General features: G+C 73.5%; 41 protein-coding genes. 30 read left to right on the top strand and 11 right to left on the bottom strand.

Features of this window, described 5'->3' with window-relative positions; translation table 11 throughout:
- Positions 1-212 precede the first annotated feature (212 nt).
- The 7 genes from pyrR to pyrF are packed head-to-tail and all read left to right on the top strand — an operon-like array spanning position 213 to position 9266.
- Positions 213-839, top strand: a complete 627-nt coding sequence (gene pyrR / locus ACWGKI_RS13295; protein ID WP_380244906.1) for a bifunctional pyr operon transcriptional regulator/uracil phosphoribosyltransferase PyrR — start codon at positions 213-215, stop codon at positions 837-839.
- Positions 836-1843: an aspartate carbamoyltransferase catalytic subunit gene (locus ACWGKI_RS13290; protein WP_380244904.1), complete on the top strand. Its 1008-nt coding sequence runs from the start codon at positions 836-838 to the stop codon at positions 1841-1843. Before pyrR ends, ACWGKI_RS13290 begins: the two co-directional genes overlap by 4 nt.
- Positions 1840-3183, top strand: a complete 1344-nt coding sequence (locus ACWGKI_RS13285; RefSeq protein WP_452187580.1) for a dihydroorotase — start codon at positions 1840-1842, stop codon at positions 3181-3183. The genes ACWGKI_RS13290 and ACWGKI_RS13285 overlap by 4 nt, the downstream gene beginning before the upstream one ends.
- Positions 3180-3722, top strand: coding sequence for a PH-like domain-containing protein (locus tag ACWGKI_RS13280; RefSeq protein ID WP_380244902.1), 543 nt, complete (start codon positions 3180-3182; stop codon positions 3720-3722). The genes ACWGKI_RS13285 and ACWGKI_RS13280 overlap by 4 nt, the downstream gene beginning before the upstream one ends.
- Complete coding sequence (gene carA / locus ACWGKI_RS13275) at positions 3719-5023, top strand: glutamine-hydrolyzing carbamoyl-phosphate synthase small subunit (protein ID WP_452187578.1); 1305 nt, start codon at positions 3719-3721, stop codon at positions 5021-5023. Before ACWGKI_RS13280 ends, carA begins: the two co-directional genes overlap by 4 nt.
- A complete protein-coding gene (gene carB / locus ACWGKI_RS13270; RefSeq protein WP_452187576.1) occupies positions 5023-8400 on the top strand; it encodes a carbamoyl-phosphate synthase large subunit in 3378 nt (1125 codons plus the stop codon). Before carA ends, carB begins: the two co-directional genes overlap by 1 nt.
- Positions 8397-9266 (top strand): orotidine-5'-phosphate decarboxylase, encoded by an 870-nt coding sequence (gene pyrF / locus ACWGKI_RS13265; RefSeq protein ID WP_452187574.1) that lies wholly within the window; start codon positions 8397-8399, stop codon positions 9264-9266. Before carB ends, pyrF begins: the two co-directional genes overlap by 4 nt.
- A 73-nt stretch (positions 9267-9339) precedes the next feature.
- Here pyrF and ACWGKI_RS13260 read toward each other — a convergent pair whose 3' ends face one another.
- A complete protein-coding gene (locus ACWGKI_RS13260) occupies positions 9340-10146 on the bottom strand; it encodes a class I SAM-dependent DNA methyltransferase (RefSeq protein WP_380245399.1) in 807 nt (268 codons plus the stop codon).
- A gap of 207 nt (positions 10147-10353) precedes the next feature.
- Between ACWGKI_RS13260 and mihF the strand changes: the two genes are divergently transcribed.
- From mihF to ACWGKI_RS13225, 7 genes are all read left to right on the top strand, one after another.
- Positions 10354-10665 (top strand): integration host factor, actinobacterial type, encoded by a 312-nt coding sequence (gene mihF, locus ACWGKI_RS13255; RefSeq protein WP_380245398.1) that lies wholly within the window; start codon positions 10354-10356, stop codon positions 10663-10665.
- A gap of 103 nt (positions 10666-10768) precedes the next feature.
- Positions 10769-11335: a guanylate kinase gene (gene gmk / locus ACWGKI_RS13250; RefSeq protein WP_452187583.1), complete on the top strand. Its 567-nt coding sequence runs from the start codon at positions 10769-10771 to the stop codon at positions 11333-11335.
- Between the two features lie 59 nt (positions 11336-11394).
- Entirely contained in the window at positions 11395-11712 is a 318-nt protein-coding gene (rpoZ, locus tag ACWGKI_RS13245; RefSeq protein WP_380245396.1) for a DNA-directed RNA polymerase subunit omega, read from the top strand.
- A 43-nt stretch (positions 11713-11755) separates the two neighbouring features.
- Positions 11756-13000, top strand: coding sequence for a bifunctional phosphopantothenoylcysteine decarboxylase/phosphopantothenate--cysteine ligase CoaBC (coaBC, locus tag ACWGKI_RS13240; RefSeq protein WP_452187572.1), 1245 nt, complete (start codon positions 11756-11758; stop codon positions 12998-13000).
- A gap of 75 nt (positions 13001-13075) precedes the next feature.
- Positions 13076-14293, top strand: a complete 1218-nt coding sequence (gene metK / locus ACWGKI_RS13235) for a methionine adenosyltransferase (protein WP_380245394.1) — start codon at positions 13076-13078, stop codon at positions 14291-14293.
- 66 nt (positions 14294-14359) lie between these two features.
- A complete protein-coding gene (locus ACWGKI_RS13230; protein WP_452187569.1) occupies positions 14360-16699 on the top strand; it encodes a primosomal protein N' in 2340 nt (779 codons plus the stop codon).
- A gap of 1 nt (position 16700) precedes the next feature.
- Entirely contained in the window at positions 16701-17351 is a 651-nt protein-coding gene (locus tag ACWGKI_RS13225; protein ID WP_452187567.1) for an HAD family hydrolase, read from the top strand.
- On the opposite strand, the gene ACWGKI_RS13220 is transcribed toward ACWGKI_RS13225, so the two are convergent.
- Complete coding sequence (locus ACWGKI_RS13220; RefSeq protein WP_452187565.1) at positions 17348-17995, bottom strand: GNAT family N-acetyltransferase; 648 nt, start codon at positions 17993-17995, stop codon at positions 17348-17350. The two genes, ACWGKI_RS13225 and ACWGKI_RS13220, sit on opposite strands and share 4 nt — an antisense overlap.
- A gap of 66 nt (positions 17996-18061) precedes the next feature.
- Here ACWGKI_RS13220 and fmt point away from each other — a divergent pair, with 66 nt between their 5' ends.
- Together fmt and ACWGKI_RS13210 are read left to right on the top strand one after the other, a co-directional pair.
- Positions 18062-19036, top strand: coding sequence for a methionyl-tRNA formyltransferase (gene fmt / locus ACWGKI_RS13215; RefSeq protein ID WP_380244862.1), 975 nt, complete (start codon positions 18062-18064; stop codon positions 19034-19036).
- Positions 19033-20607 carry an RsmB/NOP family class I SAM-dependent RNA methyltransferase gene (locus ACWGKI_RS13210; RefSeq protein ID WP_452187563.1) on the top strand — a complete coding sequence of 525 codons (1575 nt, stop codon included), beginning with the start codon at positions 19033-19035 and terminating at the stop codon, positions 20605-20607. Before fmt ends, ACWGKI_RS13210 begins: the two co-directional genes overlap by 4 nt.
- A 20-nt stretch (positions 20608-20627) precedes the next feature.
- On the opposite strand, the gene ACWGKI_RS13205 is transcribed toward ACWGKI_RS13210, so the two are convergent.
- Positions 20628-21197, bottom strand: coding sequence for a GNAT family N-acetyltransferase (locus tag ACWGKI_RS13205; RefSeq protein ID WP_380244860.1), 570 nt, complete (start codon positions 21195-21197; stop codon positions 20628-20630).
- A gap of 38 nt (positions 21198-21235) precedes the next feature.
- Between ACWGKI_RS13205 and rpe the strand changes: the two genes are divergently transcribed.
- The 4 genes from rpe (at position 21236) to ACWGKI_RS13185 (ending at position 23806) form a co-directional block, all read left to right on the top strand.
- Positions 21236-21898, top strand: coding sequence for a ribulose-phosphate 3-epimerase (gene rpe / locus ACWGKI_RS13200; RefSeq protein WP_452187560.1), 663 nt, complete (start codon positions 21236-21238; stop codon positions 21896-21898).
- 138 nt (positions 21899-22036) lie between these two features.
- Positions 22037-22300, top strand: a complete 264-nt coding sequence (locus ACWGKI_RS13195) for a phosphoribosyl-ATP diphosphatase (protein ID WP_380244858.1) — start codon at positions 22037-22039, stop codon at positions 22298-22300.
- 99 nt (positions 22301-22399) lie between these two features.
- Positions 22400-23248 carry an ATP phosphoribosyltransferase gene (hisG, locus tag ACWGKI_RS13190; RefSeq protein ID WP_452187558.1) on the top strand — a complete coding sequence of 283 codons (849 nt, stop codon included), beginning with the start codon at positions 22400-22402 and terminating at the stop codon, positions 23246-23248.
- A 69-nt stretch (positions 23249-23317) separates the two neighbouring features.
- Positions 23318-23806: a PH domain-containing protein gene (locus ACWGKI_RS13185; protein ID WP_452187556.1), complete on the top strand. Its 489-nt coding sequence runs from the start codon at positions 23318-23320 to the stop codon at positions 23804-23806.
- Between the two features lie 72 nt (positions 23807-23878).
- On the opposite strand, the gene ACWGKI_RS13180 is transcribed toward ACWGKI_RS13185, so the two are convergent.
- Positions 23879-25759, bottom strand: a complete 1881-nt coding sequence (locus ACWGKI_RS13180) for a DEAD/DEAH box helicase (protein ID WP_452187554.1) — start codon at positions 25757-25759, stop codon at positions 23879-23881.
- Between the two features lie 233 nt (positions 25760-25992).
- Here ACWGKI_RS13180 and ACWGKI_RS13175 point away from each other — a divergent pair, with 233 nt between their 5' ends.
- The 8 genes from ACWGKI_RS13175 (at position 25993) to ACWGKI_RS13140 (ending at position 32105) form a co-directional block, all read left to right on the top strand.
- Positions 25993-26619, top strand: coding sequence for a CDP-alcohol phosphatidyltransferase family protein (locus ACWGKI_RS13175; protein WP_380243808.1), 627 nt, complete (start codon positions 25993-25995; stop codon positions 26617-26619).
- A complete protein-coding gene (locus tag ACWGKI_RS13170) occupies positions 26616-27548 on the top strand; it encodes a DUF881 domain-containing protein (RefSeq protein ID WP_452187551.1) in 933 nt (310 codons plus the stop codon). Before ACWGKI_RS13175 ends, ACWGKI_RS13170 begins: the two co-directional genes overlap by 4 nt.
- Positions 27545-27877, top strand: a complete 333-nt coding sequence (locus ACWGKI_RS13165; RefSeq protein WP_380243806.1) for a small basic family protein — start codon at positions 27545-27547, stop codon at positions 27875-27877. The genes ACWGKI_RS13170 and ACWGKI_RS13165 overlap by 4 nt, the downstream gene beginning before the upstream one ends.
- A 7-nt stretch (positions 27878-27884) precedes the next feature.
- Positions 27885-29243, top strand: coding sequence for a DUF881 domain-containing protein (locus ACWGKI_RS13160; protein WP_452187549.1), 1359 nt, complete (start codon positions 27885-27887; stop codon positions 29241-29243).
- A 180-nt stretch (positions 29244-29423) separates the two neighbouring features.
- Positions 29424-29900, top strand: coding sequence for an FHA domain-containing protein (locus ACWGKI_RS13155; protein ID WP_380243804.1), 477 nt, complete (start codon positions 29424-29426; stop codon positions 29898-29900).
- Positions 29897-30646, top strand: coding sequence for a transcriptional regulator FtsR (gene ftsR, locus ACWGKI_RS13150; protein ID WP_452187547.1), 750 nt, complete (start codon positions 29897-29899; stop codon positions 30644-30646). Before ACWGKI_RS13155 ends, ftsR begins: the two co-directional genes overlap by 4 nt.
- 87 nt (positions 30647-30733) lie before the next feature.
- On the top strand, positions 30734-31270 hold the full coding sequence (locus ACWGKI_RS13145) for a bifunctional nuclease family protein (protein WP_380243810.1): 537 nt from the start codon (positions 30734-30736) through the stop codon (positions 31268-31270).
- A 247-nt stretch (positions 31271-31517) separates the two neighbouring features.
- Entirely contained in the window at positions 31518-32105 is a 588-nt protein-coding gene (locus ACWGKI_RS13140; RefSeq protein ID WP_380243802.1) for a MerR family transcriptional regulator, read from the top strand.
- 25 nt (positions 32106-32130) lie between these two features.
- Here the strand turns inward: ACWGKI_RS13140 and ACWGKI_RS13135 are convergent, their stop codons facing one another.
- The 3 genes from ACWGKI_RS13135 to ACWGKI_RS13125 all read right to left on the bottom strand — a co-directional run bounded on the left by ACWGKI_RS13135 (position 32131) and on the right by ACWGKI_RS13125 (position 35365).
- Positions 32131-33408 (bottom strand): phospholipase D-like domain-containing protein, encoded by a 1278-nt coding sequence (locus ACWGKI_RS13135; RefSeq protein ID WP_380243801.1) that lies wholly within the window; start codon positions 33406-33408, stop codon positions 32131-32133.
- A gap of 5 nt (positions 33409-33413) precedes the next feature.
- Positions 33414-34583 (bottom strand): tyrosine-type recombinase/integrase, encoded by a 1170-nt coding sequence (locus ACWGKI_RS13130; protein ID WP_452187544.1) that lies wholly within the window; start codon positions 34581-34583, stop codon positions 33414-33416.
- 224 nt (positions 34584-34807) lie between these two features.
- On the bottom strand, positions 34808-35365 hold the full coding sequence (locus ACWGKI_RS13125; RefSeq protein ID WP_452187542.1) for a methylated-DNA--[protein]-cysteine S-methyltransferase: 558 nt from the start codon (positions 35363-35365) through the stop codon (positions 34808-34810).
- 1100 nt (positions 35366-36465) lie between these two features.
- On the opposite strand from ACWGKI_RS13125, the gene ACWGKI_RS13120 reads away from it, so the two are divergent.
- Positions 36466-36801 (top strand): hypothetical protein, encoded by a 336-nt coding sequence (locus tag ACWGKI_RS13120; RefSeq protein WP_452187540.1) that lies wholly within the window; start codon positions 36466-36468, stop codon positions 36799-36801.
- Positions 36802-36873: 72 nt separating this feature from the next.
- On the opposite strand, the gene ACWGKI_RS13115 is transcribed toward ACWGKI_RS13120, so the two are convergent.
- The 4 genes from ACWGKI_RS13115 to ACWGKI_RS13100 all read right to left on the bottom strand — a co-directional run bounded on the left by ACWGKI_RS13115 (position 36874) and on the right by ACWGKI_RS13100 (position 39828).
- A complete protein-coding gene (locus tag ACWGKI_RS13115) occupies positions 36874-37368 on the bottom strand; it encodes a DUF2199 domain-containing protein (protein WP_452187538.1) in 495 nt (164 codons plus the stop codon).
- Positions 37369-37449: 81 nt separating this feature from the next.
- Positions 37450-37617, bottom strand: coding sequence for a hypothetical protein (locus tag ACWGKI_RS13110; protein ID WP_452187536.1), 168 nt, complete (start codon positions 37615-37617; stop codon positions 37450-37452).
- Positions 37618-38192: 575 nt separating this feature from the next.
- On the bottom strand, positions 38193-39581 hold the full coding sequence (locus ACWGKI_RS13105; protein ID WP_452187535.1) for a type II toxin-antitoxin system HipA family toxin: 1389 nt from the start codon (positions 39579-39581) through the stop codon (positions 38193-38195).
- Complete coding sequence (locus ACWGKI_RS13100; RefSeq protein ID WP_380243795.1) at positions 39574-39828, bottom strand: helix-turn-helix domain-containing protein; 255 nt, start codon at positions 39826-39828, stop codon at positions 39574-39576. The genes ACWGKI_RS13105 and ACWGKI_RS13100 overlap by 8 nt, the downstream gene beginning before the upstream one ends.
- A 304-nt stretch (positions 39829-40132) precedes the next feature.
- Between ACWGKI_RS13100 and ACWGKI_RS13095 the strand changes: the two genes are divergently transcribed.
- Positions 40133-41989, top strand: coding sequence for a glycoside hydrolase family 3 N-terminal domain-containing protein (locus ACWGKI_RS13095; protein ID WP_452187532.1), 1857 nt, complete (start codon positions 40133-40135; stop codon positions 41987-41989).
- Positions 41990-42110 lie beyond the last annotated feature (121 nt).

Genomic DNA, 42110 nt, shown 5'->3' with positions numbered 1-42110 from the left:
CACGTATTCGGGCCCGAATACGTGCGCAACCGCCTGTTCGGCGTTCCGGGCCTGTCGGCCTGGCGGCGTGTGACGCACGCCGCGCCCGCATCGTGGGCACGTCCCCGGGCCGCGCGGGGTGGACGGGATATGGTGGACGGCGTCAGAACGACACCCTTTAACACCGTCCCGTGAGGCGGAGAAGGAGGTCGCCAGTGGCTACTGGCACCGGCATGCCCGGAACACCCGACCAGCCCGACGTCCCCGAGGGGACCGTGGTGCTCGGCGCGAGCGACGTCGCCCGCGCCCTGACCCGGATCGCGCACGAGATCGTCGAACGCGCCAAGGGCGCCCAGGACGTGGTCCTGCTCGGCATCCCGACCCGTGGCGTCACCCTCGCCGCCCGCCTCGCGCAGCGGCTCGCGAGCATCGACCCGGCGTTCGACCCGGAGAACGACCTCGGCGAGCTCGACGTCACGATGTACCGCGACGACCTGCGCCGCCAGCCCACCCGCGCCGTCGGGGTCACCCGGCTGCCCGGCGCGGGAATCGAGGGCAAGACGGTGGTGCTGGTCGACGACGTCCTGTTCTCCGGACGCACGATCCGTGCGGCGCTCGACGCCATCGGCGACCTGGGCCGCCCGCAGGCCGTGCGGCTCGCCTGCCTCGTCGACCGGGGGCACCGCGAGCTGCCCATCCGGCCCGACTTCGTGGGCAAGAACCTCCCCACGGCCCAGACCGAGCGCGTGCGCGTGCTCCTGGCCGAGGTGGACGGCACGGACGCCGTGGTGATCAGCGGGCGCGAGCCCGGCGCCGACGTCGTCTCACCGGACGGGCCGGCCGAGGGGAGCGTCCGATGAGGCACCTGCTCTCGACCGCGGACCTCGCCAAGGACGAGGCGATCGAGCTCCTGGACACCGCGGCGCAGATGGCCGCGACCCAGTCGCGCGAGATCAAGAAGCTCCCGACGCTGCGTGGTCGCACCGTCGTGAACCTGTTCTTCGAGGACTCCACCCGCACCCGGATCTCGTTCGAGACGGCGGCCAAGCGGCTGTCCGCGGACGTTATCAACTTCTCCGCCAAGGGGTCCAGCGTCTCCAAGGGGGAGTCCCTCAAGGACACGGCGCTCACCCTGCACGCGATGGGGGCCGACGCCGTCGTGGTGCGGCACTGGGCCTCCGGCGCTCCGTACCAGCTGGCCCACGCCGGCTGGCTCGACGCCGCCGTGCTCAACGCCGGCGACGGCACGCACATGCACCCCACGCAGGCGCTGCTGGACGCCTACACGATCCGCCGCCACCTCGCGGGGCGCGGCGGTGGGCTGCGGCGTGGCGGCGACGACGGCGTCGGCGCGGACCTGGCGGGCCTCAAGGTCGCGATCGTGGGCGACGTCCTCCACTCGCGCGTCGCGCGCGCCAACGTGCGGCTGCTGCGGACCCTGGGTGCCGAGGTGACCCTGGTCGCGCCGCCCACGCTGCTGCCCGTCGGGGTCGAGACGTGGCCGTGCCGCACCTCGTACGACCTGGACACCACGCTCGCCGACTGGCAGCCCGACGCCGTGATGATGCTGCGGGTGCAGCGCGAGCGGATGTCGGGCGGCGCGGGCGCGTTCTTCCCGAGCCCGCTGGAGTACACGCGCTACTTCGGGCTCGACGCCCGCCGCACGGCGCTGCTGCCGGCGCACTCGATCGTCATGCACCCCGGTCCGATGAACCGCGGCCTGGAGATCTCCGCCGAGGCGGCGGACTCCGAGCGCGCCGTGATCGTCGAGCAGGTCGCCAACGGGGTCGCCGTGCGCATGGCCGCCCTGTACCTCCTGCTGTCCGGCTCCACCTCGTCCGCCACCGAAGGGACCGCCCTGTGACCACCACCTACGTGCTGCGCGGAGCGCGACCCCTCGGCGGCGACGCCGCGGACGTCGTCCTGTCCGACGGCGTGATCACCCAGGTCGCGGCTCCCGGGACGGCCGTCGTGCCCGAGGGCGCCGACGTCGTGGAGATCGCCGCCGACGGCCACGTGCTGCTCCCCGGCCTGGTCGACCTGCACACGCACCTGCGCGAGCCGGGACGCGAGGACGCCGAGACGGTGGCGTCGGGCACCCGCGCCGCTGCGGCGGGCGGCTTCACCGCCGTGCACGCGATGGCGAACACGTCGCCGGTCGCCGACACCGCGGGCGTCGTCGAGCAGGTCTGGCGGCTGGGCCAGGAGGCCGGCTGGGTCGACGTGCACCCCGTCGGCGCGGTGACCGTCGGTCTCGGCGGCGAGCGCCTCGCGGAGCTGGGCGCGATGGCCGACTCGGCCGCGCGCGTCCGCGTCTTCTCGGACGACGGCAAGTGCGTGCACGACCCGATCCTCATGCGCCGCGCGCTGGAGTACGTCAAGTCGTTCGGCGGCGTCGTCGCGCAGCACGCCCAGGAGCCCCGCCTCACCGAGGGCGCCCAGATGAACGAGGGCGTCGTGTCCGCCGAGATCGGCCTGGCCGGCTGGCCGGCCGTGGCGGAGGAGGCGATCATCGCCCGCGACGTGCTGCTCGCCGAGCACGTCGGGTCGCGCCTGCACGTGTGCCACCTGTCGACGGCGGGCTCGGTCGAGATCGTCCGGTGGGCCAAGGGCCGCGGGATCGACGTCACCGCCGAGGTCACGCCGCACCACCTCATCCTCACGGACGACCTCGCGCGCAGCTACGACCCGACCTACAAGGTGAACCCGCCGCTGCGCACGGCCGCGGACGTCGAGGCGGTGCGCGCCGGCCTGGCCGACGGCACGATCGACATCGTCGCGACCGACCACGCCCCGCACACCCGCGAGGACAAGGACTGCGAGTGGGGTGCCGCCGCGTTCGGGATGACGGGACTGGAGACCGCGCTGTCGGTCGTCCAGGCCACCATGGTCGACACGGGCCGGATGACCTGGGCCGACGTCGCGCGCGTGCTGTCCGCCAACCCGGCTCGCATCGGGCGGATCGACACCACCCAAGGACGCCCGATTGCCGTGGGCGAGCCGGCGAACCTCACCCTGGTGGACCCGGCCGCGACCCGCACCGTCGACGGCGCGGCCCAGGCCACCGCGAGCGGCAACACGCCCTTCGCGGGGCGCGACCTGCCCGGCCGCGTCGTGGCGACCTTCCTGCGCGGGCGCGCGACCGTGCTGGACGGAGCACCCGTGGCCCCCGTCGGCGCCGGTGGTCGGGGAGGGGCGCGATGAACCTCCCCCTGCCCGTCGCCGTCGGGATCTGGGTCGTCGTCGGCGTCCTGCTGCTCCTGGTGGTCCTCACCGGGCGGCGACGCCTCGCGGCCCGCACCCGCGACACCGTCCCCGTGCCCCCCGTCGCCCCCGAAGACCTCGGCACGCTGCGGCTGGGGCCGCTCGAGGCCACGTACGTGTCCTCCACCCTCGCGGGCGACTGGCTCGCCCGCGTCGGCGCGCACCACCTCGGCGACCGCTCCGTCGCGCACGTCTCCGTGCACGACGCCGGCGTGCTGATCGAGCGCGACGGCGCTCCCGACGTGTTCGCCCCGGTCGCCGCGCTGCGCGGCGTCGGGCTCGCCCCCGGCATGGCCGGCAAGTACGTCGGCGCCGACGGCCTGGTCGTCGTCACCTGGGAGGACCCGGCCGCCGACGGCGTGCCCGCGGTCGCCCTGGACACCGGCCTGCGCACGCGCCACGAGCCCGACCGCTCCCGCCTGGTCGACGCCGTGCGCCACCTCATGACCTCCGCCCCCGCACCGAAGGACGAGCAGTGACCACCAGCTCCCTCACCAGCCCCACGACGAGCCCTGACACGGCCGGCGCGGCACACGCGGCCCTCCTCGTGCTCGAGGACGGCACCGTCGCCCGCGGACGTGCCTACGGCGCCCGGGGCGCCACCTTCGGCGAGATCGTCTTCTCCACCGGCATGACCGGGTACCAGGAGACCCTCACCGACCCGTCCTACCACCGGCAGATCGTCGTGATGACGGCCCCGCACGTGGGGAACACCGGCATCAACGACGAGGACCCGGAGTCCGGCAAGATCTGGGTCTCCGGGTACGTCCTGCGCGACCCCGCCCGCCGGGTGTCGTCCTGGCGCGCGGACCGGTCCCTGGAGGACGAGCTCGCCGCCCAGGGCGTCGTCGGGATCAGCGACGTCGACACCCGCAAGCTCACCCGCCACCTGCGCGAGCTCGGCGTCATGCGCGCCGGTGTCTTCTCCGGCGACGCCCTCGTGCGCGAGGGGGTCGGCGGCGCGAGGATCGAGCGCCCGGTCGCCGAGCTCGTCGCCGAGGTGCAGGCCTCGCCGGCGATGGCCGGCGCCAACCTCGCCCCCGAGGTCACGACCCGCGAGGCGTACGTCGTCGAGCCGGCCGGCGAGTTCGCGGGCCGGTCCCCGGTCGCGACCGTCGTCGCCGTCGACCTGGGCATCAAGGCGATGACGCCCGCCCGCCTGGCCGAGCGTGGCGTGCGCGTGCACGTGGTGCCGCAGTCCGCGACGATCGCGGACGTCGAGGCGCTGCTGCCCGCCGACGGGTCGCCCGCCGGCGTGTTCTTCTCCAACGGCCCGGGCGACCCGTCGTCGGCCACCCACGAGATCGAGCTGCTGCGCGACGTCCTGGACCGGGGCATCCCGTTCTTCGGCATCTGCTTCGGCAACCAGCTGCTGGGCCGCGCCCTCGGCTACGGCACCTACAAGCTCGGGTACGGCCACCGCGGCATCAACCAGCCCGTCATGGACCGCACGACCAGCAAGGTCGAGGTCACGGCGCACAACCACGGGTTCGCCGTGGACGCGCCCGTCGACGCCGTGAGCACCGCCCCGCACGACGCGGAGCGCACCGACGGTCGCACCTACGGCCGCGTGATCGTCTCGCACGTGGGACTCAACGACCAGGTGGTCGAGGGGCTCACCGCGCTCGACGTGCCCGCCTTCTCCGTCCAGTACCACCCCGAGGCCGCTGCCGGACCGCACGACAGCGCCTACCTCTTCGACCGCTTCGTGGAGCTCATGACCACGCGTCGGCCCGTGACCGTCCCCGCCGCCACGCTGGCCGCACTGAAGGAGAACTGATGCCCCGCCGTTCCGACCTCTCCTCCGTCCTGGTCATCGGCTCCGGCCCGATCGTCATCGGCCAGGCCTGCGAGTTCGACTACTCGGGCACCCAGGCCTGCCGCGTGCTCAAGGAGGAGGGCCTGCGCGTCGTCCTCGTGAACTCGAACCCCGCGACGATCATGACCGACCCGGAGTTCGCCGACGCCACCTACGTCGAGCCGATCACCACCGAGGTCCTCACCTCCATCATCGCCAAGGAGCGCCCCGACGCGCTGCTGCCCACCCTCGGCGGGCAGACGGCGCTCAACGCCGCGATCGCCCTCGACGAGGCCGGCGTCCTCGAGCAGTACGACGTCGAGCTCATCGGCGCCAACATCCCCGCCATCCAGAAGGGCGAGGACCGCCAGCAGTTCAAGGACGTCGTCGCCAAGTGCGGCGGCGAGTCCGCCCGCTCCGTCATCGTGCACACCGTCGATGAGGCGGTGGCCGCCGCCGGCGACCTCGGCTACCCCATGGTCGTCCGCCCGTCGTTCACGATGGGCGGCCTGGGCTCCGGGTTCGCGTACGACGAGACCGAGCTGCGCCGCATCGTCGGCCAGGGCCTGCACTACTCGCCGACCACCGAGGTGCTCCTCGAGGAGTCCATCCTCGGCTGGAAGGAGTACGAGCTCGAGCTCATGCGCGACAAGGACGACAACGTCGTGGTCGTCTGCTCGATCGAGAACGTCGACCCCGTCGGCGTGCACACCGGCGACTCGGTGACCGTCGCCCCCGCGATGACGCTCACCGACCGCGAGTACCAGAAGCTGCGCGACATCGGCATCGCCGTCATCCGTGAGGTCGGCGTCGACACCGGGGGCTGCAACATCCAGTTCGCCGTCGACCCCGAGACCGGGCGCATCATCGTCATCGAGATGAACCCGCGCGTGTCGCGGTCCTCCGCCCTGGCCTCGAAGGCCACCGGCTTCCCGATCGCGAAGATCGCGGCCAAGCTCGCCGTCGGCTACACGCTCGACGAGATCCCGAACGACATCACGCGCGTCACGCCGGCCAGCTTCGAGCCCACGCTCGACTACGTGGTCGTCAAGGTGCCTCGGTTCGCGTTCGAGAAGTTCCCCGCCGCCGACCCGACGCTGACCACCACCATGAAGTCGGTCGGCGAGGCGATGGCCCTCGGGCGCAACTTCACCGAGGCCCTCGGCAAGGCCCTGCGCTCCATCGACAAGGGCGGGGTCGCGTTCCACTGGGACGGCCACGCGCCCTCCGGCGCCGACCTCGACCAGCTCCTCGCCGAGATCCGCCGGCCCACCGAGCACCGCATGGTCGGCGTGCAGCAGGCGCTGCGCGCCGTCGTCGCCGGGCACACGACCCTCGAGGCCGTGTTCGACGCCACCAAGATCGACCCCTGGTTCCTCGACCAGATCCTGCTGATGAACGAGGTCGCGGCGGAGGTCGCGGCCAGCACCACCCTCACCGAGGAGGTGCTGCGCCGCGCCAAGCGTCACGGCCTGTCCGACGTGCAGGTCGCCCGCCTGCGCGGCATGGGAGCGTCGGGGGAGGCCACGGTCCGCGAGGTGCGTCGCGCCCTCGGGGTGCGGCCGGTGTACAAGACGGTCGACACCTGCGCCGCCGAGTTCGCCGCGCGCACGCCCTACCACTACTCGTCCTACGACGAGGAGACCGAGGTGGCCCCTCGCGAGCGCGAGGCCGTCATCATCCTGGGCTCCGGTCCGAACCGGATCGGGCAGGGCATCGAGTTCGACTACTCGTGCGTGCACGCCGCCCTGACCCTCTCGGAGCGCTACGAGACCATCATGGTCAACTGCAACCCGGAGACGGTCTCGACCGACTACGACACCTCGGACCGCCTCTACTTCGAGCCCCTCACGTTCGAGGACGTCCTCGAGGTGTACGAGGCCGAGCTCGCCGCAGGCCCCGTCAAGGGTGTCATCGTGCAGCTCGGCGGCCAGACGCCGCTCGCCCTCGCGCAGCGTCTCGCCGACGCCGGCGTGCCGATCCTCGGCACCTCGCCCGAGGCGATCGACGCCGCGGAGGACCGCGGCATCTTCGGTCAGGTCCTGCTGGACGCCGGCCTGCCCGCCCCGGCGTTCGGCACCGCGCGGTCGCTGGGTCAGGCCCGCGAGGTCGCCGAGACCATCGGCTACCCGGTCCTCGTGCGCCCCTCGTACGTGCTGGGCGGGCGCGGCATGGAGATCGTGTACTCGGTCGAGCAGCTGACGGAGTACGTCGAGCGGGCGCTGGCGGCCGCCGCCGCGGACGAGCGCACGGCGGGTGGTCTGCTGCCCGCGCCGCTGCTGATCGACCGCTTCCTGGACGACGCGATGGAGATCGACGTCGACGCCCTGTTCGACGGCGAGGAGATGTTCCTCGGTGGCGTCATGGAGCACATCGAGGAGGCCGGCATCCACTCGGGCGACTCCGCCTGCGTGCTGCCGCCGGTGTCGCTGTCGACCTCCGAGATCGAGCGGATCCGCCGGTCGACCGAGGCGATCGCCCGGGGCGTCGGGGTGCGCGGCCTGCTCAACGTGCAGTACGCGCTGGTGTCCGACGTGCTGTACGTGCTCGAGGCGAACCCGCGCGCGTCGCGCACCGTGCCCTTCGTCTCGAAGGCCACGGGCACGTCGCTCGCCAAGGCCGCGGCGCGGGTGATGGTCGGCGAGTCGATCGCGAGCCTGCGGGCCGAGGGCGTGCTGCCCGCCGAGGGCGACGGCGGCACGCTGGACCTGGGTGCCCCGCTGGCCGTCAAGGAGGCGGTCCTGCCGTTCAAGCGGTTCCGCACCGCCGAGGGCCAGGTCGTCGACACGGTGCTCGGCCCGGAGATGCGCTCCACGGGCGAGGTCATGGGCTTCGACAAGGACTTCCCCCACGCCTTCGCGAAGTCGCAGGCCGCGGCGTTCGGTGGTCTGCCCACCGCCGGCCGGGTGTTCGTGTCGGTCGCGGACCGCGACAAGCGCTCGATCGTGTTCCCGGTCAAGCGCCTCGCGGAGCTGGGCTTCGAGGTGCTGGCGACCTCCGGCACCGCCCAGGTGCTGCGCCGCAACGGCATCGGCAGCACGGTGGTGCGCAAGTTCTCCGACGGCCGCGGGGCCGACGGCGAGCCGACGATCGTCGACCTGATCAGCGACGGCGAGGTGGACCTCGTGGTGAACTCGCCGTCGGGCCAGGGCGCGCGCGCCGACGGCTACGAGATCCGCGCGGCCACGACCGCGGCGGACAAGCCGATGATCACCACCGTGGACCAGCTCGCCGCGGCGGTGCAGGGGATCGAGGCGGTCCGCGGCGGCCCGTTCGACGTCGCCAGCCTGCAGGAGCACACGGCCGCCACGGTGGCTCGGCTCGCGGGCGAGGACGTCGTGGCGGGGGTGCCGGCGTGACCGCGGCCACCGCGCCGTTCGGCGCGCGTCTCGCGGCGGCGATGGACGCCCACGGGCCGCTGTGCGTGGGCATCGACCCGCACGCCTCCCTGCTCGACGCCTGGGGTCTGGGCGACGACGCCGCGGGGGTCCGGGAGTTCGGGCTCCGGGTGGTCGACGCCCTCGGCGGGCGCGTGGCGGCGTTCAAGCCGCAGGCCGCGTTCTTCGAACGGCACGGGTCTGCCGGCGTCGCCGCGCTGGAGGACGTGATCGCCGCGGCGCGTGCCGTGGACACCCTGACGATCGTCGACGCCAAGCGCGGGGACATCGGCTCGACCATGGCCGCGTACGCGGACGCGTTCCTGGCGGACGGCTCGCCCCTGGCCGGGGACGCCGTCACGGTGTCGCCGTACCTGGGGTTCGGCTCGCTCGCGCCGGCGGCCGAGCTGGCCGCCCGTACGGGCCGCGGGATCTTCGTGCTGTGCCTCACCTCGAACAAGGAGGGCCACGAGGTGCAGCACGCCGTCGGCCCGGACGGGGTGAGCGTCGCCGCCTCGATCGCGGCGCAGGCCGCGGTGCTCAACTCCGGCGCGGTGGCCGAGGGGCTGCCGATGGGTTCGGTCGGGCTCGTCGTCGGTGCCACCGTCGGGGACGCCGCCCGGGAGACCGGGACCGACCTCGTGGCGGTCCACGGCCCGCTGCTCGCGCCCGGGGTGGGTGCGCAGGGGGCAGGGGCGCGCGAGCTCGCCACGGCCTTCGGCCCCGCGCGCCGGCACGTGCTGGCGTCCTCCTCCCGGGGCGTGCTCGCCGCCGGACCCGACCCGGAGGGGCTGCGTGCCGCGGCAGCCACCGCGGTCGACGACGCACGGGCGGCCTTGCGCGGCTGACGCCCGCTCACGCACCGACGGCCAGGGCCGCACCTCCTCGGGTGCGGCCCTGGCCGTCGTCGTGCCGTCGTCGTCAGGACGGCGCGTCGAGCCGCCAGACGGACACGTGCCGCTCGCTCTCGGCGGTGAACGGCGTGCCGTCCCAGTCCTCCCAGCGGCTGACGAGCCGCATCCCCGCGATCCGTGCCATGAGGTCGAGCTCGGCCGGCCAGACGTACCGGAAGGGGATCGACCGGAACCGGCCCGTGCCCGCCGGTCCGACCCGCACGTGGTTCGACGTGAACTGCTGCGTGGCGGTGTCGATCCGGTCGAAGCCCACGTACCCGCCGTCGTCGTCGGGCGCGACGGCGAAGGGCACGGTGTCCTGGCCGGGCGGCATGCGGCGCAGGGGCGGGACGCCGACCTCGACGACGAAGTGGCCTCCGGGCCGCAGGTGGGCGGCCGCGTTCCGGAAGCAGTCCACCTGGCCGTCCTGCGTGGTGACGTTCCCGATCGTGTTGAACACGAGGTAGGCGAGGGCGTACTCGCCCGGCACCCGGGCTCGGGTCATGTCCCCGACGGTCACGGCGACCCGGTCCCCGCCGGGCTTGTCCACGACGCGTGCGGCCATCGCACGGGACAGCTCGATGCCGTGCACGGGCACGCCTCGCAGCGCGAGGGGAGCGGCGACCCGGCCGGTGCCGACGGCGAGCTCGAGGGCCGCGCCGTCGCCCGCGAGCCGCGCGAGGACGTCCACGGTGCGCTCGACGACGCCGGCGTCGAACTCGGCGTCGGCGGAGGCGTCGTAGGCGGCCGCGACGCTCTCGGGGAACCACCCGTCGCGGGGGTCGTCGGGGCGCGGGGCGACGGGCCCGCCGGACGGTACGGGATCGGTCGGCATGGGTGTGACGGTAGGGGGCGGCGTGCGCCTGTGACGACCGAATTCCTCCCGAGCACGCCACCTGCGGAGATATCCTGACCCGTATGCCGCTTTCCTCCCGGTCGGCGGGCGGGACGGGACCCTCTACGGATTGCCGCCTTCGCAGGTCGTGGCTACTTTCGATGGAGCAGTTCCCTCATCAGCGGCTCGACAGAGTAGGTGACTTGCGTGGCTCTCCCCCCTCTCACCCCGGAACAGCGTGCAGCGGCCCTCGAGAAGGCGGCCGAGGCTCGGCGCGTCCGTGCCGAGATCAAGAACCGGTTGAAGTACTCCCAGGGCTCCCTCAAGGACGTGATCGAGCGGGGGCAGAAGGACGACGTCGTGGGCAAGCTCAAGGTCGTCTCGCTGCTCGAGTCGCTGCCCGGGGTCGGTAAGGTGAAGGCCCGGGCGATCATGGAGGAGATCGGGATCGCCGAGACCCGCCGGGTCCGTGGCCTCGGGCCGCACCAGGCTTCGGCGCTCATCGAGAGGTTTGGCTGACATTTCCGCACCACCCGCCGGCAGTCCGGCACCGCACCAGGCCTCCCAGCCTGTTCCCGAGGCCGCTCCCGGCACCGCGCACGCAGGAGCGACGCCGGCTCGCCTGACCGTGCTCGCCGGGCCCACCGCCGTGGGCAAGGGCACGGTCTCGGCAGACATCCGCGCGCGCTACCCCCAGGTGTGGCTGTCGGTGTCGGCGACGACACGTCCGCCGCGCCCGGGGGAGGTGCACGGCGTGCACTATCTCTTCGTCTCGCCCGAGGAGTTCGACCGGATGGTCGCCGAGGGGCAGATGCTCGAGTGGGCCGTCGTGCACGGCCGCAACCGGTACGGCACCCCTCGGGGGCCGGTCGAGCAGCACCTGGCGGCGGGCGTGCCGACGCTCCTGGAGATCGACCTGCAGGGGGCGCGGCAGGTGCGCGAGTCGATGCCGGAGGCGCACTTCGTGTTCCTGTCGCCGCCGAGCTTCGACGAGCTGGTGCGCCGCCTCGTCGGGCGTGGGACCGAGGACGCGGAGGAGCGTGAGCGCCGGTTGCGCACCGCACGGACCGAGCTGGCCGCGGAGGCGGAGTTCGACGTGACGATCGTCAACGACGACGTCACGCACGCCACCGACGAGCTGGCGCGCGTGATGGGCGTGACGTCGGCGGCGCCACAGGTCACGCGGTGATCGCGGGTAGGATGGACCGCTGAACCCCGCCCGTCCCTGAACTGTCTGGAGTGTGACCCATGGCCGGAACCGTGGCCCAGCCCATCGGCATCACCGACCCGCCCATCGACGAGCTGCTCGAGCGCACCGACTCGAAGTACGGCCTGGTGCTGTACGCGTCGCAGCGCGCCCGTCAGATCAACGCCTACTACTCGCAGCTCAACGAGGGCCTGCTGGAGAACGTGGGCCCGCTGGTCGAGACCCGCAACCAGGAGAAGCCGCTCTCCATCGCGATGCGCGAGATCAACGAGGGCCTGCTCGTCTCGACCCCGGTCGAGGAGAAGCCCGAGGGCGCTGCGGAGCCCGTCGCCGAGCCTGGCGACGAGATCACCTTCTGACGCGCGCCGCCGGTCGACGACGGTCGCGACGGGGTAGTCCGCGATGAGGATCCTGCTGGGCGTCAGCGGCGGCATCGCCGCGTACAAGGCGGTGCTGCTGCTGCGGCTGCTGCGGGAGGAGGGCCACGCGGTCCGGGTCATCCCGACCGCGTCGGCCCTTCGTTTCGTGGGTGCGCCGACGTTCGAGGCGCTGTCGGGCGAGCCCGTGACCGGTGAGGTGTTCGAGGACGTCGCGCACGTGCCGCACGTCGCGCTCGGGCAGGGCGCCGACCTCGTGGTCGTGGCCCCTGCCACGGCGGACCTGCTGGCGCGGGCCGCGGCCGGGCGTGCGGACGACCTCCTGACCTCGACGCTGCTCACCGCACGCTGCCCGGTCGTGATGGCGCCCGCCATGCACACCGAGATGTGGGAGCACCCTGCCACGCAGGCGAACGTCGCCACCCTGCGCGCGCGGGGCGTCGTCGTGATCGACCCGGCCAGCGGCCGCCTCACGGGCGCGGACACCGGGCCTGGGCGCCTCCCGGAGCCCGAGGAGATCGCCCGTGTCGCCCTGCAGTCGGTGCCGACGCCCGGCGCCGCGGTGCCTCGGGCCGGCGCGGGCGACCTCGCGGGCCGTCGCGTCGTCGTGTCCGCCGGGGGCACCCGGGAGCCCATCGACCCGGTGCGGTTCATCGGCAACCGCTCCAGCGGCCGCCAGGGCGCCGCGCTCGCCGAGGCGGCTCGCGCCCGCGGCGCCGCGGTGACGCTGGTCGCGGCGAACCTCGACGACGACGTGACCGCCGCCGCCCGTGCGGCCGGGGTGGTGGTCGTCCCGGTGGAGACCACGGCCGAGCTGCGCGACGCCGTCCGGGCCGGTGCCGAGGACGCCGACGTCGTCGTGATGGCCGCGGCCGTCGCGGACTTCCGCCCCGCGGAGGTGCCCTCCGCCAAGATCAAGAAGGTCCCCGGTTCCGGCCCTGCGCCGATCTCCCTCGTCGAGAACCCGGACGTGCTCGCCGAGCTCGCGCGGGACCGGCTGCGGCCGGGTCAGCTCGTGGTCGGGTTCGCGGCCGAGACGGGCGACGCGGACGGCTCGGTCCTCGAGCACGGCCGGAGCAAGGCACGCCGCAAGGGTGCCGACCTCCTCGCGGTGAACGCGGTGGGCGGCGGTCGGGGGTTCGGCGCGGCCACGAACGAGGTGACGATCCTCGACGGGCACGGCGAGGCGGTGGCCGAGGCGTCCGGGTCGAAGCGTGAGGTCGCCGACGCGATCTGGGACACCGTGATGAAGGCCTTGCCCAGCATCTGAGATCTTCCCGCGATGTGAGATGTCGGGCGCTGGGGTAGCCCTGGCGGAGGGTCCGGTGCCCGTAGGCTGTGCGGCATGACCGATGCGCTGCGCCTCTTCACGTCCGAGTCCGTGACCGAGGGACACCCGGACAAGGTGTGCGACCAGATCTCCGACGCGATCCTGGACGCGTTGCTCGCCCAGGACCCGCACTCGCGCGTGGCCGTGGAGACCATGGTGACCACGGGCCTGGTGCACGTGGCGGGCGAGGTCACCACGGACGCGTACGTCGAGATCCCGCAGATCGTGCGCGAGGTGGTGCGGCGTATCGGCTACACCTCGTCGGCGATCGGCTTCGACGGCGACTCGTGCGGGGTGTCGGTGTCCATCGGGCAGCAGTCCCCGGACATCGCGCAGGGCGTCGACAAGAGCCTCGAGGAGCGGGACGACTCCTCGGGCCCGGGCCACGACCACGACCCCCTCGACGCGCAGGGTGCGGGTGACCAGGGCCTGATGTTCGGCTACGCCTCCGACGAGACGCCGGCACTGATGCCGCTGCCCATCTGGACGTCGCACCGCCTGGCGGAGCGGCTCGCCGCCGTCCGCCGGTCGGGGGAGCTGCCCGGGCTGCGCCCCGACGGCAAGACGCAGGTGACGATCGCGTACGACGGCGACCGGCCGGTGCGGGTCGACACCGTGGTGCTGTCCACGCAGCACGACGCGGACATCGTGCAGGAGAAGCTGCAGCGCGAGGTGGCCGACCGGGTGATTGCCCCCGTGCTCGCTCAGGTGGCCGCGGAGACCGGCATCGAGACGGCGGGCGCGCGCCTCATCGTCAACCCCACGGGCAAGTTCGTGGTGGGTGGCCCGCAGGGCGACGCGGGGCTGACGGGCCGCAAGATCATCGTCGACACCTATGGCGGCATGGCCCGGCACGGTGGTGGCGCGTTCTCCGGCAAGGACCCGTCGAAGGTCGACCGGTCCGCGGCGTACGCGATGCGCTGGGTGGCCAAGAACGTGGTGGCGGCCGGGCTGGCACGCCGGTGCGAGGTGCAGGTCGCGTACGCGATCGGCAAGGCGCACCCCGTCGGGCTGTACGTCGAGACGTTCGGGACCGAGACCGTGCCGGTGGAGCGCATCTCCGCCGCGATCGACACGGTCTTCGACCTGCGCCCGGCCGCGATCATCCGCGACCTCGACCTGCTGCGCCCGGTGTACGCCGCCACCGCCGCCTACGGGCACTTCGGCCGCGACCTGCCCGGGTTCACCTGGGAGCGCACCGACCGCGTGGACGCCCTGCGCGCCGCCGTCTGACAGCCGTGCGACACCCGTCCGGGCTCCGTCGCCCGCGGCGTCGGCAGCGCGTGATGGGATGACCCCGTGAGCGACACCCCCGAGCCCGAGCAGCCTGCGCTGCTCGGGCTCGACGACGTCCCGGCCCCTCGCACCTCAGGGGGGAACGGCAGCGGTCAGCCTGACAAGCCCGGCAGGCGTGGCAAGGCAGGCAAGGGCGGGGGCAGGGCGGCGCTGGGCGTGACACCCGTCGCCGCGGAGCTCCCGGTGGCCCGCGTCGTGCTCGACCTGCAGCCTGCCCACCTGGACCGCCCCTACGACTACCTCGTGCCCGCGCCCATGGCGGACGACGCCCGGCCCGGCGTGCGCGTGCGGGCCCGGTTCGGGCCCCAGGAGGTGGCGGGCTACGTCGTCGAGCGTCGGGAGACGTCGGACCACGAGGGCCGTCTCGTGCCGCTGCGCCGCGTGGTGTCGGGGGACCCGGTGCTGTCGGAGCCGGTGCTGCGTCTGGCCCGGGCGGTCGCCGACCGGTATGCCGGCACCCTGGCGGACGTGCTGCGACTCGCCGTGCCGCCGCGGCACGCCCGGGTCGAGAAGGAGGTGCTCGCCGGGCTCGCGGCGGGGCGCGCGTCTGCGGAGCCGGCCGCTGGCCCGGCGGACCTCGCGCACCCGCCGGACGAGGCGGAGGAGGCGGAGGAGGCAGGGGAGGCGGACGAGGCGGGCGGGGCCGCTGGCGTGGACGGTGCGGGCGGCCTCCCTGGCGCGACCGTCGCGGTACCGGCGCCCGCGACCCCCGTCGTGGCGGGCCCGACGACCGCGTGGGCGTCCTACCGGGGCGGGGAGGCCTTCTGCCGGCACCTGCTGGCCGGGGAGGCGCCACGAGCCGTCTGGACCCCTCTGCCGGGCCTCGCGCCCCCCTCGGGCGACGGGCCCGCGCACGTGCCGCACTGGGCCGCCGCCGTGGCGCAGGCGGCACGGGCCACCGTCGCGGGCGGACGCCGGGTCCTGGTCGTCCTCCCGGACGCCCGCGACGTGGAGCGCACCGTCGCGGCCCTGACCGCCGAGGGGATCGGCGACGTGGTCCGGCTCCTGGCCGACGACGGGCCCGCTCCCCGCTACCGCGCGTTCCTGCGCGCACGGCACGGGCTGGCGGACGTCGTGGTCGGGACCCGGGCCGCGATGTTCGCCCCCGTGCCCGATCTCGGGCTCGTGGTGCTGTGGGGCGACGGGGAGGACACCCTCGCCGAGCCGCACGCGCCCTACCCCCACGCCCGCGACGTGCTCGCGCTGCGCAGCGACCTCGAGGACGCTGCGTACCTGCTCGCGTCGCCAGGCCGCACCGTCCAGGCGCAGGCCCTCCTGGCCTCCGGCTGGGCGCGCGAGATCGCCGCCCCCCGTGACGTCCTGCGGGCCCGCGCCCCCCGCGTCCGGGCCCTGACGTCCGTCGAGCTCGCCGCCGAGGGACCGGGCGCCGTCGCCCGCCTCCCCACCGCCGCGTGGCGCGCTGCCCGTGACGGCCTCACGCGCGGCCCCGTCCTCGTGCAGGTGCCCCGCACCGGCTACCTGCCCGTCGTCGCGTGCGCGCGCTGCCGCACGGCCGCCCGCTGCGCCGCGTGCCACGGCCCCCTCGGCATGCCCCGCCACGGGTCCGCGCCACAGTGCTCCTGGTGCGGCCGCCTCGCCGGCGGCTGGCGCTGCGACGAGTGCGGCGACACCCGCGTGCGGGCGGTACGGGTCGGCTCCGACCGGACCGCCGAGGAGCTCGGCCGCGCGTTCCCGGGCACCACCGTGCGGGTGTCCGCCTCCAACGCGCCCACGGGCGTGCTGGACCGGGTCGGTCCCGAGGCGGCGCTCGTCGTCGCCACCCCCGGGGCCGAGCCCGTCGCCGACGGCGGCTACGCCGCCGCCCTCCTCCTGGACGCCGCCGTCTCCACCGCCGGCACCGGCCTCGCCACCGCCACCGAGGCCGTGCACCGCTGGCTCGCCGCGGCAGCGCTCGTCCACCCCGCCCACGCCGGGGGACAGGTCCTCCTCGTCGGCGACGCCGCCCCCACCCCGACCGGCGCGCTCGTGCGCTACGACCCCGCAGGCCTCGCGGACCGGGAGCTCACCGAGCGCCGCGAGCTCGCCCTACCGCCCGCCGTCCGCGTCGCCGCCGTCACCGGCGACCGCGGCGCCGTCGACGCCCTCGTCAGCCGGGTCGCCCTCGCCGGCCCCGACACCGTCCTCGGTCCCGTCGAGCTGCCCGACGCCCCGGACCCCCGCCGCGGCAACACCCTCGAACCCCAGGTGCGCACCGTGCTGCGCGTCCCCCTCGCCCAGGGCGCCGACCTCGCCACCCAGCTGCGTGCTTCCCTGGCGGTGCGCTCCGCCCGCCGCGAGGGCGGCAGCGTGCGCGTGCAGGTCGACCCCAAGGAGATGCTCTGACATGACCGACGACACCCCCGCCCCCTCCGCGCCGCCCGTCGACACGCCGCCCATCGACACCGTCGTGCTCGACTTCGGCAACGTGCTGGTCGGCTGGGACCCGTACGGCGCGTTCCCCGCACGGTCCCGCACCGAGGTCGACGCATGGATGGCAGAGATCGACTTCCCCGCCTTCAACCTCGCCCAGGACGCCGGCCGCACCTGGTCCGACGCCCGCGCCACCCTCGCCGACCGACCCCACCTGCTGCCCCTGCTCGACGAGTACGTCGAGCACTTCGCCGCCACCCTCACCGGACCGGTCCCCGGCTCCGCCGCCCTCGTCGACGAGCTCGACGCCGCCGGCATCCGCCTCCTCGGCCTCACCAACTGGTCCGCCGAGCTGTTCAGGCACGCCGCCCCCGCGGCACCCGCCACCCGGCGCATGCAGCACGTCGTCGTCTCCGGCCGGGTGGGGCTCGCCAAGCCCGACCCCGCGATCTTCCACCACCTCGCCGCCACCCACGACGTCGACCCCGCCCGGACCGTGTTCGTCGACGACAGCCCCGCCAACGTCGCCACCGCAGACCGCCTGGGATACCGCACCGTCCGTTTCACCGACACCCCCGCGCTGCGCGCCGCCCTGCGCGACCTCGGGCTGCCCGTGCACGCCTAGACCGGCCAGTCCCTCCCGGGGGCCTCCTCCGGCGCCCGCAGCCCCACGCAGTCCCACCGCCAGAACGGGTCCGCGTACACCAGCGCCCCCGTCATCCACCCCTCGTGGCGCTCGCGGACCAGCACCTGGAACGCCGCCGCCGGGATCCGCTCCGACGGGGGCCGGAACCCTCGCTCACCGCCCGGCACGAACCCGAACCGGGGATAGAACCCCGGATGCCCCTCCAGGAACACCAACGGCTCCGGCCGGCCCGCCGTCCGGTCCAGCGCATGCCGCACCAGCGCCGAGCCCACACCCCCACCCTGCGCCCCCGGGGACACCGCGAGCGGGCTCAGCACCAGCACGTCCACCAGCCGCCGCGGGGCGTCCAGCCACGACCCCGTCAGGAGCACGTGCCCCACCACCTGCCCATCACGCTCCGCCACGAACGACAGGTCGCGCCACGCGAGGGACTCCCGCAACGCCCGCACCAGACGGACCACGCGCGCTCCCTCGTCGCCGAACGCCTCCCGCACCACCGCCTCCACCGCCGGCACGTCCGCAGCACGCTCCGCACGCAGGACGACGCCGTCCGGCACGCCCCCGCCGCCTGAGCCGCCCGCACCGTGCTCCTCGTGCCCCTCGCGCCCCTCGTCACCCGTCATGCCACGCACGCTAGGGCCCCTGGCGCTCGCGGACGCAGCACATTCGCGCACGACTACGATCGGGTGGTGCGCCTGCTCTTCGCCGGAACCCCCGAACCCGCCGTCCCGTCCCTGCGTGCCCTCCTGGGTTCCCGCCACGAGGTCGTCGCCGTCCTGACCCGCGCCGACGCGCCCGCCGGCCGCGGACGCCGCCTGGTGCCGAGCCCCGTCCGGCTGGCCGCCGAGGACGCCGGCGTGCCCGTCCTCACCGACCGCCCCCGCGGCGAGGAGTTCCTCGCCCGGCTGCGCGAGCTCGACGTCGACGCCGCCCCCGTCGTCGCCTACGGGCACCTCCTGCGCCCCGACGTCCTCGCGGTGCCCCGCCTCGGCTGGGTGAACCTGCACTTCTCGGTGCTGCCCGCCTGGCGGGGCGCCGCCCCCGTGCAGCACGCCGTCCTCGCGGGCGACGAGGTCACCGGCGCCACCACGTTCCTCCTCGACGAGGGCATGGACACCGGCCCCGTCCTCGGCACCACGACCGAGACCATCCGCCCGCGCGACACGTCAGGCGACCTCCTCGGCCGCCTCGCCGCGAGCGGCGCCGAGCTCCTCGTCGCCACCCTCGACGCGCTGGAGGACGGCACCCTCGCCCCCCAGCCCCAGCCCGCCGACGGAGCCTCCCTGGCACCGAAGGTCACCACGGACGACGCATACGTCCGCTGGGACGACCCCGCCCTCGCCGTCGACCGCCGCGTCCGCGCCGTCACCCCGGCCCCGGGCGCGTGGACCACGCTGCCCTCGACCACCGGGCCCGACGCCGCCCCCGGAGCACGCCTCGGCCTCGGCCCGGTCTCCCCGCGGCCCGAGGTCACCGACCTCGCCCCAGGCGAGGTACGGGTGGGCAAGAAGGAAGTCCTGGTCGGCACCGCGACCCACGCCGTCGTGCTCGGGCTGGTGCAACCCGTGGGCAAGAAGCCCATGCCGGCAGCGGACTGGGCCCGCGGAGCCCGAGGGCTGTTCTCCGCCGACTCCGGCGCGCGACTCGGGCAGGACGCCCGATGACCGGCGAGCGACGGGGCAACGGCACCCACCGCGGCCCCGACCGAGACAACAACCGAGACACCAACCGAGACACCAAGGGCCGCCAGCGCGGCGCAGCCCGCGCACGCGGCGACGTGCACCGCAGCGCCCAGGCGCCGGGCGAGCGCCGCCGCCGCACCGACCCCGCCCGCACCGCCGCCTACGACGTCCTGCGACAGGTGGACGGCTCAGACGCCTACGCCAACCTCGTGCTGCCACCCCTCCTGCGCGAGCGCCGCATCACCGCCCGGGACGCCGCCTTCGCCACCGAGCTCGCCTACGGCACCCTCCGGCTGCGCGGCCGCTACGACGCGATCCTCGCCCGCTGCGTCTCGCGCCCCCTCGACCAGCTCGACCCCGAGGTGCTCGACGTCCTGCGCCTCGGCGCCCACCAGGTCCTCGGGATGCGCGTCCCCGCGCACGCCGCCGTCTCCGAGACGGTCGCCCTCGCCCGCGACCGCGTCGGCGCCGGACCCGCCCAGATGGTCAACGCCGTCCTGCGCGCCGTCGGCCGCACCCCCCTCGAAGACTGGCTCGCCCGCCTCACCGACGAAGCACCCGACCCCGTCACCGGACTGGCGACCACCGGCTCCCACCCCGTGTGGATCACCCGCGCCCTGCGCGAGGCTCTCGCCGGCCACGGCCGCAGCCCGGACGAGATCGGCACCCTCCTCGACGCCGACAACACGGCACCACGGGTCACCCTCGTCGCCCGCCCCGGCCTCGCCGACCCCCGCGAGCTCACGCAGCAGGCCGCTGACACCGACGTCCGGCTCGACGCCGGTCGCTGGGCACCCACCGCCCTCGTCCTCGCCGGAGGCAGCGACCCGGCCGCCCTGCCCGCCGTCGCCGACGCCCGCGCGGGAGTCCAGGACGAGGGATCACAGCTCGTCACGCTCGCGCTCGCAGCCGCACCCCTGGACGGCCCCGACGCGCGCTGGCTCGACCTGTGCGCAGGGCCCGGAGGCAAGGCCGCCCTCCTCGCCGCGCTCGCGGGCCAGCGGGGCGCCACCCTGGTCGCGAACGAGGTGGCACCGCACCGCGCACGGCTCGTGGAGCGTGCCCTGCGCGCCGTCCCGGAGGCTGTCGTGGAGCGGGTGCGCACGGGCGACGGCCGCGAGGTCGGGGCCGAGGAGCCCGCGGCGTACGACCGCGTCCTCGTCGACGCGCCGTGCACCGGCCTCGGTGCCCTGCGGCGCCGTCCCGAGTCGCGGTGGCGGCGGACCCCGGCGGACCTCGGCACCCTCACCGTGCTGCAGCGCGAGCTGCTGGCCTCCGCTCTCGACGCGGTGCGGCCCGGCGGGGTCGTGGCCTACGTGACGTGCTCGCCCCACCTGGCCGAGACCAGGCTCGTGGTCGACGACGTCCTGCGCCGTCGCGACGACGCCGAGCGCGTCGACGCCCGTGCGGTGGTGCGGCAGGCGCTCGTCCCCGGCGCGGACCTCGACCTCGGAGCCGCCGACGGCGGCGCACAGGGGCTGGACGTCCAGCTGTGGCCCCACGTGCACGGAACGGACGCGATGCACCTCACGCTGCTGCGCCGCACGCGCTGAGGACCTGCGGGGGCGCGGCGTCAGACGAGGGTGCGCTGCAGCAGCATCGTGCTCACGGACCGGCCGTGCTTGACGCCGACGTCGCGCAGCACGCCCGCCACCTCGAAGCCGAGCCGCCGGTGCAGGGGGAGCGAGCCGGCGGCGGCAGGGTCGTCCGCCACGACGGCGACGACCTGGCGCACGCCGGCCAGGGAGCAGGCGTCGAGCAGCGCGGAGAGCAGGCGCGTCCCGACGCCGCGCCCCTGGGCGGAGGGGGCGAGGTAGACGGTGTCCTCGACCGTGTAGCGGTAGGCCGCCTTCGGGCGCCAGGGGGAGACGTAGGCGTACCCGACGACCTCGCCGTCCAGCTCCGCGACGAGGAACGGCAGCCCACGCGCTGCGAGGTCGGCGAGCCGTTGCCGCCAGACCTCGACGTCCGGCGGCTGCTCGTCGAAGGTCACGGCCGTGCCGGTCACGTAGGGCTCGAGGATCGCCGCGACTACCGGGAGGTCGGCGGTCTCGGCGGGCCGGACGACGGGCCGCGCTGCGGGGGCAGGTACGGGCGACTCCCCTGCGGGGGCGGGTCCGGCGGGGGAGGGGATCGGTGGCACGGGGCGAGCGTAGTGGGTGCCGCGCCTAGGCTGGGCGCATGCCTGCGCTGATCAACCCGAGCATCCTGTCGGCCGACTTCGCGAACCTCGAGCGCGACCTGGGGGCCATCTCCACCGCCGACTACGCCCACGTCGACGTGATGGACAACCACTTCGTGCCGAACCTCACGCTGGGGTTGCCGGTCTTCGAGCGGCTCGCCCAGGTCTCGCCGGTGCCGCTCGACGCGCACCTGATGATCGCCGACCCGGACCGCTGGGCCCCCGCGTACGCGGAGGCGGGGGCGGCGTCGGTCACGTTCCACGCGGAGGCCGCGACAGCCCCGGTGCGGCTCGCGCGCGAGCTGCGACGGCTCGGGGCACGGGCCGGCGTCGCGCTGCGGCCTGCGACGCCGGTGGAGCCTTTCCTCGACCTGCTCGGCGAGATCGACATGATCCTCGTCATGACGGTGGAGCCAGGCTTCGGCGGCCAGTCCTTCATCGACGGCACGCTCCCCAAGATCCGCCGGGCGCGGCAGGCCGTGGGGGAGTCGGGGCTGGACGTCTGGATCCAGGTCGACGGGGGAGTGTCACGCGACACGATCGAGCGTGCTGCGGACGCGGGCGCCAACGTCTTCGTCGCCGGGTCGGCGGTGTACGGGGCTGACGACGTGCCGGGCGAGATCGCCGCGCTGCGGGAGCTCGCCTCCCAGCACGCGCACTGAGACCCCACGGGGGCAGGACGTGCACTCTTCGTCCTCCGATAAAAATAGTGTGCCAAGCGTCCTGAACAACCGGAACTCACCGTCCCGAGGACCGGAACCCAGCACGGAGGCCGGGGCCCCGGCGACTAGGCTGGGCGGGTGAAGACGTTCGACTCCCTGTTCGCCGAGCTGACCGAGAAGGCCTCCACCCGCCCCGCGGGGTCGGGGACCGTGGCCGAGCTGGACGCCGGCGTGCATGCGATCGGCAAGAAGATCGTGGAGGAGGCGGCCGAGGTCTGGATGGCCGCCGAGCACGAGACCGACGAGGCCGCCGCGGAGGAGATCTCGCAGCTGCTGTACCACCTGCAGGTGCTGATGCTGGCCAAGGGACTGACGCTCGAGGACGTGTACACGCATCTGTGAGCGCCCGGGCCGGGGCCGCACCGTCATCGGTGCGGCCCCGTCGTCCGTCGCGCGCGCCCAGACGCCCGACACGCCACGACCCAGAACGAGGTATCCGCTGTGCTCCGTATCGCCGTCCCCAACAAGGGCTCCCTGTCCGTCCCCGCCTCCGACATGCTGCGCGAGGCGGGCTACCGCCAGCGTCGCGACACCCGTGAGCTCGTCCTCGCCGACCCGGACAACGGCGCCGAGTTCTTCTTCCTGCGCCCTCGGGACGTGGCCGTCTACGTCGGTTCCGGCACCGTCGACGTGGGCATCACCGGCCGCGACCTGCTGCTGGACTCCGGCGCGGACGCGGTGGAGCACCTCCCGCTGGGCTTCGCGGCGTCGACGTTCCGCTTCGCGGCCCCGGCCGGGACGGTGACGGACGTCGCACAGGTCGCCGGTCGCCGCGTCGCCTCGTCGTACGACACGCTGGTGCGCACCTACCTGCGGGAGCGGGGGATCGAGCCGGCGGCGGTCGTGCACCTCGACGGGGCGGTCGAGAGCTCCGTACGCCTCGGGGTGGCGGACGTCATCGCGGACGTCGTCGAGACGGGGACGACGCTGCGCGCCGCCGGCCTGGAGGTCTTCGGCGAGCCGATCCTGCGGTCCGAGGCGCTGCTGATCCGGCGCGCCGGGGCCGAGGAGCCGGCCGGCCTCGAGGTCCTCACCCGGCGCCTGCAGGGCGTCATCACCGCGCACGAGTACGTCCTCATGGACTACGACGTGCCCGTCGGCCTGGTCGACGCCGCCGTGGCCGTGACCCCGGGCTTCGAGTCCCCGACGGTGTCGCCGCTGCACAACGGCGAGTGGGCGGCCGTGCGGTCCATGGTGAAGCGCACGGAGACCAACCGGGTGATGGACGCCCTCTACGAGGTCGGGGCGCGCGGCATCATCGTGACGTCGATCCACGCGAGCCGGCTGTGACTCCGTCGTCCCCGCCGCCCGCGACGGCCGCCCTGTCGAGCGAGCCCTGACAGTGGCAGCGTGGTGGGCATGAGCGCCTCCCACGAGCCGCACGACGTGGCCCGCAGCGGTCCTGACGGCGCCCGCTTCCGTACGTTCCGCCCCCGGTGGGGACGAGCTGCCGCCTGGTTCGTGTGGGTGTTCGCCGCCCTGGGCAGCGTGGTGGTGGGGTTGAGCGCGAACGGCCCGCTCGGTGCCGCCGGCGTGAGCAAGGCGTCGTTCGTGGCCTTCGCCCTCGCCGTCACCTGGCTGATGTGGCGGCTCGGCGGCGTGCACGCGGTCCCGTCGCCGGAGGGTCTGCGCGTCCGCAACCTCATCCACACGAGGACCCTGGCGTGGCCCGAGATCGTCGAGGTGCGCCTCGGCCCCGACGACCCGTGGGTGCGCCTGGACCTCGCCGACGGCGGCACGATCGCGGTCATGGGGATCCAGCGCGCCGACGGACAGCGGGGCATGGCGGAGGCCCGACGGCTGCGTGGCCTCGTCGTCAGCCTGGGGGAGACGCCCGACCGCACCTGAGCCGTACGCCTGCCGAGAACGACGAACGCCCGCGAGCCGTACGGCTCGCGGGCGTTCGTGCGTGGGCTTCCGTCAGGCGGTGCGGACCGGACGACGGTCGGTGTGGGGGCGCTCCGTGCGCGGGGCGCGACGCTCCGGGGCGCCCTTGTCGAGGGAGATGCGCAGGGCCTTGCCCGCGACGTGCGCACGACCGATGCGGGTCATCGTCGCGTCGTCGAGCGGCCGGGTGATGTCCACCAGCGAGAAGTTCCCGAAGATGTCGATCTTGCCGATGTCGCCGCCGGACAGGCCGCCCTCGTTCGTGAGCGCGCCCACGATGCCGCGCGGCTGCGCCCCGTGGGTGTGGCCGACCGAGATGCGGTAGCGGGTGCCGGCGGCGGGGCGGCGGATGCCCCGCCCGCGGTCGTCGGCGCCGCGGTCCCCGCGGGGGTGGCGGCCCGTGCGGTCGCCGTCACGCTCCGTGCGCTCGGCACGGTGCGTCTCGCGGGTGCGCCCGCCCTTGGCCTCCGCACGCTCGCGCTCGTGCTCCTCCTGCGCGGCACGCTGCTCCGGGCCGTCGTCCCCGACCGCGAGCGCCAGGAGGGCGGCGGCGAGCTGGAGGGCGTCGTCGCCGTCGGTGGCGGGGGTGTCGGGGTTCCCGGAGGTGCGCTCCTTGAGCATCTGCGTGTAGAGGTCGAGGCGCCCGGCGTCGACGCGTGCGGCGACGGCGTCCAGGAGTCGGCGGGCGCGGTGCTCGGAGACGTCGCGGGGCGAGGGGATGTCGACCTCGGTGAGCGACGCGCGGATGGTGCGCTCGATGTGCTTGAGCTTGCCGCGCTCGTGGGGGGTGACGAAGGAGAGGGCGCGGCCGGTGCGGCCGGCGCGGCCGGTGCGGCCGATGCGGTGCACGTAGGCCTCGGCCTCGCGAGGGATGTCGAAGTTGACGACGAGGCCGATGCGGTCGACGTCGAGGCCGCGGGCTGCGACGTCGGTGGCGACGAGGACGTCGAGGGCGCCGGAGCGGAGGCGCTCGACGATCTTCTCGCGCTCCTTCTGGGCGACGTCGCCGGAGATGGTGGCGGCGGAGGTGCCGCGCTCCACGAGGGCGGCGCCGACTTCTTCGGCGTCCTTGCGGGTGCGGGTGAAGACGATGGTCGCGTCGGCGTCGGAGGTGGCGAGGACGCGAGCGAGGGAGCCGATCTTGTGGCGGAAGGGCACGACGGCGTAGGACTGCTCGACGGTCGAGACGGTGGAGGACTGTCGGGAGACGGCGATCGCGACGGGGTTGGTGAGGTGGGTCTCGGCCACGGCGCGGATGGCGGGGGGCATGGTCGCGGAGAAGAGGGCGACCTGTCGCTGGGCGGGGGCCTGGCCGAAGATGGTCTCGACGTCCTCGGCGAAGCCCATGCGGAGCATCTCGTCGGCCTCGTCGAGGACGAGGAAGCGGACGCCGTCGAGGGAGAGGGTGCCGCGTTCCATGTGGTCCATGACGCGGCCGGGGGTGCCGACGACGACGTGGACGCCTTCGCGGAGCGCGCGCTGCTGCGGCTGGTAGGGGGAGCCGCCGTACACGGAGGTGACGCGCACCTGGGGCAGGTGGGTGGCGAAGGACTCGATGGCGTCGGCGACCTGGAGCGCGAGCTCGCGGGTGGGGGCGAGGACGAGGGCCTGGACGTGGCCGTTGCGGACGTCGGCGTCGGCGTCGAGGGCGGCGAGGAGCGGGATGCCGAAGGCGGCGGTCTTGCCGGTGCCGGTCTGGGCGACGCCGGTGATGTCGCGGCCGGCGAGGAGCTCGGGGATGGCGCGTGCCTGGATGGGCGACGGGGTGGTGAACCCGAGGTCGTCGACGGCGGCCTGGAGGGCGGCGGGGAGGCCGAGCTCGGAGAAGGTGGGGCCTGCGGGGGCGGTCTGCTCGGCCGTGGCCGGCGTGGTGGCGGACTGCTCGGTGGGCAGGGTGGAGTCAAGGGTGCTCAAGGCGGTAACCGTTCCGTCGGTGGGGGGAAGGAGTCCTGCGTCGCCGAGATGGCGATGCGGTCGCTCTGTCCCGGACACACACCAGCCCCGCTCTTGGACGGGGCGCAACGAACACGCGGGAGGCACGACGAACTCCGAAGGTGTGTCCAGTCTACGCGGTGGGTGGGCAGGCGGTCCCGCGGGGGGTCGGTGAGTTCGGCCACTGCGCTGGGAGCGGTGCGTAGGATGTGCGGGTGCACGAGGGCCAGGACATCAGCAGCCGGGTCTTCACGATCCCTAATGTGGTGAGCCTGCTGCGACTGGCGCTGGTGCCGGTCTTCGCGGTGCTGATCGTGGCGGGCGAGGACGTGTGGGCCCTGGCCGTCCTGGCGTTCTCGGGTTTCACGGACTGGCTCGACGGTGTGCTCGCCCGGCGCCTGAACCAGGTGACGCGGCTGGGGCAGATGCTGGACCCGGCGGCGGACCGCCTCTTCATCTTCGTCACCCTCGCCGGTCTGGCGTGGCGGGACATCATCCCCCTGTGGCTGCTCGTGGTGATCGTGGGTCGCGACGTGATGCTGATGTGCCTGCTGCCGGTGCTGACGCGGCACGGGTACGGGCCGTTGCCGGTGAGCTTCGTGGGCAAGGCGGGCACGTTCGCCCTGCTGTACGCGTTCCCGCTGCTGCTCCTGGCGACGGTGCCGGGCGCGGTGGGTTCGGCCGCGCACGTCGTGGGGTGGGCGTTCACCTGGTGGGGCGTGGCCCTGTACTGGGTCGCCGGTGTGCAGTACGTGCGACAGGCGCGTGAGCTGGTCGGGGCCGCGAGCGCCGGGCCGGGTGCCGGTGGTGCTGCGGGTGGTGGCGGGGAGGAGCGCGCGTGACGGTCGTGGGTCGCCCGCCGGGTCGGCGGCGTCCGGACGAGTCGATGACCCTGCTGGTCGAGGTGATGGAGAAGCCTCTCGACCCGGGGTACGCCGAGGCTGCGGAGCGCAGGGCGGCGGCGCAGCGGGACGGTCTGCCGACCCGGCGGCGCGGGCTGGGCGTGGTGCTGCTGGTGCTGGTCGCGATCCTGTTGGGGCTGCTGACGGTGTCGGCGGCGCGGCAGTTGCGAGCGCCGCAGGCGGACGTGGCGGCGGCGCGCGAGGTGCTGGAGTCGCAGATCGTGGACCGGCGGGCCGAGGTGGAGGCCCTGCAGCGGCGGTCGGTGGCGGCGAGCGACGAGATCGAGGCGCTGCAGCATGCTGCGCTCGCCAGCGAGGACCCGGCGCTGTTGCAGACGTTGCAGCTCGACGCGGTGGTCAGCGGCTCTGCTGCGGTGTCGGGCGAGGGGCTCGTGGTGAGCCTGTCGGACGGGGACGCGGCGCAGTCGGAGACGGATCCCGACCCGAGCGCGCGGGTGCGGGACGCGGACGTGCAGACGGTGGTGAACGCCTTGTGGGCGGCGGGTGCGGAGGCGATCTCCGTGGACGACCAGCGGCTCACGTCGTTGTCGGCCGTCCGGAACGCGGGGGACGCGATCCTGGTGGACCTGGTGCCGCTGCCCGGGCCGACGTACGTCATCCGTGCGATCGGTGACCCTGACGCGATGCAGACCGCGTACGCTCGGTCCGGCGCGCCCGCCTACCTGCAGCTGTTGGGGTCGCGTTACGGGATCGGGTCGTCCGTCACCCCGCAGAGCGACCTGTCGCTCCCGGGGGTCGGGACCCAGACCTTGAGGATTGCGGAGCCGTCAGGTGCGGGGGACTCCTCGCAGCCGGGCGGTGAATCGTCCGGGACTCCGTCGTCCGACACCGAGGAGGAACGCCCATGATCGCTGCGATCGGGCTCGTGATCGGCGTGGTGGCCGGTCTGGTGCTGCAGCCGACCGTGCCGGTGGGGCTGCAGCCCTACCTGCCGATCGCCGTCGTCGCCGCGCTCGACGCCCTGTTCGGTGGCCTGCGCGCCAAGCTCGACGGTCTGTTCGACGACAAGGTCTTCCTCGTGTCGTTCCTGTCGAACGTGCTGGTCGCGGCGTTCATCGTCTTCCTGGGCGACCAGCTCGGTGTGGGTGCGCAGCTGTCGACCGCGGTCGTGGTGGTGCTCGGCATCCGCATCTTCTCGAACGCCGCGGCGATCCGCCGCCACCTGTTCAAGGCGTGACGGGCCGATGAGCGACCGTACGGGCGAGCGCCCCGACTCCGCGGACGAGGGCGTCGAGACCACCCCCGCGTCACAGGTCCCGGACACCGACCCGTCGGCGGGGGGCGCGCCGGTGGGCCCGAGCGAGGTGTCGACCGCGGACGACGCGGGTGCCACGGCACCGGCGGACGCTGTACCCGGCACCGAACCCGAGACTGAGGCCGAGACTGAGGCTGAGGCCGGGACCGAGGCACGCCCGGACGAAGCCGCTGTGGTCGACCCCGAGGACGCGCCCGTCATGGCTGAAGGCGGAGACGCGGCCGTCATGGGCGAAGACGGGCGCGGGGACGGCGGGTCCTCCCGTGCCGCAGACCCCGGCTCCGCGGACCGGTCGGCCGACGAGGCTGACGGGGCTGACGGGGCTTACGGCGCGGCCGACCCTCTCGACGTACAGGGCACACAGGACGCGCCCGGCACGGACGCGAGCGAGGCCGTCGAGGAGAGCGTGCCTGCGCCGTCGCAGGCACCGACGCCTGCCGACGCCGCGAGCGCCCGGGGTGAGGCTGTCGGCGCGGAGCCCGACGTCCTGGGGGACGACGACCCCGCTGCGCACGACGAGCTGCGGCCGCAGACCCCGGCCGCCGCGCCGGCGGGGGAGGCTGGGGAGCCGAGCGGGTGGCGGCGGCTGGGTGCTGCGCTGCGCCCTCGGGCGACGCGCTCCCAGGTGCTCGCCGGCGTGCTGTGCGCGGCGCTGGGCTTCGCGCTCGTGGTGCAGGTGCAGCAGTCGGCGTCCGACCAGCTCTCGTCGGCCCGCCAGGAGGACCTGGTGCGCCTGCTGGACGAGGTGACGGACCGGGCCCAGCAGCTCGGCGACGAGGTGTCGGACCTGGAGGACACGCGGGACGAGCTGCGTTCCGGTACCGGCAAGGCGCAGTCCGCGCTGGAGCTTGCGGAGCAGCGGGCGGAGTCGGAGGGCATCTTGTCCGGCCGGCTCCCCGCGCAGGGGCCGGGCGTGCGCGTCACCATCCAGGACCCGTCCCACCAGCTGCGGGCGTCGCAGATGTTCAACGTGCTGGAGGAGCTGCGCAACGCGGGGGCGGAGGTCGTCGAGCTCAACGGTGTGCGTCTCGTCACGTCGACGTGGTTCGAGGACGAGGGTGACGCGATCGTCGTCGACGGGACCGCCCTCGCGTCCCCGTACGAGTGGACCGTGATCGGCGACCCCGAGACCCTGGACCGCGCGCTGGAGATCCCGGGCGGCGCGCTGGCGACGGTGCGCGCCGCCGGGGCGGAGGCGTCCACCGCACGGCACGACCGCGTGAAGATCTCCGCCGTGACCCCGCCGCAGGACCCCCGGTACGCCGAGCCCGAGCGGGCGCAAGGCTGACGTGCGCCGATACGGTGCGTGCGCGGGTCGCGGGCTTCCCGGCCACGCCCCGGTCGGGGTAGGTTTGTCGGACGACGGCGCACGTCGGACGCACAGCCAGCCCTCCGCGGACACGGGTTTCCGGTCCGTCCCGGCGGCAGCGTCGCCCGACTCACCCGGCCCGACCTCACAGGAGGACTGATGACGGACCCCCGTGCTCTTCCGCCGCACCAGGCGGCCGCGGACACCACCGCGCACCTGGGGCGCGTGGGCGCGCCCGCGGAGGAGCAGTCGTTCCGGATCCCGCTCACCGCGGAGGAGGCCGCCGCCGTGGCGGCGCTGCCGCGCCACTCTGCGCTCCTCGTGGTGCAGTACGGGTCGGGTGCCGTGGGGGAGCGGTTCCTCCTCGACTCGGACCGAGCGGTCGCGGGTCGTAGCGAGCAGGCCGACATCTTCCTGGACGACGTGACGGTCTCGCGCAAGCACGCGGAGTTCGCTCGCGAGGGCGACCGGTTCGTCGTGCGCGACATCGGCTCGCTCAACGGGACGTACGTGAACCGGGAGCGGATCGACGCGGCGACGCTCACCACCGGCGACGAGGTGCAGATCGGCAAGTTCCGCATGTCGTTCCACGCCAGCCCGCAGGCGCCGCGGGATCCGCAGGCGCCCGCGTCGTGACGGCGGCGCAGGCCGCGCACGGCGAGGAGCCGGCCGGCCCGGAGGCGCCCGAACCCTGGCCGCGGGGGATCTCCCGCCAGGCGACGATGCGGATCTCCGACGTCCTGGGCCAGCTCGGCCCGGAGTTCCCGTCGGTGTCGCACTCCAAGCTCCGGTTCCTCGAGGACCAGGGGCTCATCGACCCCGTGCGCACCTCCTCGGGCTACCGGCAGTACAGCCCCGCCGACGTCGAACGGCTGCGGTTCGTCCTGACGGAACAGCGAGACTCCTACCTGCCGCTCAAGGTCATCAAGGAGCGCCTGGCCGAGATGGACGCGGGGGAGCCTGCGCCCGGCCCGGCACCACGTCTCGCCGACCCTGCGGGCGCTCCCGAGGTGACCCGCCGTCGCTGGACCGCGGAGAGCGTCGCCGAGGCGACCGGCACCACGCCCGAGTTCGTGCACGAGCTCGTGTCCGCCGGCGTGCTGCCGCCCAGCTCCGGCAGCCGGTTGGACTCCGGGGCGCCCGACGTCGTCCGCATCGCGGCCCGACTGGCCGAGCACGGCATCGAGCCGCGCCACCTGCGGTCGCTGCGCGCGTCCGCGGACCGGCACGTCGGCCTGGTGGACCAGCTCGTCGCGCCCTACCGCAGCCAGCAGACCCCGACGGCGCGCGCACAGGGCGCCGAGCTCGCCGCGGAGGTCGGTGAGCTTCTCGCGCGCCTGCACTCCACCTGGGTGCGGCAGGGCTCCGGCGACCTCGTCTGATCTGTCGCCCCCGTCTCTCGCACGACGTGAGGCGATCGACGGACGTACCGTGGGTCGGTGGAACCAGACGAGGCGAGCGACGCACCGATGGTCCCGGTCGAGGTCCTCGGGGTGCGTCAGCAGCAGCACGACCAGGAGATCGTGGTGCTGCTGCTGGACGCCGCCGCCAACCTCGCTGTCCCCATCGTGATCGGCGCGCGAGAGGCGTCCGCGATCGCCATGGCCCAGGCGGGCCTCGTCACCCCTCGGCCGATGACGCATGACCTGCTGCGTGACCTGCTCGGCGCCGTCGGGGTCGAGCTCGAACGGGTCGAGATCGTCGCGCTCGACGGCGGCGTGTTCTTCGCCGAGCTCATCCTGTCCAACGGCACCCGCCTCGACTCCCGCGCGTCCGACGCGATCGCGCTGGCCGTGCGCACCGGCAGCCCGGTGTTCTGCTCCGCGGAGGTCGTCGCAGTCGCCGGGGTCGAGGTCGTCGACATGGAGCAGCAGCGCGAGGTCGAGAAGTTCCGCGACTTCCTCGACCACGCCACGGCCGCGGACTTCACGACCCCGGGCGGCCCGCACGAGCCCGGCACGCCCCCGCCCCAGGGCGGCGACCGGCCGGACGACCCCTCACCCTGAAGGGCCGCCCGGCGGGGCACGAGCCGTCGCGGCGCCACGCCGACGACGACCCTCGACCTCGGGTCGAGGCTCAGGCTCCGCTAACGTAAGACCCGAACCTTCAAGCGGTGGTCGAAAGTTGAGGGTTCGGACGACAGGTCCCCGGACGTCGGGGCAGGACGGCGCGACACGCGGTCGCTCCAGATGCCGACGTCGTTGACGACCCCCCAGGGGCGTCCTAGCGTGGAGCCGAACACCAGGAGGCACAGTGAACAGCAGCGGTGAGGCAAGCGTCCCCACGGGTGCGACGGTGCCGCACGGCGCCCAGGGGCTCCTCTTCGGCGAGGACCTCACGGAGCAGGACGCCGCCACCGGGTACCGCGGCACCACGGCGTGCCGCGTCGCGGGGATCACCTACCGCCAGCTCGACTACTGGGCGCGCACCGGCCTCGTGGAGCCGTCGATCCGGCCCGCGACCGGCTCCGGCACGCACCGCCTGTACAGCTTCCGAGACATCCTGGTGCTCAAGGTCGTCAAGCGGCTCCTCGACACCGGCGTCTCCTTGCACCAGATCCGCAGCGCGGTGACCCACCTGCGGGAGCGTGGCGTCGAGGACCTCGCGCAGATCACCCTCATGAGCGACGGCGCATCCGTGTACGAGTGCACCTCGCCCGACGAGGTCGTCGACCTCGTCCAGGGCGGTCAGGGCGTCTTCGGCATCGCCGTCGGGCGCGTGTGGCGCGACATCGAGGGCACGCTGTCCTCCATGCCCACCGAGTCCCTGGACGACGAGGAGCCGGCGCCGCACGAGGGCGACGAGCTCGCCGCCCGCCGCCGCGCGCGCACCGCCGGCTGAGTCCGCGACCCCCCCGTGGCCCGGCTCAGAGGAGCGGGCGCAGGGGAGACATCAGACGCTCGGCGACCTTCGACAGCGGGTGCCGGCGCTGCCACTCGTCCATCGTGAGCTCGCGCGAGTTCGACTCGTCCATGCGGAACGCGGCCTCCAGCTGAGCGGCCAGCCCGTCGTCGACGACCTCAAGGTTGATCTCGTAGTTCCCCGTCAGGCTCAGACGGTCGATGTTCGCGGTGCCGACCGTGGTCCAGCGGCCGTCGATCGTGGCCGTCTTCGCGTGGATCATGGCCCCCTGGTACAGGAAGATCCGCACCCCGCCCCGCAGGAGCGTCGAGTAGTGCCCGCGGGCCAGCCAGTCGGCCACCACATGGTTGGAGCGCTCCGGCACCAGCACCCGGACGTCCACACCGCGGGCCGCGGCCGCGAGCAGCCCCGCCTGGATGTCCTCGTCCGGGATGAAGTACGCCTGGGTGATGTAGACGTGCGAGCACGCACGGTCGATCGCGTCGAGGTAGATCCCGCGGATCGGGAACACGAGCTCCGAAGGAGCGTTGCGTGCCGCTCGCAGGCCCGGCAGCCACAGCGGCGAACCCACGTCCTGCAGGACCGGGAGCCGCGGGCCACGCCAGCGGTTCCAGAAGTCGACGAACGCGTTGCGCAGCTCCCAGGCTGACGGGCCCGTCAGCCGCAGGTGCGTGTCACGCCACTGCGTCGCGTACAGGGACCCGATGTTGTACCCGCCGACGAACGCCGTCTCGTCGTCGACGACCAGGATCTTGCGGTGGTCGCGTCCCGACCGACGCACGTCGAGCATGAGCAGCCCCGGTCGCATCGCGGGGAAGCGGAGCACGTGCACGCCGGGCACGTCGAAGAACCGGCGCGGGACCACGAGGTTCGCGAAGCCGTCGTACACGGCATACACGGCGACGCCGCGCCCGGCCGCCTCAGCGAGCGCCTGCTTGAACTGGCGGCCGACCTCGTCGTCCTTCCAGATGTACGTCTCGAGGAAGATCTCCCGCTGCGCGCCGCGGATCGCCTCGAGCATCGCGGCGTACAGGTCGGCGCCATAGGTGTACAAGGTCGCGGTGGTGTCCTCGACCTCCGTCGACGACGGCGGGGACGTGGGGAAGGCGGCGTCGAGCGGGTACTGGTGGCGGCGGAACCGCTCGAGGCCCATCACCGTCCCGGCGGCGGCCACGGGGACCGCGGCGGCGAGGAGCGCGCCGCGGGTCGCGTAGCGTCGCAGGGCGGCCCAGTCGATCTGGACGTGGACGGGCTTGCGGAGGCGAGGCAGGCGAGGCGGCACGAGCCTCACGGTAGCCAGGCGTCCGTCGCAGCGCTCGCCGAACTGTCGGGTTGGTCGGTGATGTCACCCGGCTGCGCCGCCTCGGCGCCGAGGTCGGTGGGTACGGCAAGGTCGGCGGACAGGGGGTGGGAACGGATCGCGGCGGCCAGCTCGCCCTCGATGCGGTCCAGGTACACCCCGGTGGTCGCGATCGAGCGGTGGCCGAGCAGCTCCGCGACGACCTTCACGTCCCAGCCCTCCGCGACGAGCAGGGTGGCGGTGGTGTGGCGCAGCGCGTGGGGTGTGGCGGGGCGGCGATAGGTCGCGGGCATGCGTTCGACCGCACGGGCGAGGAGGGCACGCACCGCCTGGGTGTCGATCCGGCGCCCCCGCCAGGTCAGCAGGAGGGCGCGTCGTGCGTCCGGGTCGTCCTGCCGGCGGGCGGCGAGCCGGGGGCGCAGGTCACGCAGGTAGTCCTCGAGGGCGGCCGCCAGGGGCGGCGAGAGCGCGACGGTGCGGATGGATCCGCCCTTGCCGACGATGCGCCACCGGGTCTCCTCGGGCTCGCGCGTGAAGTCCGCGACGTCGGCGCGGGCGAGCTCGGAGACGCGGGGGCCCAGGACGAGCAGGAGGGCCACGACGAGGCGGTCGCGCAGGGCGAGGGCCTGGTCGGCGCGCGGCGCCCGCGAGCCGGCGCCGGCGGGCGCCGCGGGCGTGGCTCGTGCGACGTCGGCGGCGGAAGCCTGCAGCAGCGCTCCGGCCGCGGACGCGGACAGTGCCGTCCGCTCCACCCGCAGGCGGTCGCGCGAGCGTGCGGGAGGGGCTGCCCACTGCATCGGGTCGGCCTGCACCCAGCACTGCCGTGCCGCGTGGGCGAAGAACCGGCTGACGGACTGCCGGAACCTGTTGACGGTCGCGACGGACCGTCCGGCCGCGCCCTTGCGTCCAGGGTCGCTGTACCGCTGGTCCGGGGTGGCCTGGTAGCGCACCAGGGCGTCGTCGACGTCCTCGCCGCTGACGTCGTCGAGCACCCGGTCCTCGCCGACGAGACGGGCAAGCTCGCGCACGTCGCGCTCGTAGCTGCGAGCGGTCGCGGGGGAGAGGATCCCGCGCACGCTCTCCACCCGGACGGTGGCCAGGTATCGGTCGACGGCGGTGGCGACGTCGACGCGATCCAGCCGGGGCGGGGCGACCATGCGTGTTCCTCCAGGCGTCTGCCGGGGCGGCTGCTCGACGGTCGCGGGCGTTCCGCGCGCCGGTGACCTGCGGCGACGCCAGCCGCACGGCCCGGCCCCAGGGTAGGTGCCCGCACCGACACGGTCAGCCACGGTTCGTCTGCCCCGGTTCGTCTGCCAGGGTTCGTCGCGGCACGGGCGGCCGTGTGCAGGCGAGGGTGTGGGGCGTGGTGGCGCGGCCCCGGTCAGAGCTCGAAGAGGGTCGGGTGCTCGAGGTGCACGCCCTCGGCGTCAAGCATGCGCAGCTTGGTGCGCCGCCCACCCCCGGCGGAGAACCCGCCCACCTGTCGGCCGGCGGCGAGCACGCGGTGGCACGGGACGATCGGCGGGAACGGGTTGCGGCCGAGGGCCTGGCCCACCGCCTGCGCCGCACCGGGGGTGCCGAGCTGTGCGGCGACGTCGCCGTAGGTGAGGGTGACGCCGGCCGGGACGGTGCGGACCACCTCGTAGACACGCCGGTCGAACTCTGGGACGGCGCTCAGGTCGAGGTCGATGCCGGTCAGGTCTGCCGATCCGGTGTCGAGGAGCAAGGTGATGCTGGCGACGGCGCTCGCCAGGATGCCGTCGGGGACGGCCTCGGCCGCGGAGGGGTACCCGCGGTGCATGGCGTCCCGCGTCGCCGCAGCGGAGCCGTGGGGCAGGGCAGAGCCGACGACCATGCCGGGGGAGCGCCACACGAGCGCGCAGTGCCCGATGGCGGTGGGGAAGACGCAGAAGGCGAGCCCGGCGCCGGGAGTGGCCATGTCCCCACCGTAGAGGCGGCCCCCGACACCGCTCCCGTCGCGGCGGCGGCAGGTGGGCCGCAGGGGAGCCGCTGCCTCACCCGAACGCAACGCGCGACACCACTGTGTTGTGTCATACACAATGGTTTGAGGCTAATGTCCGAATCATCCTAGCGCGATACGTCGGCGGCGTCGAGGGATCCGGAGGTCGCTCGATGCAGCTCGAGCCGCGGCGCTCGGTGAGACGCCAGGTCGGGGCCGCGACGTTGTCTGGGGGACCGTCGTGCGACACGGGCGCGCACGAGGCGTCAGACAGCGAGGGCGTCGACGACGAACGACACCCGGGACGTCAAGGCCGACGAGACGGCCAACATCGAGACCCCGAGGCGCCATGGAGGGACAGAGCGAGACGAACATCGAGACACCGAGCGTCCTGACAGCTCGTGAACCGAGTCGATTCCTGGACGCCGAGGAAGCTCGCCGACAGCCTGCGGACACGCGGGTGCCGTTGGCGCGATTCTGCGTCGCGGTGCGCGACGGCGGCGGGCCGATGTCCGATGTCCGGTCGACGCGCCGCACAGCGCAATGGGGTGCGGACGGAGGCCGAAGACGTCACATGCCGATCCCGGCGCCGTGCGGGCCGGAGGGGACCGGCTGGGGGCGCCTCGTTCTCCCGTAATGACATAATGTGCATTATCGGTTCGCAATGCGTGTGAGGCAAGGTGTGCGAGGTTGCATCTGATGCAAGAACTCGCACCCGGACGCGATGGCAGCGTCGCTGTAGGTCAGCAGCACAATCCCGCTGTCGTCGACGTGCTCACGCCGGCCGACCCTCTTGCCGCCTCGCCGCAGGTCACCCTAGGTCTCGTGCATCTGATGCACGATTCCTCGGAAGGATGGTCGCGTGCTCGAGACTCCCAGGTCCGTTCCGATGCGGCTCGCAGGCGCGACGGTCCCTCTCCTGCGCGCTGAGCTGCAGGTGTTCGAGGCGATGCTGGCCGGGTGGCGCAACCAGATGCTGTCACCGACCCGCCCTGACCGTTCCGCGGCATCGTCGCGGAACCGCCGCCCGTCTCCCCCACGACGACCAAGCCGGAGCGCTCGAGCATGTCCTGACCTCTTTGGAGTGGTCCTCCCGCAACCAGTTCGCGGCGCTCCTCGTCCTCGTCTTCGCGCAGCCCATCGCGCGCATCGTGCGACTGCGCAGGGACGATGTCACGATCGCTCCCGACAGCGTCATCGTGCACCTCGCCGGCGCACCGATGCAGCAGCTGCGCCCACTGTTCTCCTCGCTCGCCGCGCGCCTCGGCACACCCACCGAGCTCGCCAGACAGACCCCCGTCGCGATCCTCGCCAAAGCCCTCGGCTACACGGCTGCGACGCTGGAGAAGCACGCCGCCGTCTCGGGAGGCGACTACGGGAGGTGCGTTTCCGACCTCACTCGAGCACGCCGGTGACGTCCTGCGACCCTGAACGCGCCAACTGATACCAGGAACCTCGAAATAGGCGTGCCGCGAGCGGGCCGCTCATCAGGCGGGAAGCGAGTCCAAGACCAGCTGGTGATCCCACTCCCGCTCAAGGACAGCCGAGAGCAGCTCATCGCTGCTGGCTACGCACCACAGAGACACATCGGGATCGTGGACAGCGAGCTCTACAGGTGCCGCCAACATCCCCCACGGCTCGACAGCGTTCGCGAGTCGACCGCTGAGCCGCAATTCCGCATACTCCGGCTTCCACCAGACCTTCGCGGCGTGCTGCAGATCCTTGGGATGCACCCCGACCCAGATGCCGAATCGAACGGAATACCCGCCAGTCAACTGCACGGGGAGTAGTGCCCGAACGAACGCGCCCATCGAGGGCACCTGCATCATGACCGACTCCGAAGCGGAGGGACCGCTCATCCAGAACCCGTCGGTCGCCTCGCCCTCGGGGAGATTCAGCACAGGGTCGGGAAGTGAGAACCGAACGTCGCGCTCATGCGCGGTCAGCTCGCGTCCGCACGAGGGACAGGTAGAAGCCGTCATCCAGCGGATGCTAGCGCCTTGAGCGGTCACGATCTGGCGGATCTTCCTTCCGTCGGGTTCAGTCACGGCACCCGTGAACCGTCACCCGAACGGGAGGAGGTCGCGCGATTCCGAGACCGAGGACCATGCGGCCGTGAATTCGACCCTGACGTCTTCGTGGAAGTCTGCAATCACATGGGTCTCCGCCAGCGAGACGTCCTCGAGGTCGTCGTCCGTCGGATCGTTCTCGAAGAGGAACCTTGCCGTCACCAGGGATAGTCGAAGGTCGCGGTGACACCACGCAGGTTCGGACCTACGAGATCCCACAACGCCCGCTGAATCGACAGCAGAACGCTGACCCTCAAGTCCATCCAGCCGCCCCTCCCCTTAGGCCCGGTCGTCACGATTCGGAGTGTTGCCGCGACCGACGTCGCTCTCGTTCCTCAATCGCAGAAGGTCAAAGATGCCGCCGGTGCGATCGTTGCAGAGAGACAGCGCCGCTCGTCACCCCGTTCCACGACTCCGTACTGCTCCAACCACCCGGCGAGTCAGATCAAACCGGCCCCATCGGCCACTGAGGCAGTAGCCGCCACTCGGACTCGCACCCGCCGAGCTCGCACGACAACCAGTTGCCATCGGTCCCAGACGGGCACAGAGCCTGCGTCCCGCGGCCTCAGAACCGATCGACGATCGATGTCGTGATCGGTGACTCCGGTCAGACCAGTCCACCTGCTACGGCGCAGTGCAGTTCTGCTGTCGCCGGCATCGTTGTTCGGACCGGCCTCTGGGTACGGGCGTGGGTGTGCACGCAGCTCGCCTTCCCGTTTGTCCCATATCGACGGCAGTCAGCGCCCAGGCCTTGCCCGCCAGTGCCCGGCCACAGGGCGGCCGGCCCGGTCGTGTGGCGGCACCCAGGTCGCAGCGGGGGGCTGGTGCACCTCTCCCCCGCCGCGTGCGGTGCCGAGCGCGCGCACGACGTCGGCCGCCCGGGACGCGGCGCGGTCGACGAACTCCCCCGCGACGTCGTCGGCGACGAGGGCTCGCTCCCCCGTCACCGCGTCGCGGACGGCGTCGGGCCAGGCGTCGGCATACGCGGCGGCGACGTCCAGCAGCCAGCCCGGGTCCACCCCGAGGTCCGCGGCGGCACGCTCGACGTTGCGTGCGCCGAGCGCGCGCAACCGGTACTCGCCGCCGAGCTTCATGGCGAGCCTCGCCTTGTACCGGACCTCGTCGGCGGGCCACAGGAGGCTTGCCGAGACCAGGTCGTACAGCGGCGCGAGGACGGTGCGCGTCCCGACGTGCAGCAGCGCGAAGTTCTTCGCGTGGGCGTCGGTGCCGGCCGCCACCCAGTTGAGCACCACGGCCCGCGCGAGATCGTCGCGCGAGCGGGCCAGGTCACGCCGGTCGACGGCCCGCGCCACGACGCCCGCGACGTCCCGCACGCCCGGCCCGCCGTCCGCCTCGTACTTGGCTGAACGCCACAGGCCGAGCGCCTGGCAGAGGTCCTCCTGGTGCAGCCGACGCGTCCCGCCGTCCGCGGCCGCCACGCGGTCGAACCGTTCGACGACGACCGCGGCCTGGTCCTGGAACCACGCCGACTCGACGCCCGCGACCGGCAGCCCCAGCGCGCGTGCCGCGCGCATCGTGACGAGCTCCGCCGCGGCGGAGTGAGCGACGCCGTCGATCCCGATCTTGAAGATGTGGGTGCTGGCGCCGCGGCCGGTGGGCTGGTGCCAGGAGCCGTCGGTGGCGCGGGTGAGCGCGAACTTGCCCTGCTGCCCGCCCAGGGAGAACCTCCCGCCGTGCTGCTCGAACGCCCACGAGCTGTCGTCCGCGCGCAGCTCCCGCAGGTGCGCGGCGATCTCCGCCTCACCCAGCGGCCGGCTGCCGGCGCCGTCCTGCGGTTCCTCGCCCTCCGGCACGACCTGCACCGCGCCCGCGCAGTCCGCGCCCATGTGACGCAGCAGGTTGAACGCCGTCGGGCGCCGTTCCTCGAACTGCGCCGCCCAGCGGGCGCGCACGGTGTCGCTGTCCGGCAGGAGGTTGTCGATCCACGGCATGGTGACCTCGGCGCCGTGCTCGGTGAGGTGCCGGGGCATGCTCACCGACAGCGACGGCGCAGCCCGTAGCGCCTGGTACGACGCCGTGTAGGCGAAGGTGACGTCACCGTCGCGGCCGCGCCGCAGCGTGCCCGCGAGCGCCCCGTCGAGCCAGACGTGGAGGTGGTCAGTCACGGGCTCGGCTCAGGACGGTCTCGAGGGCGTCGTCGGGTTCGTCGGGCACGATGTCGACGACGAGGTCGACGGCGCGTAGTGCGTCGAGCACGAGGTCGAGGCGTGCGGTGGGTGCTCCGGCTTCGGCGGCGATGATCCACTGGCGGGAGACGTTGACGGTGGTGGCGAGCTGGGCCTGGGTGATTCCTTTGTCCTTGCGGGCGCGGCGCAGCAGGGAGCCGAGCTGTGCGGCGTCGGTGATGATCATGGGTGCTTCTCCCCTGTCTGGGGTGTGTCAGCGGGTGGCGACATCCTGTGTGATGTCAACGCTAAGTAACATCTGGCGCGATGTCAACGATCAGTGACATCGCCGCTCGAGCTCCCGTGTGCGGACGAGTCTCTCGGTGTCGCGTGCGGAGGACGTTTCTATGAAAGTTCCTTCACCGGGCGCCGAGCCCTGGGGAAAGTCTTGACGTGGGTCGGGGGCGGTCCTAACGTCCAGCACAGGCGCACCCGGACAACGACGTCCAACGGTCTCGTACCGTCGCGCCCGTCCGACACAGGAGGATCTCGTGAAGGATCCAGGAACCAGGCGCCTCGTGCGCTCGACGGCGGTGCTGGCGGGCGCGGGCCTGCTTCTCGCCGCCGTGACCCCCGCTCAGGCGGACACCTCCGCCCCGACCAGCACCACGGCCGCATCCGCGGTCGGCTCCGTCGCGTCGAGCGCCGACATCCGCGCGATGGTCGACGCCATGACGCTGGACCAGAAGATCGGTCAGATGACGTGGACCCACGTCTACGGCTCGTCGGCGAACGACACGTCCATGGCTGCGAGCAACCAGGCCCGGTACGGCGTGGACACCCCGGCGCAGGTCGTCCAGAAGTACGACCTGGGTGGTGTGCTCTACTTCGCCTGGTCGGGCAACACCAACAACCCCCAGCAGGTGAACGGCCTGTCGAACGGGTTGCAGGACGCGGCGCTGGCCGACGGGGGCCCGGGCATCCCGCTGGCGGTGACGATCGACCAGGAGGGCGGGATCGTCGCCCGGATCGGGCCGCCTGCCACACAGCTGCCGGGCAACATGGCGCTCGGTGCCACGTTCGACGCCGGCCTGGCTCGTGCGCAGGGTGACGTCCTCGGGTCGGAGCTGAAGGCGATGGGGATCAACGTCGACTTCGCGCCGGTGCTCGACCTGAACACGAACCCGGACAACCCGGTGATCGGGATCAGGTCGATGGGTTCGGACCCGAAGACGGTGAGCCGGCTGGGGGTGGCGCAGATCGCAGGGATCCAGCAGCACATCGCGGCGACGGCGAAGCACTTCCCGGGTCACGGTGACACGGAGACGGACTCGCACTACGGGCTGCCGGAGGTCACGTACGACCGGGCGACCCTGGAGAAGCACCTGGAGCCGTTCCGGGCTGCGATCGACGCGGGGATCGACATGATCATGACGGCGCACATCGTCGTCGACGCGATCGACCCCGACCTGCCCGGCACCCTGTCCCCCAAGGTCCTGACGGGGCTCCTGCGGGACGAGCTGGGCTTCGACGGCATCATCACGACCGACGCTCTCGACATGCAGGCGATGACCGACAACTGGTCGCAGGGCGAGATGTCGGTGAAGGCCATCCAGGCCGGCTCCGACATCCTGCTCAACTCGCCTGACGTGGACGCGTCCATCGCGGGCGTGAAGCAGGCGGTGGCGGACGGGACGCTCACGGAGGCGCGCCTGGACGAGTCGGTCACGCGCATCCTGGAGTGGAAGGCGAAGCGTGGTGTTCTCGCCGACCCGTACGCGGACCCGGCACAGGTCGGGGCCGTGGTGGGCTCTGCCGAGCACCTGGCGACGGCCGCGACGATCGCGGACCGGTCGATCACCCTACTGCGCAACGAGGACCGTCCGCTGCCGCTGCAGCCGGGCGAGGACTCGGTGCTCGTGGTGGGTGCGGGGTCGGCGTGGCCGGAGCGGCTGGCCCCGATGCTCTCGGCCCGCGGGTTCGACGTGACCACGCTGCTCGAGAACGGCAGCTCGCCGTCGGCGGCGTACCGGGCTCGTGCCGTCGCGGCGGCGGCGAACGTCGACGCGGTCGTCTTCACGTCCTACAACGCCAGCGCCAACGCGGCGCAGCAGGCGATGGTGAGCGCCCTGGCCGCGACGGGCAAGCCGGTGATCGTGGTCGCGGCGCGCAACCCGTACGACATCAACGTGTTCCCGCAGGCGGACGCCGTGCTGAACAGCTACGGCTACAACGTCGTGAACTATGCGGCGGTGGTGCGTGCGATCGCGGGTGACGTGAACACGCTGGGCAAGCTGCCGGTGGCGGTCCCGACGGCGGACGGCGCCTCGACGCTGCTGCCGCTCGGCTTCGGTCACCGGTACCCGAGCTGGCCGCACCTTCCGGGGTCGGGCAAGCCGGGCAGGTGACCGCGGCCCCGGTGCGGGGTCGCTGAGGCTGTGCCGGCGGGCGCGGGGTGCACCCCGCGCCCCCCCGGGCGTTGGCGGGCGGTGTGTTATAAACAAAACAGAGACCACCAGAACAAGTACA

The sequence above is a fragment of the Isoptericola sp. NPDC055881 genome (genome assembly GCF_053615895.1).
This window is presented reverse-complemented; position numbering and strand designations above follow the sequence as displayed.

Bases quoted from the DNA above. Each gene is read 5' to 3' on its own strand.
- metK (WP_380245394.1), top strand. From the start codon at position 13,076: ATGACCGATGCGCTGCGCCTCTTCACGTCCGAGTCCGTGACCGAGGGA.
- ACWGKI_RS13130 (WP_452187544.1), bottom strand. From the start codon at position 34,583: ATGGTCGCCCCGCCCCGGCTGGATCGCGTCGACGTCGCCACCGCCGTC.
- ACWGKI_RS13260 (WP_380245399.1), bottom strand. From the start codon at position 10,146: ATGCCGACCGATCCCGTACCGTCCGGCGGGCCCGTCGCCCCGCGCCCC.
- rpe (WP_452187560.1), top strand. From the start codon at position 21,236: ATGCCTGCGCTGATCAACCCGAGCATCCTGTCGGCCGACTTCGCGAAC.
- ACWGKI_RS13165 (WP_380243806.1), top strand. From the start codon at position 27,545: ATGATCGCTGCGATCGGGCTCGTGATCGGCGTGGTGGCCGGTCTGGTG.
- ACWGKI_RS13210 (WP_452187563.1), top strand. From the start codon at position 19,033: ATGACCGGCGAGCGACGGGGCAACGGCACCCACCGCGGCCCCGACCGA.
- ACWGKI_RS13185 (WP_452187556.1), top strand. From the start codon at position 23,318: ATGAGCGCCTCCCACGAGCCGCACGACGTGGCCCGCAGCGGTCCTGAC.
- ACWGKI_RS13155 (WP_380243804.1), top strand. From the start codon at position 29,424: ATGACGGACCCCCGTGCTCTTCCGCCGCACCAGGCGGCCGCGGACACC.
- rpoZ (WP_380245396.1), top strand. From the start codon at position 11,395: ATGGCCGGAACCGTGGCCCAGCCCATCGGCATCACCGACCCGCCCATC.
- carB (WP_452187576.1), top strand. From the start codon at position 5,023: ATGCCCCGCCGTTCCGACCTCTCCTCCGTCCTGGTCATCGGCTCCGGC.
- ACWGKI_RS13280 (WP_380244902.1), top strand. From the start codon at position 3,180: ATGAACCTCCCCCTGCCCGTCGCCGTCGGGATCTGGGTCGTCGTCGGC.
- ACWGKI_RS13100 (WP_380243795.1), bottom strand. From the start codon at position 39,828: ATGATCATCACCGACGCCGCACAGCTCGGCTCCCTGCTGCGCCGCGCC.
- ACWGKI_RS13115 (WP_452187538.1), bottom strand. From the start codon at position 37,368: ATGACGGCTTCTACCTGTCCCTCGTGCGGACGCGAGCTGACCGCGCAT.
- ACWGKI_RS13145 (WP_380243810.1), top strand. From the start codon at position 30,734: ATGGTCCCGGTCGAGGTCCTCGGGGTGCGTCAGCAGCAGCACGACCAG.
- ACWGKI_RS13225 (WP_452187567.1), top strand. From the start codon at position 16,701: ATGACCGACGACACCCCCGCCCCCTCCGCGCCGCCCGTCGACACGCCG.
- ACWGKI_RS13290 (WP_380244904.1), top strand. From the start codon at position 836: ATGAGGCACCTGCTCTCGACCGCGGACCTCGCCAAGGACGAGGCGATC.
- pyrR (WP_380244906.1), top strand. From the start codon at position 213: ATGCCCGGAACACCCGACCAGCCCGACGTCCCCGAGGGGACCGTGGTG.
- coaBC (WP_452187572.1), top strand. From the start codon at position 11,756: ATGAGGATCCTGCTGGGCGTCAGCGGCGGCATCGCCGCGTACAAGGCG.
- ACWGKI_RS13125 (WP_452187542.1), bottom strand. From the start codon at position 35,365: ATGGCCACTCCCGGCGCCGGGCTCGCCTTCTGCGTCTTCCCCACCGCC.
- ACWGKI_RS13160 (WP_452187549.1), top strand. From the start codon at position 27,885: ATGAGCGACCGTACGGGCGAGCGCCCCGACTCCGCGGACGAGGGCGTC.
- ACWGKI_RS13220 (WP_452187565.1), bottom strand. From the start codon at position 17,995: ATGACGGGTGACGAGGGGCGCGAGGGGCACGAGGAGCACGGTGCGGGC.